This window comes from Cedecea neteri NBRC 105707 = ATCC 33855 (assembly GCF_001571265.1).
GTDB lineage: Bacteria > Pseudomonadota > Gammaproteobacteria > Enterobacterales > Enterobacteriaceae > Cedecea > Cedecea neteri.
Genome location: NZ_BCTL01000010.1, coordinates 57,238 through 114,908, shown reverse-complemented (window position 1 = coordinate 114,908; position 57,671 = coordinate 57,238). Strand labels below are relative to the sequence as shown.

Below are 57,671 nucleotides of genomic sequence, written 5' to 3'. Positions count from 1 at the left end.
CGAGTACCCGTTGCTGTGTACGCTAGAAAAAGCCTGACAAGGCCGATAATTTGGGGAGGTGCCTATGCTCAATCAAGAACTGGAACTCAGTTTAAACATGGCTTTCGCCAGAGCGCGCGAGCACCGACATGAGTTTATGACCGTCGAGCATTTGTTACTGGCATTGCTCAGTAACCCATCTGCCCGCGAAGCGCTGGAAGCGTGTTCTGTGGACATGGTGGCGCTGCGACAGGAACTCGAAGCCTTCATCGAACAAACTACGCCGGTCCTGCCACCAAACGTTGAAGAGCGCGACACACAGCCGACGCTCAGCTTCCAGCGTGTGCTGCAGCGAGCGGTCTTCCACGTTCAGTCCTCCGGGCGCAGTGAAGTGACAGGCGCCAACGTGCTGGTCGCCATTTTCAGCGAGCAGGAATCCCAGGCGGCTTATCTGCTGCGCAAACATGAAGTAAGCCGTCTCGACGTGGTGAACTTTATCTCTCATGGCACGCGTAAAGACGAACCAAATCAGTCATCGGGCTCCGAAAACCCGGTCAACGAAGAGCAAGCAGGCGGGGAGGAACGTATGGAAAACTTCACCACCAATCTTAATCAGCTTGCACGCGTTGGCGGGATCGATCCGCTGATTGGCCGTGATAAAGAGCTGGAGCGCGCTATCCAGGTTCTCTGCCGCCGTCGTAAAAATAATCCGCTGCTGGTCGGTGAGTCAGGCGTGGGTAAAACGGCTATTGCCGAAGGGCTGGCCTGGAGAATTGTGCAGGGTGACGTGCCGGAAGTGATGGCCGACTGCACTATCTACTCGCTGGATATCGGTTCTCTGTTGGCGGGTACCAAATACCGCGGTGATTTCGAAAAACGTTTTAAAGCGCTGCTGAAACAGCTCGAGCAGGATCAAAATAGCATCCTGTTTATCGATGAAATCCACACCATCATTGGCGCTGGTGCGGCTTCCGGCGGCCAGGTCGATGCTGCTAACCTGATTAAGCCGCTGCTTTCCGGCGGTAAAATTCGGGTGATTGGTTCGACGACCTATCAGGAGTTCAGCAACATCTTCGAAAAAGATCGTGCTCTGGCGCGTCGCTTCCAGAAGATTGATATTACTGAGCCTAGCGTTGAAGAAACGGTGCAGATAATCAATGGCCTGAAGCCGAAATACGAAGCGCATCACGACGTTCGTTATACCGCGAAGGCAGTTCGGGCTGCGGTTGAACTGGCGGTGAAATATATCAATGACAGGCATCTGCCGGATAAGGCTATTGACGTCATTGATGAGGCGGGCGCGCGTAGCCGCCTGATGCCGGTCAGCAAGCGGAAGAAAACCGTCAACGTCGCGGACATCGAAACCGTGGTAGCTCGCATTGCGCGTATCCCGGAAAAAAGCGTTTCCGCGAGCGATCGCGATACGCTGAAAAGCCTGGGCGATCGCCTGAAAATGCTGGTGTTTGGCCAGGATAAAGCAATCGAAGCGTTAACCGAAGCTATCAAGATGAGCCGCGCCGGCCTGGGGCAGGATCATAAGCCTGTCGGTTCGTTCCTGTTTGCCGGGCCTACCGGGGTCGGTAAGACAGAAGTCACCGTGCAGCTGGCGAAGTCTCTGGGCATTGAGCTGCTGCGTTTTGATATGTCCGAGTACATGGAACGCCATACCGTGAGCCGTCTGATTGGTGCACCTCCAGGCTATGTCGGCTTCGATCAGGGTGGCCTGTTAACGGACGCGGTCATTAAGCATCCGCACGCGGTTCTGCTGCTCGATGAAATCGAGAAAGCACACCCGGATGTCTTTAACCTGCTGCTGCAGGTGATGGACAACGGGACGCTGACCGACAACAACGGGCGTAAGGCGGACTTCCGCAACGTGATTCTGGTAATGACGACTAACGCCGGGGTACGGGAAACCGAACGTAAATCTATCGGGCTTATCCGCCAGGACAACAGCACCGACGCGATGGAAGAGATCAAAAAGATCTTCACGCCGGAGTTCCGTAACCGTCTCGACAACATCATTTGGTTCAACCACCTTTCTACCGAGGTGATTCATCAGGTGGTGGATAAATTTATCGTCGAGCTTCAGGTTCAGTTGGATCAGAAAGGCGTTTCACTGGAAGTGAGTCAGGAAGCGCGTGACTGGCTGGCAGAGAAGGGCTATGACCGTGCGATGGGGGCTCGCCCAATGGCGCGCGTCATCCAGGACAGCCTGAAAAAACCGCTGGCTAACGAACTGTTGTTTGGCAGTCTTGTTGACGGTGGGCAGGTTACCGTTGCGCTGGATAAAGACCAGCAGCAGCTGACCTACAGCTTCGTGAGTGCCCAGAAACACAAGCCGGAAGCGGCGCACTAGCACCGTGATTCGAGCATAAAAAAGGCCGGGCATTGCCCGGCCTTTCTATTACAACTTACTCTCAACGCCGCCCATCTCAGGCCGCGGAATAAAAACTATCAACGGCTACGGAAGACAATGCGGCCTTTGCTCAGGTCGTACGGGGTCAGCTCAACGGTGACTTTGTCGCCCGTCAGAATGCGGATGTAGTTTTTGCGCATTTTACCGGAGATATGAGCGGTAACCACGTGCCCGTTTTCCAGCTCAACGCGGAACATGGTGTTAGGTAACGTATCCAGTACGGTACCCTGCATTTCAATATTGTCTTCTTTGGCCATCTAATCCTCTGGGGTATCACTACCGTAGTTTGAACCGGCAAGATAATGCCGAAGTTCGCTTATCATGTAAAGAATTGTTGGTGAAATCACCAATGAAAGTGCATTTTGCTTATTACCCGCCGCGTCACAGCTTGCGCATAGCAACGTCTGCGATGAAGAACGCAAAGAGATAAATGAGAGGGTATTCCCTTAAACAATAAATCCCAAACGATGGCGGGGTAGCAGGCAAAAGCCACTTAGCGGCGCTAATTATAACACCCTCACATAAAATGTGTTGTTAAACATTATTGCTCCAGCGTCTGCGGAACCCAGCAGTGAGAGCCTAAGTGCTGGGGACGAAGTTCCGCTAATGCCTGCAGATACTCCCGACGGGGAATTTCAATCACGCCCAGTGAAGCCGTGTGCTCATTTAATACCTGGCAGTCGATCAATTTGCCGCCGTGACGAATAAAGTGCTGACAGAAAACCAGCAGTGCCGTTTTGGATGCATTCACCCGTCGGCTGAACATGGATTCGCCGCAAAATAATGCTCCCTGCGCCACGCCGTACATGCCGCCTACCAGCTCTTCTCCTTCCCACACTTCAATGGAATGGGCGTGGCCTAACTCATGCAGGCGTAAATAGGCTTCCACAATTTCTGCGGTTATCCATGTCCCTTCATTTCGGTCGCCCGCGCAGCCGTAGAGTACGCGCTCAAAAGCGTGGTTGAGCGTGACGGTATAAGGCGAAGAGCGATGAAAGCGCTTCATGCTGCGGCTGAGGTGAAACTGCTCCGGGTAAAGAATGGCGCGGGGATCTGGCGACCACCACAAAATAGGGTCGCCGGGAGAAAACCACGGAAAGATACCTCGCTGATAGGCCATCAGCAGACGAGCGGGGCCAAGGTCACCGCCAAGCGCCAGTAACCCATTAGGTTCACGCAACGCCCCTTCCGGCGAAGGAAAGGCAATCGAGTCACGAGAAAGCTGCACCAGGCGCATTACGTCCAACACTCCAGAGCGATAGAGCAATAATAAATTGATAAACCCGCCATACTTCAAGCTGCAGGTGTGTTGACTGCAACCGCGCACCCCAGTCACATAGTTAGCTATGCTCCCGGGGAGTTACGGTCTTGTCGCCTGCCTGCAACTCGAATTATTTAAGGTTATACATAGTTTATCAGGAACGCCTACAGGCGCTGGCGAAATTGATAATAACGTCCGCCGGACGCCATCAATTCGGCGTGATTACCTTGCTCAATTATTTGCCCGTTGTCCATCACAATTATGCTGTCAAAAGCGTTCAAACCACGCAGACGGTGAGTGACCATTAACACGGTTTTATTCCTGGTGACTTCGGCTAATAAATCAAGAATTTGACGCTCGGTTTCTGCATCCAGCCCTTCGGTAGGTTCGTCCAGTAGCATGAGAGGGGCGTTATGCAATATCGCTCTCGCAATCGCAAGGCGGCGGAGCTCACCGCCGGACAGCTGACGGCCGCCTTCACCCAGCCAGCCGTTGAGTCCGTCGTCGGCCAGCAGCTTTTCAAGTCCTACCTGCGTCAGGGCGGTAGTGAGTTGCTTATCGCTGGCCTCTGGAGAAGCCAGTAAAAGATTGTCTCGCAACGTAGCGCTAAACAGATGTACGCGCTGTGGGACAACGCTCGTCGCTTTACGCAGAGTCACTTCATCAAAAGCGCTCAGGGCTATGCCGTTGAGTTGAATCTCACCCTGCTGAGCATCCCAGGCGCGCGTAAGTAATTGCAGTAAAGTGGATTTACCGCAGCCGGTTTTGCCGAGGATGGCGATTCGTTGCCCTGTGCTGACAGATAATGAAATATTTCTCAGTGCCGGCTGACTCTGGCCAGGATAGGTAAAGTTCAGACCGCGAATATTCAGCGTTGCCTGCTGCTGCTCGGGCTGTGCTGCTTCAGGAAAAATAACTTCAGGTGTCTGGCTGGTGATTTGCGTCACGCGTAACGCGGAGGCAATGACCTGGCCGAGATGCTGGAAGGCACCGGTAACCGGGGTCATCGCTTCAAAAGCCGCAAGGGCACAAAAGACGAACAGGGCAATTAGCGCGCCGGGAGATTGGCTTTCACCGACGCCGGCTGATGCCATCCACAGCATGGCCAGGACAGCAATGCCGCTGATGAGCAGCATAACGGCTTGTGACAGGGCGGTTAATCCAGCCTGACGACGTTGCGCTTCCTGCCAGCTGTTTTCCGTGGCATCTAACTGCTCACGCGCGCGGTTTGCTGCGCCAAAAATGGTTAATTCCGCGTGACTTTGCAGCCACGAGGTTAGCTGCTGGCGATAGTTGCCGCGTTGAACGGTTAGTGCTTCCCCGGTTGGCTGCCCCGCGCGGTAGAACAGCGGAGGTAACAAGATAAGCGTCGCGAGCAAAATTCCACCAAGCGTTAAGGCAAGGGAAACATCAAGGAAACTTAGGCCAAAAGTGACCACCAGGATAACCACAAAAGCGCCGACCAACGGGGAAATAACCCGTAAATAAAGGTGATCGAGCGTATCGACATCGGCCACCACGCGATTTAGCAATTCTCCCTGACGAAAGCGCGCCAGCCCGGCAGGGGAGAGCGGCAGCAGCTTGCTGAAGGTAGAAACACGTAAATGCTGCAGCACGCGGAAGGTGGCATCATGGCTAACCAGACGCTCGAAATAACGGCCTGCGGTGCGGGTGATCGCCGCTCCACGAACGCCAGCGGCAGGCAGCATGTAGTTAAAGCTGTAGAGCCCGGCAACGCCCACCACGGCAGAGGCAGAAAGGAACCAGCCTGAGAGTGTCAGCAGGCCAATGCTGGCAAGCAGCGTGATGATGGCTAGCACAACGCCTAAAGACAGTAACCACTTATGGCGACGGTAAAGCGCCAGATAAGGCAGCAATGCGCGCATTAAATTTCCTCCTGGCGACTCGCCAGTAATACAGCAAAGGGACCTTCTTCAGCGGAAAGCTGTTCGAAGTTACCTTGCTGAACAATCAGCCCGTTTCGCATCACCCAAATTTGATCCCAACTGCTGATGTAGTCCAGTTGGTGAGTCACCATCAGCGTGGTTTGTTGGTGGGACGCTTCCGTGAGCGCTTCCATAACGCGTTGTTCGCTGTGGGCGTCCAGGCTCGCCGCAGGCTCATCCAGTAGCAAAATCCCGCAAGGGGACAACAACGCTCTGGCAACGGCCACTCGCTGTGCCTGACCCACGGATAAGCGGGTAGACTGATCGCCGATGGGGGTGTCAATGCCTTCTGGCAACTGCGACAGGAACTCTGTCACCGACGCTTTATCCAGAGCTGCCTGCAAACGAGCGTCATCCGCTTCTGGCATTCCCAGAAGCACGTTGTCACGCAGGGTGCTCGCTGGTAGTTGGGGATTTTGACCCACCCAGCTAAGCTGCGCGCGCCACCACTCAGGCGAAAGCTGTGCTAGCTCGACGCCATTGATCAGCAACTGCCCCTGATAGGGCAGGAAGCCGGACAGGACATTCAGCAGGGAGCTTTTGCCCGCACCGCTTTGGCCCACCAGTGCCACACGTTGCCCGGCGGGAAGCATGAAATTCAGCGGCCCGGCCAGCACTTTTCCTTCAGCTGATAAGATCGTCATCTCGCGGGCTTCAAGAGTAAAAGTCCCGTTACCGGACAGCTGCACGGTTCCCTGCTCAGGGTGTTGCAGCGGTGCGTCGAGGAAGGTCTTCAGTGTCTCTGCAGCGCCCACAGCCTGAGCCCTGGCGTGATAGAAGGTGCCCATATCACGCAGCGGCTGGAAGAATTCAGGCGCAAGAATGAGCGCCAGGAAGCCGGCGAATAACGTCACTCCGGCACCGTAATGGCCGAAATTCAGTTCGCCCAGGTAAGAGAAGCCGAAATAGACCGCCACCACGGCGATAGATAAAGAAGCGAAAAACTCCAGCACGCCGGAAGAAAGAAAGGCCATCCGCAGTACTTCCATGGTGCGCTGGCGGAAGTCCTGACTAGCGGCACGAATGTTTTCGGTTTCCGCTGCGCCACGGTTAAATACACGGAGTGTTTCCATCCCACGAAGGCGATCGAGGAAATGGCCACTGAGCCTGGCCAGTGCCTGGAAATTGCGGCGGTTTGCATCGGCTGCGCCCATACCCACCAGCGCCATGAAAATAGGGATAAGTGGCGCGGTACCCAGCAAAATGAGTGCGGCAGCCCAGTTGATCGGGAAAATGGCAATAATAATCAGCAGAGGCACCATGACCGCCAGCGACATCTGGGGCAGGTAGCGCGCATAGTAGTCGTGCATGTCTTCTATTTGCTCAAGCACCAGCGTCGCCCAGCTACCAACAGGTTTGCCCTGAATCCAGGCCGGACCTGCCTGATGCAATCTGTCGAGTACCTGGCGGCGAATTTCCTGACGAATATGTAGCCCGGCATGAAAGCCGACTTTTTCCCTCAGCCAGACCACCCAGGCGCGCAGCACAAATACCAGAACCAGCAAAATAAACGGCATGAGCAATGCTTCACGCGGAATATTTTCCATGATCATGTGCTGGAGAATGCGGGCCAGTAGCCAGGCCTGGGCCACAATCAGTAAACCACTGACCAAACCGAGCAGACGTGACAAGCCGAGCCAACGGCGAGAGATAAGACTTTGCTGCTTTAGCCAGAGGCTAAGTTCTTGCTGACGGGTTTTATTCATCGCGTGCCAGATGCTGGTAGAAGAAGGAATTCTCAGGCAATTTTGACAGGCAATGTTACATGGCAGAAACAAGAAAGGCGACCTGCAAGGCCGCCTTTTTTAACATCTTTAAATTATTTACACTGTTCGGCGAGGCCGTCGAGATAGCGCTCGGCGTCCAGAGCGGCCATACAGCCGGTTCCGGCAGAAGTGATGGCCTGGCGATAAATATGATCCATCACGTCACCCGCGGCAAATACGCCCGGAATGCTAGTTTGTGTGGCATTGCCGTGAATGCCGGACTGCACTTTGATGTAGCCGTTTTCCAGCTCCAACTGACCGTTGAAAATCGCGGTATTCGGACTGTGGCCGATAGCCACAAACAGGCCGGCGACTTCCAGCTCTTCGGTAATATCGGTGTTTTGCGTGTCACGAAGGCGAAGACCGCTAACGCCCATCTGATCGCCTGTTACTTCTTCCAGCGTGCGGTGGGTGTGGAGCACAATGTTGCCATTCTGCACTTTATCCATCAGACGGTTAATCAGGATCTTCTCTGCGCGGAAGCTATCACGGCGGTGGATCAAATGGACTTCAGAGGCGATGTTCGCCAGATACAGCGCTTCTTCGACTGCGGTATTCCCGCCGCCGATGACCGCGACTTTCTGGTTGCGGTAGAAGAAACCATCACAGGTGGCACAGGCTGAAACGCCGCGGCCTTTGAATGCTTCTTCGGAAGGCAGGCCCAGGTAACGTGCAGAAGCACCGGTCGCAATGATTAGCGCGTCACAGGTGTATTCACCGCTGTCGCCCACCAGGCGGAACGGACGGTTCTGCAGATCGACGCTGGTGATGTGGTCGAACAGAATTTCAGTTTCGAACTTGGCCGCATGCTCGTGCATACGTTCCATCAATAACGGACCAGTCAGGTCGTTAGGATCGCCAGGCCAGTTTTCGACTTCGGTCGTGGTGGTCAGCTGACCGCCTTTTTCCATGCCGGTAATCAGAACCGGTTTTAAGTTGGCGCGTGCAGCGTAGACCGCTGCGGTATAGCCCGCAGGGCCGGAGCCAAGAATAAGCAGCTTACTGTGTTTAGCTGTGCCCATGAGATCCTCATTGAACGTTTACAGACAATGAGGGTGATTGTAGGGAATTCGCTGCATTAAAAAAAGAGTGCAGCAATGTTGTTAACGATGTGTGTCATTGATGCTGCCTATAAGCCCAATGAATATCGCCGTCATATGCATAAATAATCATTGTAATAGCACGGTAATCACGGGGCGAAAATGATGAATAATCATCAGCCAAAAGGAATATCTGGCACGTTCCACTAAAAATAGATGTTTTGCTTTGACAATCCCCTAAGCATTTGCGAAAACATTCGAGGAAGAAAAACATTTGGTGATGTGGAAGCCGCGTGCTCTCGCGCAAACCTGATGCAAATTTACCGAGTTATTGAAATTTACGCATGACGTGGACAGACGCTATGCGTGATGTCGATAGCAGCCGCAAGGCATCGGTCTTCTCACGTACACCCTGAACATTGACGTCACCAGGGTTATGGCAGGTGAAGGAAGGAATAGAGAGAGACAATAATAATGGTAGATAGCAAGAAGCGCCCGGGCAAAGATCTCGACCGTATCGATCGCAATATTCTCAACGAATTGCAAAAGGATGGGCGCATTTCTAACGTTGAGCTTTCAAAGCGTGTTGGGCTTTCGCCGACGCCGTGCCTTGAGCGCGTCCGTCGTCTGGAACGTCAGGGTTTTATTCAGGGCTATACGGCGCTGTTAAACCCGCATTATCTGGATGCCTCACTGTTGGTATTTGTTGAGATTACTCTGAATCGTGGCGCCCCGGATGTGTTTGAGCAATTTAACGCCGCAGTGCAAAAACTTGAAGAAATTCAAGAGTGTCATCTCGTATCCGGTGATTTCGACTACTTGTTGAAAACGCGCGTGCCGGATATGTCGGCGTATCGTAAACTCTTAGGTGAGACCCTGCTGCGTCTGCCGGGCGTTAACGACACCCGTACTTATGTTGTCATGGAAGAGGTCAAACAGAGTAACCGTTTGGTCATTAAGACCCGTTAAGACGGGCCAGGTGCAAAATTGGCGTATTTTGGTTACACTCCTGGGAATCCATACAGCAACAGCTCCGGCATGCCGCCGGTGCTGTTGTCTCCATTGAGTTTAAGGACCTGGAGAGCCTTTCTTGAGCCAGGAATATACCGAAGATAAAGAAGTAACATTGCGGAAACTGAGCAGCGGGCGCCGTTTACTCGAGGCTTTGCTGATCCTTGTCGCCTTATTTGCCATCTATTTGATGGTTGCCTTACTAAGCTTTAACCCCTCAGACCCCAGTTGGTCGCAAACCGCGTGGCATGAGCCTATCCATAATTTGGGTGGTACGCCGGGAGCGTGGTTTGCCGATACACTATTCTTCATTTTTGGCGTGATAGCTTACACCATTCCGGTAATCATCATCGGTGGCTGCTGGTTCACCTGGCGCCAGCGTGACAGTGAAGAATTCATCGATTATTTTGCCGTTTCGCTGCGCCTGATCGGCGTACTTGCGATGGTACTGACCTCGTGTGGTCTGGCGGCCATCAATGCGGACGATATCTGGTACTTCGCCTCGGGCGGCGTGCTGGGCAGCTTGCTCAGTACCGCGATGATGCCGCTGTTGAATAGCAGTGGCGGCACTATTGCGCTGCTTTGTGTTTGGGCCGCTGGTCTGACGCTGTTTACCGGTTGGTCCTGGGTCAGCATTGCCGAGAAGCTCGGCAGCGCGGTGTTAACCATTCTTACCTTCGCCAGCAACCGCACCCGCCGGGATAACACCTGGCAGGATGAAGACGAGTACGAAGAAGAGCACCACACAGACGAGCAGCAGCACGTTTCTACCGAGAAACGTGAATCTCGCCGGGCACGTATTTTACGCGGTGCACTTGCACGTAAACAGCGCCTGTCGCAGAAGTTTGCTAATCCTAACGGTCGCAAAACGGATGCTGCATTGTTCTCTGGCAAACGTATGGACGATGCTGAAGATGACGTCTTGTTCAGCGCGCGTGGCGTAGAGGCCGATTCGAACGATGTGCTGTTCTCCGGGCACAAAGCGACCTTGCCGGAAGACCAGGAATACGATCCTTTGTTCAGCGGGCATTCTGCCGTTGAACCGATTGCTGCGGCCGCTGCGGCAACGACCGCTAATCAGACCTGGGCAGCACCTGTGCCGCCGGTTGCGCCAATGCCTCCGGTATCTACACCGGCACCCGTCGTTGACGCCGAGCCCGCGGCCCCCGCGATTGCCTGGGAACCAGCTCCGACAACGGTCACGCCAGAGCCGGTTATTGCTCCTGCTCCGGATCACTACACTTCTCCACACCCGGCAAGCATACAACAGCAGGTTGTGCCTGAGACGTATCAAAGCTGGTCTGAACCCGTTGTGCCTGTGGTTGAGCCAGGGGTTGAATCGCAGCCTGCGCCAGAGCCGGTAGAAGAAGTGAAATATGTTCGCCCGCCGATGTATCACTTTGAAGAAGTGGAAGAGAAGCGAGCCCGGGAACGTGAGCAGCTTGCGGCCTGGTATCAGCCTGTTAATGAGCCGAAACCCGATCCTTATAACTATGCGCCAGTTAAACCTGCTACGCCTGAACCGGCTCAATCTTCTATGTCGGCATCTGCGCCAGTTTCCGCGCCGTTATCTGCACCTGAAGTGCCAGTGCCGGATGTAACGCAGACTGCCTCAGGCGTTCAGCAGGCGGCAAAAGCTGCGGCCACAGCGGCAGCATTTTCACCGGTGTTTAGTATCGCCAGCGATGCGCCACGTCCTCAGGTAAAAGAAGGTATTGGCCCTCAACTGCCGCGCCCGAACCGTGTACGCGTTCCGACCCGTCGTGAACTGGCGTCTTACGGTATAAAACTGCCTTCCCAGCGAATGGCAGAAGAACAGGCCAGGCTTGCCGAGAGCCAGCAGCCTGAAGGCGATTACGGTGATGAAAACGATGCGCTGCAGGAGCATGAACTGGCCCGCCAGTTTGCTGCTCAGCAACAGCAGCGCTATGGCGAAGAGTACGAAGACGAAAGCTGGTCTGCAGACGATCAGGCCGAGGCGGAAGAAGCAGAGCTTGCGCGCCAGTTTGCTGCGCAGCAGCAACAGCGCTACGGCGAGCAGCCGCAGCAGAATAATGCGCCGTTCTCGTTGGATGATTTTGATTTCCAGTCCTCGCTGAAAGAGCTGGTGGATGATACGCCGAGCGAGCCGCTGTTCACGCCGAGCTTCGAACCGGCTCCGCAGCCGGTTCAGCACAGCCAGCCGGCTGCTCAGCCTTCTCAATATGCTCAGACGGCTCAGCATCAGCCTGCTGCGCCAGAGCCGAAGGAGAGCCTGATCCACCCGTTCCTGATGCGCAACGGCGACGACCGTCCGCTTCAGAAACCTACCACGCCGCTGCCGTCGCTGGATCTGCTGACTTCTCCTCCAACAGAAGTTGAGCCGGTAGATACCTTTGCGATGGAGCAGATGGCTCGTCTGGTGGAAGCTCGTTTGGCTGATTACCGTATTAAAGCCGACGTCGTGGACTATTCTCCGGGCCCGGTTATCACCCGATTTGAACTTGATTTGGCCCCAGGCGTGAAAGCGGCTCGTATTTCGAACCTTTCCCGTGACCTGGCTCGTTCTTTGTCGACCGTCGCCGTTCGTGTGGTTGAGGTTATTCCGGGCAAACCCTACGTCGGCCTTGAGTTGCCGAACAAAAAGCGGCAGACAGTTTATCTGCGTGAGGTGCTCGACTGCGCTAAATTCCGCGACAACGGATCTCCGTTGACCGTGGTTCTGGGTAAAGACATCGGCGGCGAGCCTGTGGTCGCAGACCTGGCGAAAATGCCTCACCTGCTGGTCGCCGGTACGACCGGTTCCGGTAAGTCGGTCGGCGTGAACGCCATGATCATCAGCATGTTGTACAAAGCAACGCCGGAAGACGTTCGCTTCATAATGATCGACCCGAAAATGCTTGAACTGTCGGTCTATGAAGGCATCCCACATCTGTTGACTGAAGTGGTTACGGATATGAAAGATGCCGCGAATGCGCTGCGCTGGAGCGTGAATGAGATGGAACGCCGCTATAAGCTGATGTCCGCGCTTGGCGTGCGTAACCTGGCAGGCTACAACGAGCGCGTACTGGAAGCTGAACGTATGGGCCGCCCAATTCCTGACCCGTTCTGGAAACCTGGCGACAGCATGGAAGTGAGCCATCCAATGCTGGAAAAACTGCCGTACATCGTGGTTTTAGTGGACGAGTTTGCCGACCTGATGATGACGGTAGGCAAAAAAGTAGAAGAGTTGATCGCCCGTCTGGCGCAGAAAGCGCGTGCGGCAGGTATTCACCTTGTTCTGGCAACGCAGCGTCCTTCGGTGGACGTTATTACCGGCCTGATTAAAGCTAACATTCCAACCCGCATCGCCTTTACGGTGTCGAGCAAAATTGACTCACGTACCATCCTTGACCAGGGCGGCGCTGAATCATTGCTGGGCATGGGGGATATGCTTTATTCTGCGCCAAACTCCACGACGCCGATTCGCGTGCACGGTGCCTTTGTCCGTGATGAAGAAGTTCATGCGGTAGTGCAGGACTGGAAAGCGCGTGGTCGCCCGCAATACATTACCGGTATTACCGATGATGAAGGTAGCGGTGACGGCAGCGGCGGCGGGATGGACGGTGACGAAGAGCTGGATCCGCTGTTCGATCAGGCGGTTGCTTTCGTGGTTGAGAAACGCAAAGCATCTATCTCCGGCGTACAGCGCCAGTTCCGTATCGGCTACAACCGAGCCGCGAGGATCGTTGAGCAGATGGAAGCGCAAGGGATCGTGAGCCCACAGGGGCATAACGGTAACCGAGAGGTGCTTGCGCCGCCTCAGTTTGAGTAAGCTGGCTGAGCGTTAGTCCAATGAGTAAAAAAGAGCCGCGCCTGCGGCTCTTTTTGCAAAGATGGGTAAATTACCGGAAAATCAGCTTATTCTTCTGTTGCGGTAGCCAAAGACTTCACTAGAGTGAGCAGCAGAAGCACCATCGTCAGGTGGTTAATGAATCCAGAGGGAACATAATGAAAAAAATCGTAATGACCTGTGCGCTATTAGTCGGCATGACTGCAACCGGAGCCTGGGCTGATGCAGCCGGGGATTTGCAGGGCCGTCTTGATAAAGTTGGTAGCTTCCATGCCAGCTTCACCCAAAAAGTGACCGATGGCAGTGGGGCAGCTGTACAGGAAGGTCAGGGCGACCTGTGGGTTAAGCGCCCAAACCTGTTCAACTGGCACATGACTCAGCCCGATGAAAGTATCCTGGTCTCCGACGGCAAAACCCTGTGGTTCTATAACCCGTTTGTTGAGCAGGTTACGGCCACCTGGCTAAAAGACGCCACCAGCAATACGCCGTTTATGCTGATTGCCCGCAACCAGTCCAGCGACTGGAAGCAATACAACATCAAGCAAAATGGCGATGACTTTGTGCTGACGCCAAAAAGCAGCTCGGGTAACCTGAAACAGTTCACCATCAACGTCGGCCGTGATGGCACTATCCATCAGTTTAGCGCGGTGGAGCAGGACGACCAGCGCAGCAGCTATACTTTGAAGGCTCAGCAAAACGGCGCAGTGGATGCCGGTAAGTTTACGTTCACCCCGCCAAAAGGCGTCACGGTGGACGACCAACGTAAGTAGAGGCTTGAGTGAGCAATTTGTCGCTCGATTTTTCAGATAATACCTTCCAGCCGCTGGCCGCGCGTATGCGGCCAGAAAATCTGGCCCAGTATATCGGCCAGCAGCATCTGCTGGCCGCAGGAAAACCGCTGCCCAGAGCCATTGAAGCGGGCCATTTGCATTCGATGATCCTCTGGGGACCGCCGGGAACCGGTAAAACGACCCTCGCTGAAGTGATTGCTCGCTATGCCAGCGCGGACGTCGAACGTATTTCTGCGGTAACCTCAGGCGTAAAAGAGATACGTGAGGCTATTGAGCGGGCGCGGCAAAATCGCAATGCCGGGCGTCGTACCATTCTGTTTGTGGACGAAGTTCACCGCTTCAACAAAAGCCAGCAGGATGCTTTCCTGCCGCATATTGAAGACGGCACCATTACTTTTATTGGTGCGACAACCGAAAACCCTTCGTTTGAGCTGAACTCGGCGCTTCTTTCCCGTGCCCGTGTTTATCTGCTGAAATCCCTCACCGTAGCGGACATCGAGCAGGTGCTCGAGCAGGCGATGAGCGATAAAGAGCGGGGCTACGGTGGGCAAAATATTGTGCTGCCGGACGAGACGCGAAAAGCCATTGCCGAGCTAGTAAACGGCGATGCACGCCGGGCGCTGAATACGCTGGAAATGATGGCGGATATGGCCGAGACGGACGCTAGCGGAAATCGTGTTTTACAGACTCAGTTGCTGACTGAGATTGCCGGCGAACGCAGCGCTCGCTTCGATAATAAGGGCGATCGTTTTTACGATCTGATTTCAGCGGTGCATAAATCCATTCGTGGCTCCTCGCCTGACGCCGCCCTTTACTGGTACGCCCGCATTATTAGCGCAGGCGGCGACCCGCTTTACGTTGCTCGGCGTTTGCTGGCCATCGCTTCGGAAGACGTGGGTAATGCCGATCCAAGAGGTATGCAGGTTGCCATTGCCGCCTGGGATTGTTTCACCCGCGTAGGGCCGGCTGAAGGAGAGAGAGCGATTGCCCAGGCAATTGTTTATCTGGCCTGTGCGCCGAAAAGTAACGCAGTTTACACCGCATTCAAAGCCGCAATGGCGGATGCGCGTGAGCGCCCTGATTATGACGTTCCCGTTCATCTGCGCAATGCCCCTACGAAGCTGATGAAAGAAATGGGCTATGGCCAGGAATACCGTTACGCTCACGATGAGCCGAACGCCTATGCCGCCGGGGAAGACTATTTTCCGCCTGAAATGGCACAAACTCGCTACTATCGGCCGACCAGCAGAGGCCTGGAAGGTAAGATTGGCGAAAAGCTAGCCTGGCTTACCGAGCAGGATCAGAAAAGCCCCACAAAACGCTACCGCTAATGCAGGCGTTGCGGTAAGGTTAGCAAGACTATCAAAGCGGCCGCAGGCTGTGGCCGCACTCCCTATAAATTCAATTCGATAAGCACAGGATAAGCATGCTCGATCCCAATCTGCTGCGTACAGAGCCAGACGCAGTCGCTGAAAAACTGGCACGCCGGGGCTTTAAGCTGGATGTAGACACGCTGCGCTCTCTGGAAGAGCGTCGTAAAGTACTGCAGGTCAAAACGGAAAATCTGCAGGCTGAACGTAACTCGCGATCGAAATCCATCGGCCAGGCGAAAGCGCGCGGAGAAGACATTGAGCCGCTGCGCCTGCAGGTTAACCAGCTGGGCGAAGAGCTGGATGCAGCGAAAAACGAGCTTGATTCTCTGCTGGCGGAAATTCGCGATATCTCGCTGACCCTGCCAAACATTCCTGACGACTGCGTGCCAATGGGCAAAGACGACAGTGAAAACGTAGAAATTAGCCGCTGGGGTGAGCCGCGCAAGTTTGATTTTGAAGTGCGCGACCACGTAACCCTGGGCGAAATGGCCAAAGGCCTCGACTTCGCTGCTGCGGTGAAACTCACCGGTTCCCGCTTTGTGGTGATGCAAGGGCAGGTGGCGCGTATGCATCGTGCGCTAAGCCAGTTTATGCTGGATCTGCACACCGAGCAGCACGGCTACATGGAAAACTATGTCCCGTACCTGGTTAACCAGGACACGCTGTACGGTACCGGCCAATTGCCTAAATTTGGCGGTGACCTGTTCCATACTCGTCCGCTGGAAGAAGAAGCAGACAGCAGCAACTATGCGCTGATCCCTACCGCAGAAGTGCCGCTGACCAACCTGGTTCGCGACGAGATCATCGACGAAGATTCCCTGCCGCTGAAGCTGACTGCGCACACGCCGTGCTTCCGCTCTGAAGCTGGATCCTATGGCCGTGATACTCGCGGGCTGATTCGTATGCACCAGTTCGACAAAGTTGAGATGGTGCAGATCGTTCGCCCAGAAGACTCTATGGATGCGCTGGAAGAGATGACCGGCCATGCGGAGAAGGTTCTGCAACTGCTGGGTCTGCCATACCGTAAAGTGCTGCTTTGCAGCGGTGATATCGGTTTCGGTGCGCGCAAAACTTACGATCTGGAAGTCTGGCTGCCGGCACAGGATACCTACCGTGAGATCTCTTCCTGCTCCAACTGCTGGGACTTCCAGGCTCGCCGCCTGCAGGCCCGCTGCCGCAGTAAAGCAGACAAGAAAACTCGCCTGGTTCACACCCTGAACGGCTCTGGTCTGGCAGTTGGCCGTACTCTGGTCGCCGTCCTGGAAAACTACCAGCAGGCTGATGGCCGCATTCAGGTACCAGAAGTGCTGCGTCCTTACATGAATGGCCTGGAATACATCGGATAATCTGCCGTTTGTGATGCATTGAAAAAGCGCCTCAGGGCGCTTTTTTTATACCCTAATTCCGAGGTTTTACGTCAATACCGCCTTTCTTGATACCAGACAATAACCCCTACTCTCAAAGAAGTATTATTGCTCACCGGAAGCGGGTGATGATTGTTCAATTAAAACTTCAATCTAATCATCATTTGACGGCCGTGCTTCACAAGGCGTGACGCGGCCAGGTCAATCCTCCAACAAATATTAACCGGGCACCCCTTTCAACTTTAACTGCGCAGCGGTATGTGGGCTCTCAACCCGCGTCGCCGCTGTCAGCTTTTTTCAACTGTGAGCAAAACAAGTAGGTCACTATGACTGATAAAACCCCTAACGCGATCCTCGCGGCAGAGGTCAGCCGTCGTAAGCTGGTCCAAACCACGGCAATCGGTGGTTTAGCTGCTGCAACTAGCGCCTTCTCGCTTCCCTTTTCCAGATTCGCCTTTGCCGACCCCGCCGTTAACCCCGGTGGCGATGAGACAGTGGTCTGGAGCGCCTGTACGGTGAACTGCGGCAGCCGCTGCCCGCTGCGTATGCATGTGGTGGACGGCGAAATTAAATACGTTGAAACCGATAACACCGGTGATGACGACTACGAAGGTTTACATCAGGTTCGAGCCTGCCTGCGTGGGCGTTCAATGCGCCGACGTGTCTACAATGCCGATCGCCTCAAATATCCGATGAAGCGTGTTGGCGCACGCGGCGAAGGGAAGTTCGAGCGTATCAGCTGGGATGAAGCGTTTGATACCATCGCCAACAGCATGCAAGGCATCATTAAAGAGTACGGTAACGAAGCTATTTATCTGAACTACGGCACGGGGACGCTCGGCGGCACCATGACGCGTTCCTGGCCACCGGGCTCCACGCTGATTGCCCGCCTGATGAACTGCTGCGGGGGTTATCTCAATCATTACGGGGACTATTCCACCGCGCAGATTGCCGCTGGTCTGAATTATACCTACGGTGGCTGGGCGGACGGCAACAGTCCGTCTGATATCGAAAACAGCAAGCTGGTGGTGCTGTTCGGTAACAACCCCGGCGAAACTCGTATGAGCGGCGGCGGGGTAACTTATTACCTCGAGCAGGCCCGCCAAAAATCTAATGCCCGAATGATTATTATCGACCCACGCTATACCGATACCGGCGCGGGACGGGAAGATGAGTGGATCCCTATTCGCCCAGGCACCGATGCGGCGCTGATCTCCGCGCTGGCGTGGGTGATGATAAATGAAGACCTCGTAGACCAGGCTTTCCTGGATAAATACTGCGTAGGCTACGATGACAAAACGCTGCCAGCGGGGGCACCGCACAATGGGCACTATAAGGCTTACATACTCGGTCAGGGCGTTGATGGCGTGGCTAAAACACCTGAATGGGCCTCGCAGATAACCGGGGTACCGGTTGACCGCATTATTAAACTCGCCCGCGAAATCGGCAGCGCCAAACCAGCTTTTATCAGCCAGGGCTGGGGGCCGCAGCGTCACTCCAACGGCGAGCTGGTTTCCCGCGCAATCGCCATGCTTTCTATCCTGACCGGTAACGTCGGTATTCACGGCGGTAACAGCGGGGCGCGTGAGGGTTCCTATAGTTTGCCGTTCGTGCGTATGCCAACGCTGGAAAACCCGGTTCAGACCAGCATCTCAATGTTTATGTGGACCGACGCCATCGATCGCGGCGCCGAAATGACGGCCACACGTGACGGCGTACGCGGCAAAGATAAGTTAGATGTGCCAATCAAAATGGTCTGGAACTATGCCGGTAACTGCCTGATTAACCAGCATTCCCAGATCAACCGAACCCACGACATTCTGCAGGATGACAAGAAGTGCGAGATGATTGTGGTTATCGACAATCACATGACTTCCTCTGCGAAATACGCCGATATTTTGCTCCCGGACTGCACGGCTTCCGAGCAGATGGATTTCTGCCTTGATGCCTCTTGCGGCAACATGTCTTACGTGATTTTCGCCGAGCAGGCCATCAAACCTCGGTTTGAATGCAAAACCATCTATGAGATGACCACCGAACTGGCGAAGCGTATGGGCGTGGAGCAGCGGTTCACGGAAGGACGGACGCAGGAAGGTTGGATGCGTCACCTTTACGCTCAGTCTCAGAAAGCGATTCCAGAGTTGCCGAGTTTTGACGAGTTCCGCCAGCAGGGAATGTTCAAAAAACGTGACCCGGAAGGGCACCATGTGGCCTACAAGGCCTTCCGTGAAAATCCGCAGGCGAATCCGTTAACCACGCCGTCCGGCAAGATTGAAATCTACTCCGCACAGCTGGCAGAGATTGCCGCCACCTGGGAACTCCGTGAAGGCGACGTTATCGATCCGCTCCCGGTGTATAGCGCTGGTTTTGAAAACGTCGGCGATCCGCTGGCGGAGAAATGGCCGCTGCAGTTGACCGGCTTCCATTACAAAGCGCGGACGCATTCCACCTACGGCAACGTTGACGTGCTGAAGGCCGCCTGTCGCCAGGAGATGTGGATCAACCCGCTTGATGCAAAACAGCGCGGCATCGCCAACGGTGATGAAGTCCGTATTTTCAACGGTCGCGGAGAAGTACGCATTAACGCCAAAGTTACGCCACGCATCATTCCTGGCGTTGTCGCCTTAGGGGAAGGAGCCTGGTATAACCCGGATGCCAACAAGGTAGACCGCGCGGGCAGCATCAACGTGCTGACCACTCAGCGCCCGTCACCGTTGGCAAAAGGCAATCCATCTCACAGTAACCTGGTCCAGGTTGAAAAGGCGTAAGGAGCAGTAAATGACAACCCAATATGGCTTTTATATCGACTCCAGCCGCTGCACTGGCTGCAAAACCTGTGAACTGGCGTGCAAGGATTTTAAGAACCTGACTCCGGACGTGAGCTATCGCCGCATTTATGAATATGCGGGCGGCAACTGGCAGGAGGATAACGGCGTATTCCATCAGGATGTCTTCGCCTACTACCTTTCTATCTCCTGTAACCACTGTGAAGATCCGGCCTGTACTAAGGTCTGCCCAAGCGGCGCGATGCATAAGCGCGAAGATGGCTTCGTGGTGGTGAACGAAGACGTTTGTATCGGCTGCCGCTACTGCCATATGGCGTGTCCGTACGGTGCGCCTCAGTACAACGAAGAGAAAGGCCACATGACGAAGTGCGACGGCTGCTACGAGCGCGTTGCCGAGGGGAAAAAGCCGATTTGCGTAGAGTCCTGCCCGCTGCGTGCACTGGACTTAGCACCTATCGACGAGTTACGCAAAAAGTACGGTACTCAGGCCGCTATTGCTCCGCTGCCTGCATCGCACTTCACAAAACCAAATATCGTGATTAAACCTAACGCCAACAGCCGCCCGAGTGGGGATACCAGCGGTTATCTGGCCAACCCGAAGGAGGTGTGAGATGGGAAACGGATGGCATGAATGGCCGCTAATGGTCTTTACGGTTCTGGGCCAGTGCGTTGCGGGCGGGTTTATGGTTATGGCGCTGGCATTGCTTTACGGTGTGAACGACAGGGCGACCCGCAGGCGCGCCGAGCTGATGATGGTGGTGCTCTGGATCCTGATGGGCGTCGGTTTCATCGCCTCGATACTGCACTTAGGCTCACCGCTGCGCGCCTTCAACTCGCTCAACCGCCTCGGCAGTTCGGCGTTGAGTAATGAAATTGCCAGCGGCTCGGTATTCTTTGCCGTGGGCGGTTTCTGGTGGCTTTTGACCGTACTTGGCAAAATGCCTCAGGCGCTCAGCAAAGTCTGGGCCGTAGTGACCATGATTCTGGGCGTGGTGTTCGTCTGGATGATGAGCCGGGTGTATTTAATCGATACGGTGCCGACCTGGTTTAGCCTCTGGACGCCGATGAACTTCTTCCTGACGATGTTTATCGGCGGCCCGCTGCTTGGCTACCTGCTGCTGCGTGCGGCCGGCGTTAACGGCTGGGGGATGCGTATTCTGCCGGTCATCACGCTGCTGGCGCTGGTAGTCAGCATGATTGTTGTGCTGATGCAGGGCATGGAGCTGGCAACGCTGCATAGCTCCATTCAGCAGGCATCTGCGCTGGTGCCGGAGTATGGCTCGCTGATGGCGTGGCGGATGGTTTTGCTGGTCCTCGCTCTGGTCTGCTGGATTGCACCGCAGCTGAAAGGATATCGTCCGGGCGTTGGTCTGTTGACGCTGGCGATGGTATTGGTGATTGCGGGTGAGCTCATTGGTCGTGGCGTCTTCTACGGGCTGCATATGACGGTTGGTATGGCGATCGCGGGCTAACATTTCATCGAGTTATAAGCGCGTCTGCGGGCGCGCTTTTTCATGCTTTCAGATAAGAAAATCTCACCTGAATATCCATGAAATTTTTCATTGCTTATTTTGGCCTGCTTTTCGCTATATCGCATCAAAAACAGTGAGATACAATTTACGTGACCCCGGTCACTTATTAGCAGGATAAGTTTTTCAAATCGTTCCCGTCAAAACCCCTCTCACCCCCCATTATTGCTGGATTGACAATCAATTTGCCGGTGGCATGATGCGCACAAATTTCCTGATTTCCTCACGGTTTGATACCCATGACCACCTATACCCGTCCCGTATTGCTCCTGCTTTGCGGGCTTTTGCTGCTGACTCTGGCGATGGCGGTTTTAAACACGCTCGTCCCGCTTTGGCTGGCTCACGATAATCTTCCTACCTGGCAGGTTGGGATGGTGGGCTCCGCCTACTTTACCGGCAACCTGGTCGGGACATTGATTACCGGATGGGTGATTAAGCGTCACGGGTTTAACCGCAGCTACTATTTTGCCTCTATTATCTTTGCCGTGGGCTGTGTTGGCCTGGGGCTGATGGTCGGTTTCTGGAGCTGGATGGTCTGGCGTTTTGTGGCCGGTGTGGGCTGTGCAATGATTTGGGTTGTGGTTGAAAGCGCGCTGATGTGCAGCGGGACTTCCCGCAACCGTGGCCGTCTTCTGGCGGCTTATATGACCGTTTACTACATCGGGATGGTGGTCGGTCAACTGATGGTCAGCAAACTTTCTACTGAACTGATGAGCGTTCTACCGTGGGCTACCGCGCTGGTGCTGGCCGCTATCCTGCCGCTGCTGTTTGCGCATATCGTCAGCGATGGGGATGAACATCGGGATAACACTCCGGTCTGGCCAATGCTGCGTCTGCGCCAGGCTCGGCTGGGTGTGAATGGCTGCATTATGTCCGGCATTGTACTCGGCTCGCTGTACGGCCTGATGCCATTGTATTTGAACCATCAGGGCGTGAGTGACTCCGGCATTGGCTTTTGGATGGCGCTGATGATCAGTGCTGGCATTGTTGGTCAGTGGCCGATGGGGCGTCTGGCGGATAAATACGGTCGCCTGCTGGTGCTGCGCGTTCAGGTCTTTGTGGTGATCCTCGGCTGTCTGGCCATGCTCAGCAATGCCGCAATGGGGCCTGCGCTATTTGTGCTGGGAGCTTTCGGTTTCACGCTTTACCCGGTTGCGATGGCCTGGGCTTGTGAAAGAATTGAGCGCCATCAACTGGTGGCGATGAATCAGGCGCTGCTGCTGAGCTACACCATCGGCAGCCTGATTGGGCCCACGATCACCGCGCTGCTGATGCAGAACTACTCGGATAACGTGCTGTTTATCATGATGGCTGCGGTGTCATTTGTTTACCTGATGATGCTGCTGCGGAAGGCGGGGCATCATCCTGGGCCGGTGGCTCACGCTTAATCAGCGTATTGAGTCTGCGATCTTCTCGCACCTGAAGCGTTTGAATTTTTGAGTCCTGCAGAGAGGCGTGATCGGGGCGAAAGGAAAATATTCGTGCTCCCACAGAGGGAGCACGTTTTCGGATCAGTACATCACTTTATGACCGTACTGCTCCAGAATACCTTTCACCCGCTCCATCGTTTCTTTCTTCGGCGGATGAACGCCATCCAGCTTGTATTCTTCGCCCATCGCCACCCACTTGTGTTTGCCCAATTCGTGATACGGCAGCAGTTCTATTTTTTCAACATTCCCCATATCGCGGGTGAACTCGCCCAGGCGATGCGCGGAATCATCATCGTCAGACCAGCCCGGTACGACCACGTAGCGGATCCATACTTTAATGTCTTTTTTAGACAGATATTGAGCAAATTCAAGCGTGCGATGGTTTGAAACGCCCACCAGGTTTTGGTGGATTTCGTCGTTCATCTGCTTGAGATCGAGCATCACCAGGTCAGTGACCTCCAGCAGCTCATCAATCACCGGATCGTAACGGCGAACAAAGCCGTTGGTATCCAGGCAGGTATGAATCCCTTCTTTATGACAGGCACGGAACCAGTCACGAACAAACTCGGCCTGCAGGATTGCCTCTCCGCCGGACGCGGTGACGCCGCCGCCGGAAGCGTTCATAAAGTGGCGATAGGTGACAACTTCTTTCATCAGATCTTCCACCGTCACTTCTTTGCCACCGTGAGTATCCCAGGTGTCGCGATTGTGACAGTACAGGCAGCGCATCAGGCAGCCCTGAAAGAAGGTGATAAAGCGGATACCGGGGCCGTCCACGGTACCGCAGGATTCAAAAGAGTGAATTCGTCCGATTGCTGACATTGCGGTGATCTCTCCAGATGTGGCCCGTCCAGGGCCTGTGTCGTGCACAGCTCAAGCCGGCTGTGTTAAGTCTGTTTTGACAGATACCCAGAGTATAGATAGCTGGCAAAGCAGGCTGAGGGTAGGGAGGTGAGTAAAAAGGCCCCACGGGAGTGGAGCCTTTATATAGTACGCTTCTTCAGTCTAACAAGGAATTAGATGGACTGAGTGAAGGTACGGGTAATAACGTCCTGCTGCTGCTCTTTGGTCAGCGAGTTGAAGCGTACTGCATAACCAGATACACGAATGGTCAGCTGAGGATATTTCTCAGGGTTTTCCATCGCGTCCAGCAGCATTTCACGGTTCATGACGTTGACGTTCAGGTGCTGACCACCTTCGATGTTCGCTTCGTGGTGGAAGTAACCGTCCATCAGGCCTGCTAGGTTGGTTTTACGCACGTCATCGTCTTTACCCAGCGCGTTTGGCACGATGGAGAAGGTATAAGAGATACCATCTTTCGCGTAAGCAAACGGCAGTTTAGCTACGGAAGTCAGAGAGGCAACGGCACCTTTCTGGTCACGACCGTGCATTGGGTTAGCGCCTGGGCCGAACGGAGTCCCTGCGCGACGACCGTCTGGGGTGTTACCGGTTTTCTTACCATAAACCACGTTAGAGGTGATGGTCAGAACAGACTGGGTCGCGATAGCGCCACGGTAGGTGGTCAGTTTCTGAATTTTCTTCATGAAACGTTCTACCAGGTCAACGGCGATGTCATCGACGCGAGGATCGTTGTTACCGAACTGTGGATATTCACCTTCGATTTCGAAGTCGATAGCCAGACCGTCTTCGTCACGAATTGGTTTAACTTTCGCGTATTTGATTGCAGACAGGGAGTCAGCTGCAACGGACAGACCCGCGATACCACAAGCCATGGTGCGAACAACGTCACGGTCGTGCAGAGCCATCAGAGACGCTTCGTAGCTGTATTTATCATGCATGTAGTGAATGATGTTCAGCGCGGTAACGTACTGTTTAGCCAGCCAGTCCATGAAGTGATCCAGACGATCCAACACGTTGTCGTAGTCCAGAACGTCTGCAGTGATTGGGGCTTCTTTAGGGCCAACCTGCATTTTCAGTTTTTCATCAACGCCGCCGTTGATTGCATACAGCATGGTTTTCGCCAGGTTTGCACGAGCACCGAAGAACTGCATTTGCTTACCAACAATCATTGGGCTTACGCAGCAAGCGATAGCGTAGTCGTCGTTGTTGAAGTCAGGGCGCATCAGATCGTCATTCTCGTACTGCAGAGAAGAGGTATCGATGGAAACTTTAGCCGCGTATTTTTTGAAGTTCAGTGGCAGTTTTTCAGACCACAGAATGGTGATGTTCGGCTCCGGAGATGGCCCCATAGTGTACAGGGTGTTCAGGAAGCGGAAGCTGTTTTTGGTTACCAGAGTACGGCCATCAACGCCCATACCGCCGATTGATTCAGTTGCCCAGATTGGGTCACCGGAGAACAGCTCATCGTATTCAGGGGTACGCAGGAAGCGAACCATACGCAGTTTCATGACCAGGTGGTCAATCATTTCCTGAGCGTCTTGCTCGTTGATTTTGCCTGCTTTGATGTCGCGCTCGATGTAAGCATCCAGGAAGGTGGATACGCGACCGAAGGACATTGCAGCGCCGTTCTGAGATTTAACCGCAGCCAGGTAGCCAAAGTAAGTCCACTGAATAGCTTCCTGAGCGTTGGTAGCCGGGCCGGAGATGTCGTAGCCATATTTAGCGGCCATCTCTTTGATCTGACCCAGTGCTCGGTGCTGTTCGGAGATTTCTTCACGCAGACGGATAGTCGCTTCCAGGTCTTCACCGTTTTCCAGTTTGGTCTGCAGTGAGTTGAACTGAGCGAACTTATCTTTCATCAGGTAGTCGATACCGTACAGCGCAACGCGACGGTAGTCACCGATGATACGGCCACGGCCATAGGCATCTGGCAGGCCGGTAATAACACCGGACTTACGGCAGTTCAGGATGTCTTTGGTGTAAACGTCAAACACGCCCTGGTTGTGTGTTTTACGGTATTCGGTGAAGATCTTTTTCAGCATTGGGTCGAGTTCACGACCATATACTTTGCAAGAACCTTCGACCATTTTGATGCCGCCGAAAGGAATGATGGCACGTTTCAGAGGAGCATCAGTCTGCAGACCCACGATGGTTTCGAGGGACTTGTTGATGTAGCCCGCATCGTGAGCGGTGATGGTAGAAGCGAGGTCGGTATCGAAGTCAACTGGCGCGTGAGTGCTGTTTTCCAGTTTGATGCCTTCCATCACGCTGTCCCACAGTTTGGTAGTTGCGTCGGTAGCACCTGCCAGGAAGGACTCGTCACCCTCGTACGGGGTGTAGTTTTTCTGAATAAAGTCACGTACGTTGACTTCATTCTGCCAGTCGCCTTTAGCAAAACCTTCCCAGGCTGTGGCTAACTTTTCATTTTGCTCGGACATGTAACACCTACCTTCTAATGTGGAGTTCTTAAACCTGCGTACTGGCTTGGCTTAGTGCTTGTCGCCACCGCGCAGATAAATTACCCAGTATGTCAACCCAACCAGTAAACCCCCGCCGATGATGTTTCCGATGGTAACTGGAATCAGGTTATCGGTGATGAAGTTCAGCACGGTCAGATGCGAGAAACTTTCCGGAGAAGACCCTACGGCGGTCCAGAATTCCGGGCTGGCAAAGTCACGAACCACGATAGCCATCGGGATCATGAACATATTTGCGATGCTGTGCTCAAAGCCGCTGGCAACAAACATGGCAACCGGAAGGATCATAGCAAACATTTTGTCCATCAGGCTGCGGCCGGAGTAGCTCATCCAGACGGCGAGACACACCATCAGGTTTGCCAGAATGCCAAGGCAGACGGCCTCAACAAATGTGTGGTGCATTTTATGGTCGGCGGTTTGCAGGACATTCAGGCCCCATGCGCCATTGGCGGTCATATACATGCCGGACAGCCAGATCAGCAACACAAAGAGCAGGGCGCCGATCAGGTTACCGATATAGACGTTAGCCCAGTTACGTAGCAGCTGGCCCCAAGTGATACGACCGCTGGCTTTGGCAACGACAATAAGCACAGTGGAGGTGAAAAGGTCAGCACCGCAGATAACACAAAGAATTAAACCCAGTGAGAAGCATGTGCCGCCAATCAGTTTGGCAATTCCAAAAGGAATAGCGGATGTGCCGGTTGTGGCGGTGATGTAGAACACGAAGGCAATCGAAATGAAGACGCCAGCGGTAATCGCTAAGTAAAAGGTCGTTAGCGGTTGTTTTGTTGCTTTATAGACGCCAGCATCTTCGGCAATTTTTGCCATCGCTGGTGGAAGTACTAGATCAAAAGGGTTGTCAGCTTTCACACTAACTCTCTCTTATTTAATTCGGCGAGGAGATACTAACAAAGCATTATAGAGTAAAATTTGATGTGGATCATATCTCGCCAAGCTAATAGGCACTGAAAAAGTAGGCTTTTGCCAGTTTTTCACCATAATATTTTGATTTTAAATGAAAAAATAAATTTTAATAATTATAATTAAAATTGAATTCAGCTTTCCCCTCACACGAAATTGGTTAATTATAATGGGGTATTTTTATATTTTGATAACATTGTTGCCGCTATCAAAAAATAACCATTCACCCAAAATTAACCAAAAAATTACATAATAAATTATTATTGTTGCAATAATAAAAAGGGGCGCAAAAGGCGCCCCGTAATATAGCTCAGACCCGGTGCAGCACGCACCTGGAAGTTGTCAGTAAATCACTTTACCTGCCAATATTTGGCTTTGGCACGCTGTAATTTTTCGTACGCGGCCAACAGAGCCTGATGTGCCGGGAAAGCTTTCAGATCTTTATCCACTGGCTGCAGCCCATAGAAGGCGGCTTCACCGCTCATCGCCGCGCTGGCGGCATCTACCGCTTCAGCCCCGAACATCCGCACAAACGCGTTCAGGTATTGCAGAGGCTCGCGCTCTTCTTCCTGAGACAGCAGAAGCAGAGTTTGCAGGCAGCGGTAGTAGTTGGCACGCTCCGGGCTAAAGATAGAGGCGTTGAACTCCATAGTCCATTCGGTCCAGATTAGCGCCTGCTCAAGATCGCCACCAGCAAGGGCCAGCATGGCTTTCAGTTCGCCAATGCGCAGCGTGTACCAGCCGTTATCTTTCCCGGTTGCCAGACCCAGCAATTCACGCACGCGGGTGAAGTCATCATGGCCTTCGTCGTCCAACTGGGAAATCAGATCCAGGTAGTCCTGCTGCTCCCATTCGCTGTCCGGCAGAGCAAGAATAGTTTCACGCAGGTGGCTGCCCATGCTGTTATTTGCCAGCAGCAGGTCGTCGGCAGGGTAAATATCAGACATGCCCGGGACGATAATACGGCAGGCGTAGACGTCCAAATGTTCGTAATCGGCGATGTACACTTCTTTATCTTCAGACTTGAAGATGGCCATCAGCGTAGCGAACTCTTCTTCTGTTGTGCTTGCGAAGCTCCAGTCAGCAAACGGGTAATCTGCATCCTGCTTGAACATATCCCAGGAAATCAGGCCGCTGGAATCGATGAAGTGAGTTTCCAGATTCGCGTGCTCAGCGACTTCTTCATCATCAAAGGTTGGAGGCGTAAACACATCCAGATCTTTCAGACCGCGCCCCTGGAGCAGCTCGGTGACTGTACGTTCCAGCGCTACGCCAAAATCAGGGTGTGCGCCGAAGGATGCGAAACAGGTTCCGTTGGCCGGGTTGAACAGTACGACGCAGATAACCGGGTACTTACCGCCCAGAGAACCATCGTATGCAAAAATAGGGAAGCCTTCAGCTTCAAGCGTTTTAATGGACTCCACGACACCAGGATAGCGAGCCAGTACATCCTGAGGGATCTCTGGCAGGCTGATGCTTTCCGCAATAATGCGGTTCTTAATATGACGCTCAAAGACTTCGGAGAGACCCTGGACGCGAGCTTCATTCGCCGTGTTGCCCGCGGACATGCCGTTGGAAACATACAGGTTACCAATGATGTTCATCGGGATATAAACGGTCTGCAGGTCTGACTGGCGTGTGAACGGCAGAGCGCAAATACCGCGCTCGTCGTTCCCGGACTGCAGATCGATCAGCATCCCGGCGCCGACTTCATTTTCCGGGTCGTAGAAAGCACGCAGACGATCGTCAAGGATGCCTTCTGGCAGTTGGTCATCTTCCGGCAGCGGGAACCACTTCTCATTCGGGTAATGCACGAACGGGCCGTTTGCGATCGTATCGCCCAGCCAGAAGTCAGCGAAGAAGTAGTTGGTTGACAGACGTTCAAAATATTCACCCAGCGCGGATGCCAGCGCCGCTTTTTTGGTCGCGCCTTTACCGTTGGTGAAGCACAGGGCGCTGTCTTTGTCGCGAATATGCACCGACCAAACGTTCGGTACCGGGTTAAGCCAGGAGGCTTCTTCGATGTTAAAACCGAGGTCGGTCAGCTTTTGCTGGAAGCGAGCGATGGAGTCTTCCAGGGCGGCATCTTTGCCAGGGATAAATGTCTGAGTCATGGGGTTCACTTTAATGGTACGCAAAACGCGCAATGATACGGGTTTTACCGGGCAGACGCTATCTTCCGCCAGGTGCAGGCGACGTTAGCATAACAGGCTATGTCTGCTTACAGTAACCCACTGTTATGGTAGCCAAATGACGAGCAGCCATGGGCATGTTCGCCACATTGCCTTAGCGTCGGAAATCGGGCAGTTTTTTCTCTTGCCGGAAGATTATGTTGTGTGATTTTGCTCACATTGGTCACCCGCGCGGGATTAACCATTGCAACACTGCGCCGCTGAATGATAAAACCGATAATGTAATAAAAACTTATTGCTCGAGGCGTGGTGAGGGGAAATGACACAGGTATACAATTTTAGTTCTGGTCCGGCGATGCTGCCGGCTGAAGTACTTCGTCGTGCACAACAGGAACTGTGCGACTGGCACGGTCTGGGCACCTCCGTAATGGAAATTAGCCACCGTGGTAAAGAGTTTATCCAGGTCGCTGAAGAGGCGGAAAAAGATTTTCGCGATCTGCTGCAAATCCCCTCCAACTATAAAGTTTTATTCTGCCACGGCGGTGGGCGCGGCCAGTTTGCGGGCGTACCGCTGAATATCCTCGGTGACAAAACTACGGCCGACTACATTGACGGCGGCTACTGGGCGAATAGCGCAATAAAAGAAGCGAAAAAATACTGCCAGCCTGTTGCCCATGACGTGAAAATCACCGTGGACGGTAAACGGGCTATCAAGCCGATGAGTGAATGGCAGGTGTCTGATAACAGCGCGTTTCTACACTACTGCCCGAATGAGACCATCGACGGTATTTCCATCGACGAAACGCCTGATTTTGGCGATACCGTCGTTGCCGCGGATTTCTCTTCAACCATTCTTTCTCGCCCTATCGACGTCAGCCGCTTCGGCGTGATTTATGCCGGTGCGCAGAAAAACATTGGTCCGGCTGGCCTGACGCTGGTCGTTGTTCGTGAAGACCTGCTGGGCAAGGCGCATAAAGCATGTCCGTCGATTATCGATTACACCGTGCTGAACGATAACGACTCAATGTTTAACACACCGCCAACTTTTGCCTGGTATCTGGCGGGCCTGGTCTTTAAGTGGCTGAAAGAGCAGGGCGGCGTTGCCTCGATGGATCGTATCAACCAGGCCAAGGCCGAGTTGCTGTACGGCGTGATTGATAACAGCGATTTCTATCGTAATGACGTAGCTGCTTCTAACCGTTCGCGGATGAACGTGCCGTTCCAGCTGGCGGATAGCGCGCTGGATAAAGTGTTCCTCGAAGAGTCCTTTGCGGCAGGTCTGCATTCTCTAAAAGGTCACCGTGTTGTCGGTGGCATGCGCGCCTCGATTTACAACGCGATGCCGCTCGATGGCGTCAAAGCGTTGACTGATTTCATGGTGGACTTCGAGCGTCGCCACGGTTAATTAATGTATTAGCACTTCGCCCCGCGGCCCGTCTGCGGGGTTTTTATTCTGTTTGAGTTGAGAGTATTTTTCCCATGCTGGAATCCCTGACGTTACAACCCATCGCGCTGGTCGACGGCACTATTAATCTGCCGGGTTCAAAAAGCGTGTCTAACCGCGCGCTGCTACTGGCCGCGCTGGCCAATGGCACGACGGTGCTGACCAATCTGCTGGATAGCGATGATGTCCGCCATATGCTTAACGCGCTGAAGGCGCTGGGCGTGAGCTATACGCTTTCGGCGGATCGTACCCGTTGTGAAGTCACCGGCGTGGCCGGGCCTCTGCAGGCACAAGGTGAGTTGGAGCTTTTTTTAGGCAATGCTGGCACCGCTATGCGTCCGCTGGCGGCGGCGTTGTGCCTCGGTAGTAACAATATTGTTCTGACCGGCGAGCCGCGTATGAAAGAGCGTCCAATCGGCCATCTTGTCGATGCGCTACGCCAGGGCGGGGCGAACATTGAGTACCTGGAGCAAGAAAATTACCCGCCACTGCGTCTGCGTGGTGGTTTTAGTGGCGGTAAGGTTGAAGTGGACGGCAGCGTCTCTAGCCAGTTCCTGACCGCGTTGCTGATGACCGCGCCTATGGCAGAAAATGACACTGAAATCACCATTAAAGGTGAGCTGGTTTCCAAACCTTATATCGATATCACGCTGCATTTGATGAAAACCTTCGGCGTGGAAGTTGAAAACCGCGACTATCGCAGCTTCCTGATTCGCGGCGCACAGCAGTACCAATCTCCAGGGGCATACCTGGTAGAAGGTGATGCGTCCTCTGCCTCTTACTTCCTGGCCGCAGGGGCAATTAAAGGCGGTGTGGTTAAGGTAACCGGCATCGGGCGTAACAGCGTGCAGGGTGATATTCGCTTTGCTGATGTGCTTGAGAAAATGGGCGCGAAAGTAACCTGGGGCGATGACTTCATTAGCTGCGAACGTGGTGAGCTAAACGCTATCGATATGGACATGAACCACATTCCGGATGCAGCAATGACTATCGCGACAGCGGCGCTGTTTGCTAAGGGCACGACCACGTTACGTAATATCTATAACTGGCGAGTAAAAGAGACCGATCGTCTTAGCGCGATGGCTACTGAACTCCGAAAAGTGGGCGCAGAAGTCGAAGAGGGCGAAGATTATATTACCGTTACGCCTCCGGCTAAGCTGACGTTTGCTGAGATCGGTACCTATAACGACCATCGTATGGCGATGTGTTTCTCGCTGGTGGCGTTATCCGATACGCCAGTGACTATCCTTGATCCTGGCTGCACTGCGAAAACCTTCCCTGATTATTTCGAGCAGTTAGCGCGCATCAGTACCCCTGCGTAATGTTCGTAAAACCGCATCGCTGATGCGGTTTTTCTTTCTCCCTACGATTCCTTACAACGCCAGTTGCGCAATTCTTCTACACTCAGCCTGATTCCCGAGGATATTTGCCCGGAAAGATAACAGTCCTGGCGGTTGCGGCGTATAATGCGCGGCGTTTACCACCCGCGAATCCAGCGATAGAGGAGAAAACGATGACGGCATCCGCCCCGGTAATAACGATTGATGGCCCAAGTGGCGCCGGTAAAGGCACGCTCTGTAAGGCCATGGCCGAAGCGCTGCAGTGGCATCTGCTGGACTCTGGTGCGATTTATCGCGTCCTGGCGCTCGCTGCGCTGCATCACCATGTTGATGTCGCTTCCGAAGACGCACTTGTACCTCTTGCTGCCCATCTGGACGTTCGGTTTATTTCTACCGATGGTAATCTCGAAGTGGTCCTGGAAGGGGAAGACGTTAGCGCTGAAATCCGCACTCAGGAAGTGGCAAATGCTGCCTCTCAGGTGGCGGCGTTCCCTCGCGTGCGGGAAGCCCTGCTGCGCCGCCAGCGTGCTTTCCGTGAAGCACCGGGTCTGATTGCCGATGGAAGGGATATGGGGACCGTTGTATTCCCGGACGCCCCGGTGAAAATTTTCCTTGATGCCTCCTCTGAAGAGCGCGCCCACAGGCGCATGCTACAGTTGCAGGAGAAGGGCTTTAGTGTTAACTTTGAGCGCCTTTTGGCCGAGATAAAGGAACGCGACGATCGCGACCGTAATCGGTCCGTTGCGCCGTTAGTGCCTGCTGCTGATGCTTTAGTACTGGATTCAACCAGTATGAGTATTGAGCAAGTGATTGAAAAAGCGCTACAATACGCCCGCGAAAAGCTGGCGCTCGCTTGAGATAGCGACCCCATTTTGTAGTACCCCCGCTGCAACGGAGTGTGAGCGGGTATGTAAAACAACCCCATCCGGCATGAGGCCAGATGGACGTTAATCTAACTTTTGAAGATTAAACATGACTGAATCTTTTGCTCAACTATTTGAAGAATCCCTTAAAACAATCGAAACCCGTCCGGGTTCCATCGTTCGTGGCGTTGTTGTTGCTATCGACAAAGACGTCGTTCTGGTTGATGCGGGCCTGAAATCTGAATCTGCAATCCCTGCAGAGCAGTTCAAAAACGCAGCCGGCGAACTGGAAATTCAGGTTGGCGACGAAGTTGACGTTGCGCTGGACGCAGTAGAAGACGGCTTCGGTGAAACCCTGCTGTCCCGTGAGAAAGCTAAACGTCACGAAGCTTGGATCACGCTGGAAAAAGCTTACGAAGAAGCTGAAACTGTGGTCGGTGTTATCAACGGCAAAGTTAAAGGTGGCTTCACTGTTGAGCTGAACGGTATTCGTGCGTTCCTGCCAGGTTCCCTGGTTGACGTGCGTCCAGTTCGCGACACGCTGCACCTGGAAGGCAAAGAGCTTGAGTTCAAAGTTATCAAGCTTGACCAGAAGCGCAACAACGTTGTTGTTTCCCGTCGTGCGGTAATCGAGTCTGAGAACAGCGCAGAGCGCGATCAGCTGCTTGAAAACCTGCAAGAAGGCATGGAAGTTAAAGGTATCGTTAAGAACCTCACTGACTACGGTGCATTCGTTGACCTGGGTGGCGTTGATGGCCTGCTGCACATCACCGATATGGCATGGAAACGCGTTAAGCATCCAAGCGAAATCGTGAATGTTGGCGACGAAATCACTGTTAAAGTGCTGAAGTTCGACCGCGAGCGTACTCGTGTTTCCCTCGGCCTGAAACAGCTGGGCGAAGATCCATGGGTAGCTATCGCTAAGCGTTATCCAGAAGGTACCAAACTGACTGGTCGCGTGACCAACCTGACCGACTACGGCTGCTTCGTTGAAATCGAAGAAGGCGTTGAAGGCCTGGTTCACGTTTCCGAAATGGATTGGACCAACAAAAACATCCACCCATCCAAAGTTGTTAACGTTGGTGATGTAGTGGAAGTGATGGTTCTGGATATCGACGAAGAACGTCGTCGTATCTCCCTGGGTCTGAAGCAGTGCAAAAACAACCCATGGCAGCAGTTCGCTGAGACCCACAACAAAGGCGATCGCGTTGAAGGTAAAATCAAGTCTATCACTGACTTCGGTATCTTCATCGGCCTGGACGGCGGCATCGACGGCCTGGTTCACCTGTCTGACATCTCCTGGAACGTTGCAGGCGAAGAAGCAGTACGTGAATACAAAAAAGGCGACGAAATCGCAGCCGTTGTTCTGCAGGTTGACGCAGAGCGTGAGCGTATCTCCCTGGGCGTTAAACAGCTCGCAGAAGATCCGTTCAACAACTACGTTGCGCTGAACAAGAAAGGTACTATCGTTACTGGTAAAGTAACGGCAGTTGACGCGAAAGGTGCTACAGTTGAATTAGCAGATGGCGTAGAAGGCTACCTGCGTGCTTCTGAAGCTTCCCGTGACCGCGTTGAAGATGCAACTCTGGTTCTGAACGTTGGCGACGACGTTGAAGCTAAATTCACCGGCGTTGATCGTAAAAACCGTGTTGTGAGCCTGTCTGTTCGTGCTAAAGACGAAGCTGACGAGAAAGATGCAATTGCGACTGTTAACAACAAACAGGAAGAAGGCAACTTCTCTAACGCAATGGCTGAAGCATTCAAAGCAGCTAAAGGCGAGTAATCGTCCGAGCGTTGTATCCCGGCTTCTGCCAGGGTATAAAATCAGGGCGGCTTCGGCCGCCCTTGTTCGATTGAGAGCTGTAAGCTAATTTTCCTGAAAGGAAACCGGAGGAATCATGACCAAGTCAGAATTGATCGAAAGACTTGCAACCCAGCAATCTCACATCCCTGCGAAAGCAGTAGAAGATGCGGTGAAGGAAATGCTGGAGCATATGGCCTCTACGCTCGCCGAGGGTGAACGTATTGAAATCCGGGGTTTCGGCAGTTTCTCCTTACACTATCGCGCTCCTCGCACCGGACGTAACCCGAAAACCGGCGACAAAGTGGATCTGGAAGGCAAATACGTTCCACACTTTAAGCCAGGCAAAGAGTTGCGTGACCGCGCCAATATTTACGGCTAATTCTTTGGAGTTAGTCATAAATGGCACCTCAAATGAGGTGCCATTTTTTTTACTGATATTGCTATTTTGCGAGCCGCATAGAGAGGGCTAACGCAACATTGTTAAGCTGGACTCAACGCAGCCCAGGCCATCACGTATTTCCCCGATCGCTTTCTGATTTAATTGCAATATTGCCGCACACTGCCTGCAACAAGGAGGTGGATGTGTTTTCTATTGCTGCCGTTTCTGGTGCTGTTCTGATTAGCGCCTTTCCACTGTTATGGCTGCCGGTTATTCCGGAACAAAAAGATATTTTGCTGCTCTTGGCAGCGGCGCTGGCACTGGCAGTTTTTTTGAGCCGTGTAGCCTGGGTGCGCTATTTGGTGCTGTGTCTTTTGTTACTAAGCTGGAGCCTGCTAAGTGCGCGGCAAATGCTGGATATGTTCTCTGTTTTTGGGGAGAAGCCGCTGACGGTGCAGGTGAAAATTACGAGAAGTGATGGTGATAAACGACATGAGCTGCGGGTAGTCAAGCTGGATGGCCGCTACTTGTTTCCTGCTCCGGGCGTTGTACTGCGAAATAGTGAATTGCCCGTGCCCGTTTGCGAAGGGCAGACATGGTTAATGACGCTACGACTTCGCCCGGTACACGGGCGCCTCAATGAAGGTGTTTTTGACGGGCAGCGTTATGCACTTTCGCAGATGCTGCCGTTTAACGGCAGAGTATTGAAGGCAACCCAGCTCTCAGATAGCTGCAATCTTAGAGGTAAATGGCTCGAGCAAGCCAAAAGTGCCACCGCTCATCTCCCATGGCAGGGGGTGATTATCGCTCTTGGTTTTGGGGAGCGCATAGACGTTAGTGCGGACGTCAAAAAAATCATGCTTGATACCGGGACGGCTCATCTCATGGCTATTTCCGGATTGCATATCGCATTAGCCGGCGGGATTGGCTTGCTGTTCGCGCGGGCTGTGCAATTTTGTCTACCCACCCCGATGATTGGGTTTCGTTTTCCTTTACTGGTGAGCTTTAGCGTCGCGCTATTTTACACCTGGCTGTCAGGTATGAATCCACCAGCGGTCAGAACTCTGGTTGGGATGGGCATTTGGGCAATATTACGCCTGAGCAGCAGAAAATGGTCTTCCTGGGATGTGCTACTTTGCTGTGCCTCGGGCATTGTGTTGAGTGAACCGATGGCGATTTTGTCTGAAAGTCTTTGGCTCTCCGCGCTTGCGGTTTGCGGGCTTATCTTTTGGTACCAGTGGGTGCCATTGCCACGCAGGGCGATAAATCGTTGGCTCCGTCCTTTTGCCGATCTGCTTTATTTGCAAACCGGAATCACGTTACTGCTTATCCCACTTCAGGTGGTCCTGTTTCACGGCATCAGTTTGACTTCGCTGGCCGCTAATCTCTTCGCTGTTCCCTGGATTACCTTCGTTAGCGTGCCCTTAATTTTAGCCGGCATGGTGTTCGGAGAAGTCCCGTCCATCGGCCAGGTGTTTTGGTCCCTGGCGGATAAATCACTTGTGGGAGTATTCGCCTTATTAGCTGGTTTACCGGAAGGCTGGAAAGAGCTTGACCGTCGCTATCAATTTCTGGCGTTCATTGCCTGGTGGGCCATAGTGATATGGCGGTTCGGTTTTTGGCGAAGCTCTTCCGCTACCGCTGCGACAGTGTTGCTTTTGATGACATTTCCCTTCTGGCGGAAGCCTGAGGCCAATAGTTGGGCCGTGCATATGCTTGATGTCGGGCATGGGCTTGCGATGGTTATCGAACGTGAAGGGAAAGCGTTACTCTACGACACGGGCAACGCGTGGCCTGGAGGGGATGCTGCTAAAAGTGTGATTATACCTTGGTTAAAATGGCGAAACCTGCAGCCAGAGTGGGTGATTATAAGCCATGAACATCTTGACCATATCGGTGGGTTGAAAAGTCTTAAGCATCAGTGGCCTGCCCTAAGTATTCGTAGCGCTTTACGCTGGGAGGAGCATGAGCCTTGCTTTCGTGGTCAGCAATGGGCATGGCAGGGTATTCAATTCGAGGTGCTGTGGCCGCCTGAAGAGTACGAGGGGAGCGGCAATAATCGCTCTTGTGTGGTGAAGGTCAGTCACGGAGGATTTAGCCTCATGTTGACGGGAGACCTGGAGGCAAGCGCAGAATTAACTATGCTGAGAAAACGCTGGCAAACGCTAGAGGCCAATGTTTTACAGGTTCCTCATCATGGGAGCCGAAGTTCGTCCAGCGGCCCTCTACTGAGAGCCGTTTCAGGCAGCGTGGCGCTGGCTTCAGCTTCTAGATTCAACGCCTGGCGTTTACCTTCTTCAACAATTATCGATCGTTACCAAAAATATGGCTATCAGTGGCATGACACGGCGCATTCAGGGCAACTGACAATTGAAATAAACAGTGATAAATGGCAAATCTCTGGCTTCAGAGAACAAATATTGCCCCGTTGGTATCATCAGTGGTTTGGCGTCACCCGCGATAATGGGTAGAATATGCGGCTATTTCATAAAAGGCTGGTTCGACTTAATGCAGAACGATAAAGATCTCTCCACGTGGCAGACTTTCCGCCGGCTCTGGCCGATGATTTCCCCCTTTAGAACGGGTCTGATTGTGGCTGGGATAGCGTTAATCCTCAATGCGGCGAGCGATACCTACATGCTTTCGCTGCTTAAGCCATTACTGGATGATGGTTTTGGTAAGGCGAACTCTTCTGTACTTCTATGGATGCCTCTGGCCGTGATTGCGCTGATGCTGCTGCGTGGCGTGACTAGTTATATTTCAAGCTACTGTATTTCATGGGTGTCAGGCATGGTGGTCATGAACATGCGCCGTCGCCTGTTCAGCCACATGATGGGGATGCCGGTTTCATTTTTCGACCAACAGTCCACCGGGACACTGCTTTCCCGTATTACCTATGACTCGGAGCAGGTTGCTTCTTCTTCCTCTGGCGCACTGATCACCGTTGTACGTGAAGGCGCGTCAATTATTGGCCTGTTTGTGCTGATGTTCTGGTACAGCTGGCAGCTTTCAGTGATTCTGATCGTGCTGGCACCGATTGTGTCCTTTGCCATTCGCTTTGTCTCTAAGCGTTTTCGTAATATCAGCAAAAATATGCAGAACACTATGGGGCAGGTTACATCCAGCGCTGAGCAGATGCTGAAGGGGCACAAAGAGGTACTTATTTTCGGTGGTCAACAGGTAGAAACCGACCGCTTTGACAAAGTTAGCAACAGCATGCGTAATCAGGGCATGAAGCTGGTTTCAGCCTCTTCTATCTCCGATCCGATTATTCAGCTTATTGCTTCCCTTGCGTTGGCCTTTGTTCTTTATGCCGCCAGCTTCCCAAGCGTGATGGAAACGCTCACTGCGGGGACCATCACGGTCGTCTTCTCTTCCATGATTGCGCTGATGCGCCCGCTGAAGTCGCTGACTAACGTTAACGCCCAGTTCCAGCGCGGAATGGCCGCCTGCCAGACGCTGTTCTCTATTCTCGATTCCGAGCAGGAAAAAGACAGTGGCAAACAGGTTATCGAACGCTCTAAAGGCGATGTTGAATTTCGCGATGTCACTTTCACCTATCCAGGGCGTGATACTCCAGCACTGCGCAACATCAATCTGACCATCCCGGCAGGAAAAACTGTTGCGCTGGTAGGGCGTTCAGGTTCGGGTAAATCGACCATTGCCAGCCTGCTTACGCGTTTCTACGAGCAGCAGGAAGGCGAAATCCTGATTGACGGGCACGATATACGTGAATACACCCTTGCGTCTCTGCGCAATCAGGTAGGGTTGGTGTCTCAGAATGTTCATCTCTTTAACGATACCGTGGCGAATAATATTGCCTATGCTCGTACCGGGGAGTATTCCCGTGAAGACATCGAAAAGGCTGCGCGTATGGCCTACGCGATGGACTTCATCAATAAAATGGACAACGGGCTGGATACCCTGATAGGTGAGAATGGCGTGCTCCTCTCTGGCGGCCAGCGCCAGCGTATCGCAATCGCTCGTGCCCTACTGCGTGATAGCCCAATCCTGATCCTTGATGAAGCGACCTCTGCGCTTGATACCGAATCCGAACGCGCTATTCAGGCCGCTTTGGATGAACTGCAGAAAAACCGTACGTCACTGGTGATCGCTCACCGCCTGTCGACGATTGAACAGGCAGACGAAATCGTGGTTGTAGAAGATGGTCGCATCGTCGAACGCGGTCCTCACCTGGAGCTGCTGGCCCATCGTGGCGTTTATGCCCAGCTACATAAGATGCAATTCGGCTAATGATTGAACGTATCTGGTCGGGGAAATCGCCTCTCTACCTGCTGCTGCTGCCGCTTTCCTGGCTTTATGGCCTGGTGAGCGGCGCTATTCGACTGTCCTACCGTATTGGTCTGCGCGCGGTATGGCGTGCCCCCGTGCCAGTGGTTGTCGTTGGGAACCTGACGGCGGGCGGCAATGGAAAAACGCCAGTGGTTATCTGGCTGGTGGAGCAGTTACAGCGACGCGGTGTGCGAGTTGGCGTTGTATCCCGAGGCTACGGCGGAAAAGCAGCCGCTTATCCTCTGCTGCTTGACGCGAAAACCACTCCCTCTGAAGCCGGGGACGAACCGGTACTTATTTTTCAACGTACCGGGGCCCCCGTCGCCGTTGCCCCGAAACGCAGCGAGGCTGTGAAAGCCCTCATTGCGGCCGAAGCTCCGCAAATCATTATCACCGACGATGGTTTACAGCATTACGCACTAGCTCGTGATAAAGAAATTGTTGTTATCGACGGCGTACGTCGTTTCGGTAACGGCTGGTGGTTACCTGCAGGGCCAATGCGCGAAAGAGCAGGGCGTCTGCGCAGTGTAGATGCCGTTATCGTTAACGGCGGCAAATCTCGGGCTGGTGAAATTGCCATGCGTCTTAAACCAGGGCTTGCCATTAACGTTCTCAGCGGTGAGCGCCGCCCATTGTCGGATTTCAGCGACGTTGTGGCTATGGCCGGTATAGGCCATCCACCGCGCTTCTTTGCTACGCTGGAACAGTCCGGCATTACGCCGGTGAAAACTGTTGCGCTGGCCGATCACCAGGCGATTACCGAACAGGATATGCTGAATATTGCGCCGGCTAACCAAACGGTAATGATGACGGAAAAAGATGCGGTGAAATGCCGTGCCTTCGCCGAAGGGCATGCCAACTGGTGGTATCTGCCGGTAGATGCGCAGCTAGACTCCCCCCTCGCTGAAACGCTGCTCAAGGAGTTATTGGGGCTGGTGCGTTAGTTTTGCGTCACCGGTTATTTGTTCGCTGATTACAGGTGTGCCATGACCGTTGTGCAACTTTCATTACGAGCAGCCCGGAATCTGCACCTTGCAGCCCAGGGGCTGCTGCAAAAACCTCGCCGCCGTGCGCGTCCCTCTGACGTTGCCGACGCTATCTCCCGCATGTCGCTGCTCCAGATTGATACCATCAATATCGTAGCCCGCAGTCCGTATCTGGTGTTATTCAGCCGCCTTGGGCACTTTGAACCCGGCTGGTTGGATGGGGCGCTGGCAAACGGCGAGCTGATTGAATACTGGGCGCATGAGGCCTGCTTCTTGCCAAAAAAAGATTTTGCGCTAATTCGCCACCGAATGCTTAGCCCTGAAAACATGGGCTGGAAATACCGCCCAGAGTGGATGAATGAGCATGCGGAAGATATCAGCCAGTTGCTCGCTTATATCAAAGAAAATGGCCCCGTCCGCTCCGCCGATTTTGAACATCCCCGCAAAGGGGCGAGCGGCTGGTGGGAATGGAAGCCGCAGAAAAAACACCTTGAAGGATTATTTACCGCCGGGCAGGTGATGGTGACGGAGCGGCGTAATTTCCAGCGGGTTTACGATTTAACCCACCGGGTTATGCCGCACTGGAACGATGATCTGCATCTGATTGAGCAGCCCGAGGCTGAGCTATTAATGCTGGAAAACAGTGCTCGCAGCCTGGGGATCTTCCGGCCTGAATGGCTGGCTGATTACTATCGACTCAAAAACCTGTCTTTAAAGCCCTTGATGGAAGCCTGGCTTTTATCGGGCAACGTTATTCGCGTTCAGGTTGAAAAATTGGGCGAAATGCTGGTGCATCATTCTCTGTTGCCACAGCTGGAGAAAGCGCAGCAAAACCAGCTTAATGCCACCCACAGCGCCGTGCTCTCGCCGTTTGATCCTGTCGTATGGGATCGCCGCAGAGCAGAGGCGTTGTTTAACTTTTCCTATCGGCTGGAATGCTATACCCCGGCGGAAAAGCGCCGATACGGTTATTTTGTTTTACCGCTGCTACACAAAGGGGTGCTGGTCGGCAGGATGGATGCCAAAATGCACCGCAAGCAGGGCGAATTGGAGGTGATAAGCCTCTACCTTGAAGAGGGCATTAAGGTGACAGACTCTTTGCAGGCAGGCCTGCGTGCTGCACTGACGGAATTTGCGCGCTGGCAATCCGCGACGCATCTTACCCTCGGCGTCCTGCCTGCTGAACTGAGAGAAAGCTGGGGAACAGGCTGGGAAATGGCCCCGGCGGGCTAGTCATTTATGCTATTCTGGTGCCGTTGATGGCACTCATCTGGAGTAATTATGGAAAGTCGTTTACTTGAAATCATTGCCTGCCCGGTTTGTAACGGCAAGCTCTACTATAACCAGGAAAAGCAAGAGCTTATCTGCAAGCCTGATCGCCTGGCCTACCCGCTGCGTGACGGTATTCCGGTTCTGCTGGAAAGTGAAGCCTGGACGCTGACTTCAGACGAGACCAATCCATGAGTTTTGTCGCCATTATTCCCGCACGCTATGCGTCCACGCGTCTGCCGGGTAAGCCCTTAAAAGAGATCAACGGCAAAGCGATGGTTCTGCATGTGCTGGACCGTGCGCGCGAATCCGGCGCTGAACGTATCATTGTCGCGACCGATCACCCGGAAGTTGCGCGCGTTGTCGAAGCCGCTGGCGGGGAAGTTTGCCTGACCAGCCCCGATCACCAGTCCGGAACCGAACGTCTGGCTGAGGTTATCGAGAAATGTGGTTTCAGCGATGACACGGTTATTGTCAACGTGCAGGGTGACGAGCCAATGATCCCGCCGGTCATTATCCAGCAGGTTGCCAATAACGTGGCTAACAGCAAAGCCGGTATGGCGACGCTTGCAGTGCCTATCGAATCAGCCGAAGAAGCGTTTAACCCAAATGCGGTTAAAGTCGTCATGGATGCGCAGGGCTACGCGCTCTATTTCTCACGCGCCACAATTCCCTGGGATCGCGAACGCTTTGCCGCTTCCCGCGAACAGATTGGCGATACCTTCCTGCGCCACATCGGCATTTATGGCTACCGCGCCGGTTTTATCCGCCGCTATGTCAGCTGGGAGCCAAGTCAGCTCGAGCAAATCGAAATGCTTGAGCAACTACGCGTATTGTGGAACGGCGAAAAAATTCACGTTGCCGTGGCGAAAGCCATCCCAAGCATTGGTGTGGACACCCCGGAAGATCTTGAGCGCGTCCGTCTTGCAATGCGTTAATTCACCTTCAGCGTGATTAATAAAACCGGCTAACCAGGCCGGTTTTTCTTTTTCTGAAACCCAATTGATCTGGAGTGGTGACAACTTCGCCTGGTGCGCTCATTATTAAATCAACAGTATTACCAGGGGAAATCGGTATGGAATTGCTGCGTAAGGAGCTAAGTCACCTGCTGGGTGAAAAACTAAGCCGTATTGAGTGCATTAGCGAGCATGCGGAAACTGCACTTTGGTCGCTTTACGACAGCGGTGGCCACGCGATGCCGCTGCTTGCCAAGAGCTTTACCTCGCCGGGTCTGGCAACGCAGCTAGCCTGGAAAATGTCGATGCTGGCACGTTCAGGTACCGTCCGCATGCCTGTGGTCTACGGCGTGCTTACGCATGAAGAACATCCTGGCCCGGATGTTTTGCTGATGGAGCGCCTGCGCGGCGTTCCCGGGGAAGCGCCAACCCGCACGCCAAACCGCTGGGAGCAGCTCAAAGACCAGATTGTTGAGGGGTTGTTAGCCTGGCATCGCGTGGACAGCAGTGGCTGTGTAGGGAACGTCGACAGCACTCAGGAAAATATCTGGCCGCACTGGTACCGGCAGCGGGTTGAAGTGCTCTGGACCACGCTCAATCAGTACCGGAATACCGGGTTAACGATGCAGGATAAACGTATTTTGTTCCGCACCCGCGAATGTCTGCCGCGTATGTTCGAGGACTTCAGCGATAACTGCGTGCTGATCCACGGCAACTTTTCCCTTCGCAGTATGCTCAAGGATTCGCGTAGCGATCAGCTGTTGGCGATGGTGAATCCCGGCGTGATGTTATGGGCTCCGCGAGAATATGAACTGTTTCGCCTCGTAGAGCCAGGGCAGGCCGAGAGCCTGCTTTGGCACTATTTACAGCGCGCCCCGGTCGCAGAATCTTTCCTGTGGCGACGCTGGCTATATGTGCTGTGGGATGAGATAGCACAGTTGCTGCAAACCGGCCGCCTGAACCGGCCGGTTTTTGACAACGCAGCTAAGTCATTACTGCCCTGGCTCTCCTGAAGAGCCTTTCAGCCATTGCCAGATGCGCCCCAGCGTTTCATAGCCCACGCGCTCGCTGTGCATCAACCATACCGGGTCGGGGATAGCCTTCTCCCACGGGTTAAGCGGAGAGGTTATCGCCAGCTGGTTGGCCGGGGCAGGGAGCGGATGTAACCCGGCCCGGGTGAAGAAGATCATTGCCCTTGGCAGATGCGAAGCGGATGTCACCAGAATAAACGGCTGCTGGCCTATCAGCTTCGCGACGGCATGCGCTTCCTCTTCAGTATCTTTGGGGGAATCCAGGGTGATGATGTCCTCTCTGGAAATCCCAAGACTTTCCGCAACCCTGGCACCTGCCTCCGCCGTGCTAACGGCATTGGTCATCGCCCTGGCTCCGGTAAAGATAAGTTTTGCCCCCGGATTGAGCTGTTTCAGACGAATCGCCTCGGTGAGTCGCGGTAAACTGTTGTCGATAAGATTCGAGCTGGGGGCCCAGTCCGGGTTCCAGGTGTAGCCGCCGCCCAGCACAACAATGTAGCGAGCGTTGTCGCCGTGCTGACGAGTGGCGTAAGTGTCTTCAATAGGCTTTAGCATCCAGTCTGCGACGGGCTGGAGGCTAATCAGAAAAAGCACCAGCCAGCTTGCCGTGAGTAACCCTTTGGCCGTTTTTTGCCAGCGGGTAAACCACAACAGAGCCAGGGCCACGCCCATGGTTAATAGCAGGAATGGCAAGGGAAGCAGCAGGCCACCAATGATTTTTTTCAGTATAAAAAGCATGAAATTCGGATCCTTTTTAACCATCCAGCAGGTAAACCCTCGTGATATTACACCAGATGGGTTCATTCTCGTCCCGGCTGTGCCAAAATAGCAGTTTTGTCAGATGACCTCTTTTGCCACGGAGCTGTACCCATGGGTGACCGCAATTTTGACGATATTGCCGAGAAGTTTTCGCACAATATCTATGGCACAACCAAAGGCCAATTGCGGCAGGCGATTCTCTGGCAGGATCTGGATGCTTTCCTGGCGACACAGCCCGCAACCTTAAAGGTGCTGGATGCCGGCGGAGGGGAGGGGCAAACGGCCACCCGATTTGCCGAGCGGGGTCACGAAGTCGTGCTTTGTGATGTGTCCGCCGAAATGATTGCACGTGCAAAAATGCTCGCTCAGGAGAAAGGTGTGAGCGACAACATGCATTTTGTACAATCTGCCGCTCAGGATATGGCTCAACATTTGGAAAGCCCGGTTGATCTGATATTGTTTCATGCGGTGCTTGAGTGGGTAACCGACCCTCAGGCCGTGCTAAAAGCGCTTTGGGATTGTTTACGTCCCGGCGGCACTTTGTCGCTAATGTTCTACAATGCAAACGGCCTGCTGATGCGAAACATGTTCGTCGGGAACTTCGAATACGTGTTGCAAGGGATGAAAAAAAATAAGCGCAAAACCCTTTCGCCCGACAATCCGCTGCAGCCAGAACAGGTTTACTACTGGCTGGAGCAAATTGGCTGGCAAATTACCGGTAAAACCGGCGTGCGGGTGTTCCATGACTACCTGCGAGATAAACACAAACAACGAGATGGTTTTGACGATTTGCTGACGCTGGAGACGCGTTATTGCCGGCAGGAGCCGTTTATCAGTCTCGGCCGCTATATTCACGTAACCGCGTTTAAGCCGCAGAGCCAAGGATAAATTATGAGTGATTTTTCCCAGACAGTGCCTGAACTGGTTGCCTGGGCCAGGAAAAATGATTTTTCGATCTCGCTACCAACGGAACGCCTGACGTTTTTGCTGGCCGTTGCCACCTTAAACGGCGAGCGCCTTGACGGTGAGCTGAGCGAGGGAGAACTTATTGATGCGTTTCGCCACGTGAGCGACGGTTTTGAACAAACCAGTGAAACCATCAACGTGCGCGCCAATAACGCGATCAACGATATGGTGCGCCAGCGCTTACTTAACCGCTTTGTAAGCGAGCTGACCGAAGGCAACGCTATTTATCGCCTGACGCCGCTGGGTATCGGCATTACCGACTACTACATTCGCCAGCGTGAATTTTCTACGCTGCGCCTGTCTATGCAGCTTTCTATCGTTGCCGGTGAGCTTAAACGCGCGGCTGATGCCGCAGATGAAGATGGCGATGAATTCCACTGGCACCGTAACGTTTACGCGCCGCTGAAATACTCCGTGGCGGAGATCTTTGACAGCATCGATCTTACCCAACGCATCATGGACGAACAGCAGCAGCAGGTAAAAGACGACATTGCCCAGTTGCTTAACAAAGACTGGCGCGCGGCCATTTCGAGCTGTGAGCTGCTGCTGTCGGAGACCTCTGGCACATTGCGCGAACTGCAGGATACGCTGGAAGCAGCGGGAGATAAGCTGCAGGCAAACCTGCTTCGCGTTCAGGATTCAACCCTGGGCCGCGACGACCTTCACTTTGTAGATCGCCTGGTGTTCGATCTGCAAAGCAAGCTCGACCGCATTATCAGCTGGGGTCAGCAGGCCATCGACCTGTGGATAGGCTACGACCGGCACGTGCATAAATTTATCCGTACCGCTATCGATATGGATAAAAACCGCGTCTTTGCTCAGCGTCTTCGCCAGTCGGTACAAAACTACTTCGATGCGCCTTGGGCGTTGACCTATTCCAGCGCCGATCGTCTGCTGGATATGCGTGATGAAGAGATGGCGCTGCGCGATGAAGAAGTGACGGGCGAGTTACCTAATGAGCTCGAGTTTGAAGAATTTAACGAAATTCGTGAACAGCTGGCGGCGCTGATTGAAGCGGCGCTACAGGTCTACAAAACGAAGCAAGTACCCCTCGATTTGGGGGTTGTAGTGCGTGACTACCTCGTGCAATACCCTCGTGCTCGTCATTTCGACGTCGCACGAATTGTTGTAGACCAGGCGGTACGTCTGGGCGTAGCGGAAGCGGATTTCACAGGATTGCCCGCCAAGTGGCAAACCATTAACGATTACGGAGCCAAGGTACAGGCGCATGTCATCAACAAATATTGAACAAGTGATGCCGGTTAAACTGGCACAGGCGCTGGCCAACCCTCTCTTTCCTGCGCTCGACAGTCAGCTGCGCGCCGGGCGCCACATCGGCCTTGAAGAGCTGGACAATCACGCCTTTTTGATGGATTTCCAGGAATATCTGGAAGAGTTTTACGCGCGCTACAACGTTGAGCTGATTCGTGCACCGGAAGGTTTTTTCTATCTGCGTCCACGTTCCACCACGCTCATTCCGCGTTCGGTGCTTTCCGAGCTGGACATGATGGTCGGCAAAATTCTTTGTTATCTCTACCTCAGCCCGGAACGACTGGCCAACGAAGGCATCTTTACCCAGCAGGAGCTGTACGACGAGTTGCTGACGCTGGCGGATGAAAACAAACTGCTGAAGCTGGTGAACAACCGCTCTACGGGCTCCGATCTCGACCGTCAGAAGCTGCAGGAGAAAGTTCGCGCCTCCCTGACCCGTTTGCGCCGCCTCGGTATGATCTGGTTTATGGGCCATGACAGCAGCAAGTTCCGCATCACCGAGTCGGTCTTCCGCTTCGGCGCCGATGTGCGTACCGGGGATGATCCACGTGAAGCTCAGCTGCGCATGATTCGCGACGGCGAAGCTATGGCGGTAGAAAGCCGCCTGCAGCTCAACGATGAAAGCGATGAGCCACAACCAGGACTAGATAATGCGGAGGATGAACAGGAATGATTGAACGCGGAAAATTTCGCTCGCTGACGCTGGTCAACTGGAACGGTTTCTTCGCCCGCACCTTCGATCTCGACGAGCTGGTCACCACGCTTTCAGGCGGTAACGGCGCGGGTAAGTCCACTACGATGGCGGCTTTCGTTACGGCGCTTATCCCGGATTTAACCCTGCTGCATTTCCGTAACACCACGGAGGCTGGAGCAACCTCCGGCTCTCGTGATAAAGGTCTGCACGGTAAGCTTAAAGCCGGCGTGTGTTACTCCACGCTGGACGTGATCAACTCCCGCCATCAGCGCGTTGTGGTAGGTGTTCGCCTGCAGCAGGTCGCCGGGCGTGACCGTAAGGTCGACATCAAACCGTTTGCTATTCAGGGTTTGCCGACCTCTATTCAGCCGACTCAACTGCTGACCGAAACGCTGAACGAGCGACAGGCTCGCGTGCTCAGCCTGCAGGAGCTGAAGGATAAAGTCGAAGCCATTGAAGGCGTGCAGTTCAAGCAGTTTAACTCCATCACCGACTACCACTCGCTGATGTTCGATCTGGGCATTGTGGCCCGTCGCCTGCGCAGCGCCGCAGACCGCAGTAAATACTATCGCCTGATTGAAGCCTCGCTGTACGGCGGGATTTCCAGCGCGATTACCCGCTCCCTGCGTGACTATCTGTTGCCGGAAAACGGCGGCGTGCGTAAGGCCTTCCAGGACATGGAGGCAGCGCTGCGTGAAAACCGCATGACGCTGGAAGCGATTCGCGTTACTCAGTCCGACCGCGACCTGTTTAAACACCTGATTTCGGAGGCGACGGATTATGTGGCAGCGGACTATATGCGTCATGCCAACGAACGCCGGATCCATCTGGATAAAGCGCTGGAATTTCGTCGCGAGCTGCTGACCAGCCGCCAGCAGCTATCCGCTGAACAGTATAAGCACGTTGATATGGCGCGTGAGCTGGGCGAGCACAGCGGTGCGGAAGGCGATCTTGAAACTGATTATCAGGCCGCAAGTGACCACCTGAACCTGGTGCAAACGGCGATTCGTCAGCAAGAGAAGATCGAGCGTTACGAAGCTGACCTCGACGAGCTGCAAATTCGCCTTGAAGAGCAAAACGAAATCGTGGCTGAAGCCCACGAGCAGCAGGAAGAAAATGAAGCCCGAGCCGAAGCTGCCGAGCTGGAAGTGGATGAGCTGAAAAGCCAGCTTGCCGATTACCAGCAGGCGCTGGACGTGCAGCAGACGCGTGCGATTCAGTATCAGCAGGCGTTACAGGCGTTAGAGCGCGCTCGTGAGCTGTGTCATCTGCCGGATTTAACCGCCGACAGCGCCGACGAATGGCAGGACACTTTCAAAGCGAAAGAGATCGAAGCAACCGACAAGCTGCTGTCACTCGAACAGAAAATGAGCGTGGCGCAGGCGGCGCATAGCCAGTTCGAACATGCTTACCAACTGGTGACGGCGATCAGCGGCCCGGTGAGCCGCAGCGAAGCCTGGGACACCGCGCGTGAACTGCTGCGCGACAGCAGCAATCAGCGCCATCTGGCCGATCAAGTTCAGCCGCTGCGTATGCGCCTCAACGAGCTGGAACAGCGCCTGCGCGAGCAGCAAGAAGCCGAGCGTCTGCTCGCTGATTTCTGTAAACGCCAGGGGAAACAGTTCGATCCAGAAGAGCTTGAAGCGCTGCATGAAGAATTAGAAGAGCGAATTGGTGCGCTGCAGCAAACCGTTGCCGATGCCAGCGAGCAGCGTATGGCGCTGCGTCAGGAGCTGGAACAGATTCAGGCGAGTATCAAAACGCTGAACCTGCGTGCCCCAAGATGGATTGCAGCCCAGACCAGCCTTAGCCAGCTGTGCGAGCAAAGCGGTGAGCAGTTCGAAGCCAGCCAGCAGGTGACTGAGTACATGCAGCAACTGCTGGAGCGCGAGCGCGAATCCACCGTTGAGCGTGATGAAGTCGGGGCGCGTAAACGTGCCGTGGATGACGAAATTGAACGTCTCAGCCAGCCTGGCGGGGCCGAAGATCCTCGCCTCAACGCTTTGGCTGAACGTTTTGGCGGCGTCCTGCTGTCTGAAATTTACGATGACATTGGCCTTGAAGATGCGCCGTACTTCTCTGCGCTCTACGGGCCATCCCGCCACGCCATCGTGGTGCCGGATCTTTCGCTGGTGCGCGAGCAGCTGGAAAATCTGGAAGACTGTCCGGAAGATCTTTACCTGATCGAAGGGGATCCGTCCTCGTTCGATGACAGCGTGTTTACCGTTGAAGAGATGGGCGCGGCGGTGCTCGTCAAAACCGCCGAACGTCAGTGGCGCTATTCACGTCTGCCGGAGCTGCCGCTGTTTGGCCGCGCCGCGCGTGAAAACCGTCTTGAAGCGCTGCACAACGAGCGGGAATCACTTGCTGAACGTTTTGCCACGCTCTCTTTTGACGTGCAGAAAAACCAGCGCCTGCATCAGTCGTTTAGTCGTTTTATCGGCCAGCACCTGGGCGTGGCGTTTGAAGACGATCCAGAGGCGGAAATCCGCCACCTCAACAGCCGTCGCGGCGAGATTGAGCGGGCTATCAACAACCACGAAAATGACAATCAGCAGCAGCGTCAGCAGTTCGATCAGGCGAAAGAGGGCGTGGCCCAGCTTAACCGCCTGCTGCCGCGTATTAGCCTGCTGAATGACGAAACCCTGGCCGACCGCTGCGATGAAATCCAGGAACGCCTGGATGAAGCCGAAGAATCTGCCCGCTTTATTCAGCAGCACGGCAACCAGCTGATTAAGCTGGAAGGTATCGTCAACGTCCTGCAGAGCGATCCTGAACAGTTCGAGCAGTTGAAAGACGATTATGCCCACGCGCAGCAAATTCAGCGTGACGCCCGCCAGCGTGCCTTTGCGCTGACTGAAGTCGTGCAGCGTCGCGCTCACTTCAGCTACAGCGATTCTGCGGCCATGCTGGACGGCAACAGCGACCTGAACGAGAAGCTGCGCCAGCGTCTGGAACAGGCTGAAGTAGAGCGTACGCGTTCCCGCGAAGCGCTGCGTCAGCATGCTCAACAGTTAGGTCAGTACAGCCAGCTAATGGCGTCGCTGAAAAGTTCGTTTGATACCAAAAAAGAGCTGCTGACCGATCTGCATAAAGAGCTGCAGGATATCGGAGTGCGTGCCGATGCGGGTGCAGAGGAAAGGGCGCGTGCGCGTCGTGATGAGCTGCATACCGCGCTTAGCAACAACCGTTCACGCCGTAATCAGCTTGAGAAACAGCTGACCTATTGTGAAGCGGAGATGAACAACCTTACCCGCAAACTGAAGCAGCTTGAGCGTAACTACTTTGAGATGCGTGAGCAGGTTGTCACCGCGAAAGCGGGCTGGTGCGCGGTGATGCGTATGGTGAAAGACAACGGCGTTGAGCGCCGCCTGCACCGTCGCGAACTGGCCTATCTCTCCGGCGACGATCTGCGTTCCATGTCGGATAAAGCGTTGGGTGCGCTGCGGCTGGCCGTTGCCGACAACGAACATCTGCGCGACGTGCTTCGTCTGTCAGAAGATCCTAAGCGCCCTGAGCGCAAGATTCAGTTCTTCGTTGCGGTGTACCAGCATCTGCGCGAGCGTATCCGTCAGGATATCATCCGTACCGACGACCCGGTTGAAGCCATCGAGCAGATGGAAATTGAACTGGGCCGCCTGACGGAAGAGCTGACCTCGCGCGAGCAGAAATTGGCGATTAGCTCCCGCAGCGTGGCGAACATCATTCGCAAGACGATTCAGCGCGAGCAGAACCGTATTCGCATGCTTAACCAGGGGCTGCAAAGTGTCTCCTTCGGCCAGGTGAAGAGCGTTCGTCTGAACGTTAACGTGCGAGAAGCGCATGCTACGCTGCTGAACGTACTTTCCGAGCAGCACGAGCAGCATCAGGATCTGTTTAACAGCAATCGCCTGACCTTCTCCGAAGCGCTGGCGAAGCTTTATCAGCGCCTGAACCCGCAGATCGACATGGGCCAGCGCACGCCGCAGACCATTGGTGAAGAGCTGCTGGATTACCGTAACTACCTGGAAATGGAGGTTGAGGTTAACCGTGGTTCGGATGGTTGGCTGCGTGCAGAGAGCGGGGCGCTGTCCACTGGGGAAGCCATCGGGACCGGGATGTCTATCCTGGTGATGGTTGTTCAGAGCTGGGAAGATGAGTCTCAGCGTCTGCGCGGAAAAGACATTTCCCCTTGCCGCCTGCTGTTCCTTGACGAAGCGGCGCGACTGGATGCCAAGTCCATCGCCACGCTGTTTGAACTGTGTGAACGTCTTGAAATGCAATTAATTATTGCTGCACCAGAAAACATCAGCCCGGAAAAAGGCACCACCTATAAGCTGGTGCGTAAGGTTTTCCAGAACAGCGAACACGTTCACGTTGTTGGCCTGCGTGGATTTGCGGCCCCGGCGTTGCCAGAGCCGCAGCAGGGCTCGGAAACCGCTGACGCATCGTAAACCAGCGATACAGGATGCTAAATTATCAAGCGGGCTACGGCCCGCTTTTTCTTTGTCGCGAACAGTCTTAATCTTTAATTTTCTTTACATTTTGTCAGGCAAATGGTTTTTACTGTTTATATACTAGTGGTGAATACTTCCCGCCTTTGACGGTGAGCACAGTGATAAACAGGGGGCAAGGGATGTTGCTTAGAAAAGTTAAAGATTTTCGATTGTCGGCAGTCGGTTATTGCCTGGCGCTCAGTTTCGCTCCGCTGTTTGTGGCCCAGGCCGATGAGCCTGCCGTCGTTCCCTCCGACAGTTCTGCTTTCCAGACAGATCGGCCCACGGAACTCAATCAGCCTTTGGCGCAGTCTACGGCGACGGCCACGATGGCCGGGACTTTGCCAACAAACACCTCCACGATGTCGGCGGCACAAAGCCGATCACAGCTTATTACGGGCCTACCTGCGGGCTACACGCCGGTTTATCTCAACGCCCTGTCGGCCTTCTATGCCGCGCGTGACATGAAGCCGATGTGGGAAAACCGCGATGCGGTTAAAGCCTTTCAGCAACAGCTGGCGGAAGTGGCAATTGCAGGAATACAGCCGCAGTTTAATCAGTGGGTTGAGCTGTTGACCGATCCAGCGGTGACCGGTATGGCGCGCGATGTGGTGCTTTCCGATGCCATGATGGGTTACCTGCAATTCGTTTCGGGGATTCCGATTGACGGCAATCGCTGGCTTTATAGCAGTACGCCTTACAAGTTGAAAACGCCGCCTTTGTCGGTGATTAACCAGTGGCAGGTGGCCGTTGACCAGGGTTCTCTGGTGAACTTTATCGACAGCCTTGCGCCTCAGCATCCGCAGTATGCTCAGCTACATCAATCCCTGATTCATCTGCTGGCTGATACCCGCCCGTGGCCGCAGATGACCGGTAAAGAGACGTTGAGGCCGGGGCAGTGGAGCAACGATGTAGGGGCGCTGAGAGAAATTCTTGCCCGAACCGGTATGCTTCAGGACAAGTCATCGGGAGTGACCAGCGTGGCCGATGTCACCGTGAGCCCGTCCGCGATCAACGTTGAAGAGGCTTCTCCTCAGGCTGGCAAAAAGAAACCTCAGGCGGCAGCCCGTGGCGTGTATAGCCGCGATCTGGTGGACGGCGTTAAACGTTTCCAGCAGTGGCAGGGGTTAGGCTCGGACGGTGCGATTGGCCAACTGACGCGCGACTGGCTTAACGTCTCGCCTCAGCAGCGTGCGGCGCTGGTGGCATTAAATATTCAGCGTTTACGCCTGCTGCCGGATAAACTTGAGACCGGCATTATGGTGAACATTCCTAACTATTCGCTGGTGTATTACCTTAACGGCAATGAAGCGCTGGCGTCTCGCGTTATCGTTGGGCGACCGGATCGTAAAACCCCGATGATGAGCAGCGCGCTGAACAACGTCGTGGTTAACCCGCCGTGGAATGTTCCTCCGACGCTGGCGCGCAAAGATATTTTGCCAAAGGTTCGCCAGAATCCGGGTTATCTGGAGCAGCACGGCTATAGCGTGATTCGAGGCTGGAGCAACAATGCCGAGATGATCGATCCGTGGCGCGTTGATTGGTCGACGATCACCGAGAATAATCTGCCGTTCCGCTTCCAGCAAAAGCCTGGTACGCAGAACTCGCTTGGGCGTTACAAATTCAATATGCCGAGCTCTGACGCCATCTACCTGCACGACACGCCAAATCATAACCTGTTCCAGAAGGATGCAAGGGCCCTGAGCTCAGGCTGCGTGCGCGTTAATAAGGCGTCCGAACTTGCAAATATGCTGCTGCAGGATGCCGGGTGGAATGACTCCCGGATATCCAGTACGTTGCAGGAAGGTAATACTAAATACGTCAATATCCGTCAAAACATTCCGGTTAATCTCTACTATCTGACCGCTTTTGTCGGAAAAGATGGTCGCACCGAGTTTCGTACAGATATTTACAATTATGATCTCACCGCGCGATCTGGCGCACAAAACCTCGCAAAAGCCGGGTTATTAATCCGCTAAACGCAACATTTCTAATGAATTAGTGGTCGTAGAAAATGTAAAACGCAGCCGGGCCCTCTACAGGGCCCGCCGTTGCTGGGTTTTATCGTGCCTTGACTCCCCGGATTCGGGCAGTTATGGTGCGATGGCTGTGCGCAAAAGTGCATATTAAACCATCATTTTATTACCTGTAGACCTGGATATCATGGACAAATTTGACGCTAATCGCCGCAAGCTACTGGCTTTGGGGGGCGTGGCTTTCGGTGCCGCTCTCATGCCTTTGCCGTCGTTTGCCACCCTCTCGACACCACGCCCGCGTATTTTGACTCTCAATAACCTGCATACTGGAGAGTCACTGAAAGCTGAGTTTTTTGATGGCAGAGGCTATATTCAGGATGAATTAGCAAGACTTAATCACTTCTTCCGGGACTACCGGGCGAACAAGATTAAATCTATCGATCCTTCCCTGTTTGACCAACTCTATCGCCTGCAGGGGCTTTTGGGGACGAACAAACCGGTCCAACTGATTTCCGGTTACCGCTCCATCGACACCAATAATGAACTTCGCGCTCACAGCCGCGGCGTGGCGAAAAAAAGCTACCACACCAAAGGCCAGGCGATGGATTTCCATATTGAAGGCGTTTCGTTAAGCAATATTCGCAAAGCTGCATTATCTATGCGGGCAGGTGGTGTAGGATACTACCCCAGCAGCGACTTTGTGCATATTGACACCGGGCCGGTAAGGCACTGGTAAAACAACGGAATCCGGCTTTGTTGTCGGTAATGGAGCAGCATGAACTATCATATTATTCCGGTCACGGCTTTTGCCCAGAACTGTTCTCTTATTTGGTGCGAGGAAACGAAGCAGGCGGCGCTGGTGGATCCCGGTGGCGATGCGGCACGGATTAAGCAAGAAGTGGCGCAGAAAGACGTGCAGATTAGCCAAATCCTGTTGACGCATGGTCATCTCGATCACGTCGGCGCGGCGGCTGAGCTGGCGGCACATTACGGCGTGCCCGTTGTGGGGCCGGAAAAAGAAGATGAGTTCTGGCTGCAGGGACTGCCGCAGCAAAGCCGGATGTTTGGCCTCGACGAGTGTCAGCCTTTGACGCCGGACCGCTGGTTAAACGAAGGGGAATGTGTCTCCGTAGGGAATGTAACTTTCCAGGTGTTGCATTGTCCGGGGCATACGCCTGGCCATATTGTCTTCTTCGATGCGGCCTCTCGTTTGCTGGTTTCCGGTGATGTCATCTTTAAAGGTGGGGTGGGGCGCAGCGATTTCCCTCGTGGCGATCACGCGGCGTTGATTGATTCGATCAAACGAAAGCTGCTGCCGCTGGGAGATGATGTGACCTTTATTCCCGGCCACGGCCCAATGTCTACCCTGGGTTACGAGCGCCTGCATAATCCGTTTTTACAGGATGAGCAGCCGGTTTGGTAAAACGGGTTTCCAGTAAAAAAAAGAGCCGCTTATGCGGCTCTTTTTTATGCGTGGTTATTACAGCACGGCAACGATAGCTTCGCACAGCGGCGCCATGTTATCCGGCGTCATGCCCGCCACGTTAACGCGGCCAGATGCGACGGCGTAAACGCCGAATTCTTCACGCAGGCGCAGAACCTGTTCTTTGGTCAGGCCGCTGAACGAGAACATCCCGTTCTGGTTAATGATGAAGCTGAAGTCGCGGTTGGCGCCTTTCTCCTGCAGGGTATTCACAAACAGCTGACGCATGCGGTGAATACGCTGGCGCATATCGGTCAGCTCTTGTTCCCACATGGTACGCAGCGCGTCGTTGCTCAGAATCGTCGCTACAACCGAGGCACCGTGTGCCGGTGGGTTGGAGTAGTTAGCGCGAATGACCGATTTCACCTGGCTGAATGAACGGTCAGCAGTATCGGCATCGGCGGCAACCAGCGTGAAAGCGCCTACGCGTTCGTTGTACAAACCAAAGTTCTTGGAGTAGGAGCTGGCCACCAGCAGTTCTTTGTGACCGGCTGCGAAAATACGCAGGCCTTCGGCATCTTCTTCCAGACCACGAGCAAAGCCCTGGTAAGCAAAGTCAAACAGCGGCAGCCAGCCTTTGGCCAGCGACATCTCTGCCAGCGTTTTCCACTGCTCGGCAGTAGGATCGATACCGGTTGGGTTATGGCAGCAGCCGTGGAACAGCACTACGTCACCGGCTTCCGCCGCCTGCAGGCTGGCCACCAGGCCATCAAAGTCCAGACTGTGATTTTCTGCGTCGTAGTACGCATACTCTTTCACTTCCAGACCGGCGGAGTTAAACACGCTCTTATGGTTTGGCCAGCTTGGGTTGCTCACCCACACGCGTTTGGCGGAAGTGTTTTTCGCCAGGAAATCAGCGGCAACGCGCAATGCACCGGTCCCGCCTGGGGTTTGTGCCGTAAGCGCGCGTTTGTCAGCAACAAGCGCATTGCCTTTGCCGAACAGCAGCTCTTGCGTGCAGCGGCCAAACTCTGGAATACCATCAATGCCCAGATAGTTTTTGGTGGTCTCATTTTCCAGCAGATAAAGTTCTGCTTTCTTTACGCTGGTCAGGACCGGGGTTTTACCGGTTTCGTCCTTATAGACCCCGATGCCGAGGTTAATTTTGGTTGGACGGTCGTCGGCGCGAAACAGGTCAGCCAGACCAAGAATAGGATCGGCAGGGGCAGCGGTAATGTTCTCAAACATGACGGGTTCCATTAGTGATATCGGGAGAAATCGCTTTCAGGTTAACTGCTGTTTTACGAATTGCCAACCGTTTGCGACAAAAAGAGACGGTTAGCGATAACATCGGGTTTATTCTACTTTTTTGCCATAAAAAAACAGGGCCGAAGCCCTGTTTTTAAACATTTCAGACAAACAAATGGCTGAAATTAGAACTGGTAGGTCACGCCAACGCCGAACTGGTCGTCTGCACCAACACCGCCCAGACCGCCGCCGTTTTGAACGTAAGAGCTGTCTTTGTCCAGCAGGTTGATCAGGTAGTCAGCATAAACGTTGAAGTTTTTGTTGAAGTAGTAGGTGGTGCCGATCTGGATGAATTTAGCCATATCTGCGCTGCCGCCTGCAAAGGTACCAGACTGGTTCAGGTTTTTACCTTTAGTCTGTACGTAGGAGATTGCTGGACGCAGGCCGAAATCGAACTGGTACTGAGCCACTAATTCAAGGTTCTGAGTTTTATTTGCAAAGCCCAGGTCACTACCCTGATCGGTCAAGTTACGCGTTTCGGCGTAGGTTGCTGCCAGATAAACATTATTAGCATCGTATTTAGTACCGATTGCCCATGCTTCAGCTTTGCTGCCGCGACCATCAGCTTTCTGACCAGGCTTGCTATCAGATGAACCTACGGTGGTACGGTTAGAGTTGCTGTAAGCACCGATTACGGAGAAGCCTTCGCCGAAATCGTAACCCAGAGAGTAGCCTACGCCATCGCCGTTCGCCTGAGTAACGTCATCACGGTCGTTTTTGCCCTGGTACTGTACGGCGAAGTTCAGGCCATCAGCCAGACCAAAGAAGTTAGAGTTACGGTAGGTCAGCAGGCCGTTAGAACGACCAGTCATGAAGTTGTCAGAGCTGCCAAGTGTAGTCATACCAGACCAGATTGGTGCCATGTCGGTAATGGACTCAACATCGTAAACGATACCGTAGTTACGGCCGTAATCGAAAGAACCGAAATCTTTAATTTTCAGGCCAGCAAATGCCAGACGGGTGGAGTTTTTCTGGTTGCCTTCACCGCCGTTTGCACGAGCACGGTATTCCCACTGACCGAAACCAGTCAGATCGCTGTTGATCTGAGTTTCGCCTTTAAAGCCAATCTGGCCGTAGTTGATGTCGGAGTTGCCTTTCTTACCGGTAGTGGTGAAATCACGCTCGCCGGTTACTTTACCGTACAGATCCAGTTTGTTGCCGTTTTTGTTGTAGATTTCTGCAGCGTTAGCTGCACCGGCTACCAGCAGAGCAGGGATTACCACTGCCAGAATATTGCGCTTCATCATTATTTATTACCCTCATTGTGGTTTTTATGGACACCTGCCACTGCCGTCAATAATTCTTTACGGAACTATTGATGATAGTTTGGTGTCTTTCTGTATCTGTCAGGCATCTTTCCATCCATGAAACCGTTTCGCTAGCCTGAAAGTGCTACAAATGTCTAAACTGAGTTTCAAAAAGAAAATATGTGTAACAAAATATTAATTTGAGGGAACTTTGTGAACCATTTCAAATTTCACTCTTAGCGCAACTCGAATGTGTGATTTCTAAGCATATATATATGAATTACTTATG

Annotated in this window: 42 protein-coding genes (1 of these 42 running past the window's edge); 30 read left to right on the top strand and 12 right to left on the bottom strand. The window is 53.7% G+C overall.

Going from position 1 to position 57,671, the window contains the following annotated elements; genetic code table 11:
* On the top strand, nt 1-37 hold the final stretch of the coding sequence (gene clpS, locus CNE01S_RS05750) for an ATP-dependent Clp protease adapter ClpS (protein WP_008461103.1). The gene continues 284 nt to the left of window position 1, outside the view; the window shows 37 of its 321 coding nt (coding positions 285-321); its start codon lies beyond the left edge, outside the window; its stop codon occupies nt 35-37.
* A 27-nt stretch (nt 38-64) separates the two neighbouring features.
* Nucleotides 65-2,338, top strand: a complete 2,274-nt coding sequence (gene clpA / locus CNE01S_RS05745; RefSeq protein ID WP_061274202.1) for an ATP-dependent Clp protease ATP-binding subunit ClpA — start codon at nt 65-67, stop codon at nt 2,336-2,338.
* 98 nt (nt 2,339-2,436) lie between these two features.
* Here the strand turns inward: clpA and infA are convergent, their stop codons facing one another.
* The 5 genes from infA to trxB form a co-directional block, all read right to left on the bottom strand.
* Nucleotides 2,437-2,655 carry a translation initiation factor IF-1 gene (infA, locus tag CNE01S_RS05740; RefSeq protein ID WP_002211347.1) on the bottom strand — a complete coding sequence of 73 codons (219 nt, stop codon included), beginning with the start codon at nt 2,653-2,655 and terminating at the stop codon, nt 2,437-2,439.
* Between the two features lie 284 nt (nt 2,656-2,939).
* A complete protein-coding gene (gene aat, locus CNE01S_RS05735; protein ID WP_061274200.1) occupies nt 2,940-3,635 on the bottom strand; it encodes a leucyl/phenylalanyl-tRNA--protein transferase in 696 nt (231 codons plus the stop codon).
* 188 nt (nt 3,636-3,823) lie between these two features.
* Entirely contained in the window at nt 3,824-5,545 is a 1,722-nt protein-coding gene (cydC, locus tag CNE01S_RS05730; protein ID WP_061274198.1) for a heme ABC transporter ATP-binding protein/permease CydC, read from the bottom strand.
* Nucleotides 5,545-7,311, bottom strand: a complete 1,767-nt coding sequence (gene cydD, locus CNE01S_RS05725) for a heme ABC transporter permease/ATP-binding protein CydD (RefSeq protein ID WP_061274196.1) — start codon at nt 7,309-7,311, stop codon at nt 5,545-5,547. Before cydD ends, cydC begins: the two co-directional genes overlap by 1 nt.
* 113 nt (nt 7,312-7,424) lie before the next feature.
* Nucleotides 7,425-8,393: a thioredoxin-disulfide reductase gene (trxB, locus tag CNE01S_RS05720; RefSeq protein WP_039291478.1), complete on the bottom strand. Its 969-nt coding sequence runs from the start codon at nt 8,391-8,393 to the stop codon at nt 7,425-7,427.
* A 492-nt stretch (nt 8,394-8,885) separates the two neighbouring features.
* Here trxB and lrp point away from each other — a divergent pair, with 492 nt between their 5' ends.
* The 9 genes from lrp to CNE01S_RS05675 all read left to right on the top strand — a co-directional run bounded on the left by lrp (nt 8,886) and on the right by CNE01S_RS05675 (nt 22,464).
* The gene (gene lrp, locus CNE01S_RS05715; RefSeq protein ID WP_000228469.1) at nt 8,886-9,380 is read left to right on the top strand and encodes a leucine-responsive transcriptional regulator Lrp; all 495 of its coding nucleotides are present in this window, start codon (nt 8,886-8,888) and stop codon (nt 9,378-9,380) included.
* A gap of 121 nt (nt 9,381-9,501) precedes the next feature.
* On the top strand, nt 9,502-13,215 hold the full coding sequence (locus CNE01S_RS05710) for a DNA translocase FtsK 4TM domain-containing protein (protein ID WP_061274194.1): 3,714 nt from the start codon (nt 9,502-9,504) through the stop codon (nt 13,213-13,215).
* A 176-nt stretch (nt 13,216-13,391) separates the two neighbouring features.
* Entirely contained in the window at nt 13,392-14,003 is a 612-nt protein-coding gene (gene lolA, locus CNE01S_RS05705; protein WP_061274192.1) for an outer membrane lipoprotein periplasmic chaperone LolA, read from the top strand.
* 8 nt (nt 14,004-14,011) lie between these two features.
* The gene (locus tag CNE01S_RS05700; RefSeq protein WP_061274190.1) at nt 14,012-15,355 is read left to right on the top strand and encodes a replication-associated recombination protein A; all 1,344 of its coding nucleotides are present in this window, start codon (nt 14,012-14,014) and stop codon (nt 15,353-15,355) included.
* Between the two features lie 95 nt (nt 15,356-15,450).
* On the top strand, nt 15,451-16,743 hold the full coding sequence (serS, locus tag CNE01S_RS05695) for a serine--tRNA ligase (RefSeq protein ID WP_061274188.1): 1,293 nt from the start codon (nt 15,451-15,453) through the stop codon (nt 16,741-16,743).
* 344 nt (nt 16,744-17,087) lie between these two features.
* Entirely contained in the window at nt 17,088-19,529 is a 2,442-nt protein-coding gene (dmsA, locus tag CNE01S_RS05690; RefSeq protein WP_061274186.1) for a dimethylsulfoxide reductase subunit A, read from the top strand.
* Nucleotides 19,530-19,539: 10 nt separating this feature from the next.
* Entirely contained in the window at nt 19,540-20,157 is a 618-nt protein-coding gene (locus CNE01S_RS05685; protein WP_038474060.1) for a DMSO/selenate family reductase complex B subunit, read from the top strand.
* A gap of 1 nt (nt 20,158) precedes the next feature.
* Nucleotides 20,159-21,019 (top strand): dimethyl sulfoxide reductase anchor subunit family protein, encoded by an 861-nt coding sequence (locus tag CNE01S_RS05680; RefSeq protein WP_061274184.1) that lies wholly within the window; start codon nt 20,159-20,161, stop codon nt 21,017-21,019.
* A 296-nt stretch (nt 21,020-21,315) separates the two neighbouring features.
* Entirely contained in the window at nt 21,316-22,464 is a 1,149-nt protein-coding gene (locus CNE01S_RS05675; RefSeq protein ID WP_061274182.1) for an MFS transporter, read from the top strand.
* A gap of 123 nt (nt 22,465-22,587) precedes the next feature.
* On the opposite strand, the gene pflA is transcribed toward CNE01S_RS05675, so the two are convergent.
* The 4 genes from pflA to ycaO form a co-directional block, all read right to left on the bottom strand.
* A complete protein-coding gene (gene pflA / locus CNE01S_RS05670) occupies nt 22,588-23,328 on the bottom strand; it encodes a pyruvate formate lyase 1-activating protein (RefSeq protein WP_039291492.1) in 741 nt (246 codons plus the stop codon).
* Between the two features lie 194 nt (nt 23,329-23,522).
* On the bottom strand, nt 23,523-25,805 hold the full coding sequence (gene pflB, locus CNE01S_RS05665; RefSeq protein WP_008461167.1) for a formate C-acetyltransferase: 2,283 nt from the start codon (nt 25,803-25,805) through the stop codon (nt 23,523-23,525).
* Between the two features lie 51 nt (nt 25,806-25,856).
* Nucleotides 25,857-26,714 (bottom strand): formate transporter FocA, encoded by an 858-nt coding sequence (focA, locus tag CNE01S_RS05660; protein ID WP_061274180.1) that lies wholly within the window; start codon nt 26,712-26,714, stop codon nt 25,857-25,859.
* A 401-nt stretch (nt 26,715-27,115) separates the two neighbouring features.
* On the bottom strand, nt 27,116-28,879 hold the full coding sequence (ycaO, locus tag CNE01S_RS05655) for a 30S ribosomal protein S12 methylthiotransferase accessory factor YcaO (RefSeq protein ID WP_061274351.1): 1,764 nt from the start codon (nt 28,877-28,879) through the stop codon (nt 27,116-27,118).
* Nucleotides 28,880-29,216: 337 nt separating this feature from the next.
* Between ycaO and serC the strand changes: the two genes are divergently transcribed.
* From serC to CNE01S_RS05595, 12 genes are all read left to right on the top strand, one after another.
* On the top strand, nt 29,217-30,302 hold the full coding sequence (serC, locus tag CNE01S_RS05650) for a 3-phosphoserine/phosphohydroxythreonine transaminase (protein ID WP_039291499.1): 1,086 nt from the start codon (nt 29,217-29,219) through the stop codon (nt 30,300-30,302).
* Nucleotides 30,303-30,379: 77 nt separating this feature from the next.
* Nucleotides 30,380-31,663, top strand: coding sequence for a 3-phosphoshikimate 1-carboxyvinyltransferase (gene aroA, locus CNE01S_RS05645; RefSeq protein WP_061274349.1), 1,284 nt, complete (start codon nt 30,380-30,382; stop codon nt 31,661-31,663).
* 191 nt (nt 31,664-31,854) lie between these two features.
* Entirely contained in the window at nt 31,855-32,538 is a 684-nt protein-coding gene (gene cmk, locus CNE01S_RS05640) for a (d)CMP kinase (RefSeq protein ID WP_061274178.1), read from the top strand.
* Between the two features lie 115 nt (nt 32,539-32,653).
* Nucleotides 32,654-34,327 carry a 30S ribosomal protein S1 gene (gene rpsA / locus CNE01S_RS05635; protein WP_008461180.1) on the top strand — a complete coding sequence of 558 codons (1,674 nt, stop codon included), beginning with the start codon at nt 32,654-32,656 and terminating at the stop codon, nt 34,325-34,327.
* Between the two features lie 115 nt (nt 34,328-34,442).
* Nucleotides 34,443-34,727: an integration host factor subunit beta gene (ihfB, locus tag CNE01S_RS05630; protein ID WP_008461182.1), complete on the top strand. Its 285-nt coding sequence runs from the start codon at nt 34,443-34,445 to the stop codon at nt 34,725-34,727.
* A gap of 203 nt (nt 34,728-34,930) precedes the next feature.
* Nucleotides 34,931-37,198 carry a ComEC family protein gene (locus tag CNE01S_RS05625; RefSeq protein WP_061274176.1) on the top strand — a complete coding sequence of 756 codons (2,268 nt, stop codon included), beginning with the start codon at nt 34,931-34,933 and terminating at the stop codon, nt 37,196-37,198.
* Nucleotides 37,199-37,235: 37 nt separating this feature from the next.
* Complete coding sequence (gene msbA / locus CNE01S_RS05620; RefSeq protein WP_061274174.1) at nt 37,236-38,981, top strand: lipid A ABC transporter ATP-binding protein/permease MsbA; 1,746 nt, start codon at nt 37,236-37,238, stop codon at nt 38,979-38,981.
* On the top strand, nt 38,981-39,964 hold the full coding sequence (lpxK, locus tag CNE01S_RS05615; RefSeq protein WP_061274172.1) for a tetraacyldisaccharide 4'-kinase: 984 nt from the start codon (nt 38,981-38,983) through the stop codon (nt 39,962-39,964). Before msbA ends, lpxK begins: the two co-directional genes overlap by 1 nt.
* Nucleotides 39,965-40,006: 42 nt before the next feature.
* Entirely contained in the window at nt 40,007-41,239 is a 1,233-nt protein-coding gene (locus tag CNE01S_RS05610; protein WP_061274170.1) for a winged helix-turn-helix domain-containing protein, read from the top strand.
* Between the two features lie 48 nt (nt 41,240-41,287).
* Entirely contained in the window at nt 41,288-41,470 is a 183-nt protein-coding gene (locus CNE01S_RS05605; RefSeq protein WP_061274169.1) for a Trm112 family protein, read from the top strand.
* Complete coding sequence (kdsB, locus tag CNE01S_RS05600) at nt 41,467-42,213, top strand: 3-deoxy-manno-octulosonate cytidylyltransferase (RefSeq protein ID WP_061274167.1); 747 nt, start codon at nt 41,467-41,469, stop codon at nt 42,211-42,213. The genes CNE01S_RS05605 and kdsB overlap by 4 nt, the downstream gene beginning before the upstream one ends.
* A 137-nt stretch (nt 42,214-42,350) precedes the next feature.
* Nucleotides 42,351-43,244: a YcbJ family phosphotransferase gene (locus CNE01S_RS05595; RefSeq protein ID WP_061274165.1), complete on the top strand. Its 894-nt coding sequence runs from the start codon at nt 42,351-42,353 to the stop codon at nt 43,242-43,244.
* Here the strand turns inward: CNE01S_RS05595 and elyC are convergent.
* Entirely contained in the window at nt 43,224-44,000 is a 777-nt protein-coding gene (gene elyC / locus CNE01S_RS05590; RefSeq protein WP_061274347.1) for an envelope biogenesis factor ElyC, read from the bottom strand. The genes CNE01S_RS05595 and elyC overlap by 21 nt on opposite strands.
* Nucleotides 44,001-44,132: 132 nt before the next feature.
* Here elyC and cmoM point away from each other — a divergent pair, with 132 nt between their 5' ends.
* The 7 genes from cmoM (at nt 44,133) to CNE01S_RS05555 (ending at nt 54,827) form a co-directional block, all read left to right on the top strand.
* Nucleotides 44,133-44,909, top strand: a complete 777-nt coding sequence (gene cmoM, locus CNE01S_RS05585; RefSeq protein ID WP_061274163.1) for a tRNA uridine 5-oxyacetic acid(34) methyltransferase CmoM — start codon at nt 44,133-44,135, stop codon at nt 44,907-44,909.
* A gap of 3 nt (nt 44,910-44,912) precedes the next feature.
* Entirely contained in the window at nt 44,913-46,235 is a 1,323-nt protein-coding gene (mukF, locus tag CNE01S_RS05580) for a chromosome partition protein MukF (RefSeq protein WP_061274162.1), read from the top strand.
* Nucleotides 46,216-46,932: a chromosome partition protein MukE gene (gene mukE / locus CNE01S_RS05575; protein ID WP_008461197.1), complete on the top strand. Its 717-nt coding sequence runs from the start codon at nt 46,216-46,218 to the stop codon at nt 46,930-46,932. The genes mukF and mukE overlap by 20 nt, the downstream gene beginning before the upstream one ends.
* Nucleotides 46,929-51,386 (top strand): chromosome partition protein MukB, encoded by a 4,458-nt coding sequence (gene mukB / locus CNE01S_RS05570; RefSeq protein WP_061274160.1) that lies wholly within the window; start codon nt 46,929-46,931, stop codon nt 51,384-51,386. Before mukE ends, mukB begins: the two co-directional genes overlap by 4 nt.
* A gap of 182 nt (nt 51,387-51,568) precedes the next feature.
* Nucleotides 51,569-53,407 (top strand): L,D-transpeptidase, encoded by a 1,839-nt coding sequence (gene ldtD, locus CNE01S_RS05565; protein ID WP_061274157.1) that lies wholly within the window; start codon nt 51,569-51,571, stop codon nt 53,405-53,407.
* A 184-nt stretch (nt 53,408-53,591) separates the two neighbouring features.
* Nucleotides 53,592-54,140 carry a peptidoglycan L,D-endopeptidase MepK gene (gene mepK, locus CNE01S_RS05560; protein WP_038474005.1) on the top strand — a complete coding sequence of 183 codons (549 nt, stop codon included), beginning with the start codon at nt 53,592-53,594 and terminating at the stop codon, nt 54,138-54,140.
* Nucleotides 54,141-54,179: 39 nt separating this feature from the next.
* A complete protein-coding gene (locus CNE01S_RS05555; protein WP_061274155.1) occupies nt 54,180-54,827 on the top strand; it encodes an MBL fold metallo-hydrolase in 648 nt (215 codons plus the stop codon).
* 57 nt (nt 54,828-54,884) lie between these two features.
* Here CNE01S_RS05555 and CNE01S_RS05550 read toward each other — a convergent pair whose 3' ends face one another.
* The gene (locus CNE01S_RS05550; RefSeq protein WP_061274153.1) at nt 54,885-56,075 is read right to left on the bottom strand and encodes an amino acid aminotransferase; all 1,191 of its coding nucleotides are present in this window, start codon (nt 56,073-56,075) and stop codon (nt 54,885-54,887) included.
* A gap of 185 nt (nt 56,076-56,260) precedes the next feature.
* Complete coding sequence (locus CNE01S_RS05545) at nt 56,261-57,382, bottom strand: porin (protein ID WP_061274150.1); 1,122 nt, start codon at nt 57,380-57,382, stop codon at nt 56,261-56,263.
* Nucleotides 57,383-57,671: the final 289 nt, after the last annotated feature.

Bases quoted from the DNA above. Each gene is read 5' to 3' on its own strand.
- clpA (WP_061274202.1), top strand. From the start codon at position 65: ATGCTCAATCAAGAACTGGAACTCAGTTTAAACATGGCTTTCGCCAGA.
- infA (WP_002211347.1), bottom strand. From the start codon at position 2,655: ATGGCCAAAGAAGACAATATTGAAATGCAGGGTACCGTACTGGATACG.
- aat (WP_061274200.1), bottom strand. From the start codon at position 3,635: ATGCGCCTGGTGCAGCTTTCTCGTGACTCGATTGCCTTTCCTTCGCCG.
- cydC (WP_061274198.1), bottom strand. From the start codon at position 5,545: ATGCGCGCATTGCTGCCTTATCTGGCGCTTTACCGTCGCCATAAGTGG.
- cydD (WP_061274196.1), bottom strand. From the start codon at position 7,311: ATGAATAAAACCCGTCAGCAAGAACTTAGCCTCTGGCTAAAGCAGCAA.
- trxB (WP_039291478.1), bottom strand. From the start codon at position 8,393: ATGGGCACAGCTAAACACAGTAAGCTGCTTATTCTTGGCTCCGGCCCT.
- lrp (WP_000228469.1), top strand. From the start codon at position 8,886: ATGGTAGATAGCAAGAAGCGCCCGGGCAAAGATCTCGACCGTATCGAT.
- lolA (WP_061274192.1), top strand. From the start codon at position 13,392: ATGAAAAAAATCGTAATGACCTGTGCGCTATTAGTCGGCATGACTGCA.
- serS (WP_061274188.1), top strand. From the start codon at position 15,451: ATGCTCGATCCCAATCTGCTGCGTACAGAGCCAGACGCAGTCGCTGAA.
- dmsA (WP_061274186.1), top strand. From the start codon at position 17,088: ATGACTGATAAAACCCCTAACGCGATCCTCGCGGCAGAGGTCAGCCGT.
- CNE01S_RS05685 (WP_038474060.1), top strand. From the start codon at position 19,540: ATGACAACCCAATATGGCTTTTATATCGACTCCAGCCGCTGCACTGGC.
- CNE01S_RS05680 (WP_061274184.1), top strand. From the start codon at position 20,159: ATGGGAAACGGATGGCATGAATGGCCGCTAATGGTCTTTACGGTTCTG.
- CNE01S_RS05675 (WP_061274182.1), top strand. From the start codon at position 21,316: ATGACCACCTATACCCGTCCCGTATTGCTCCTGCTTTGCGGGCTTTTG.
- pflA (WP_039291492.1), bottom strand. From the start codon at position 23,328: ATGTCAGCAATCGGACGAATTCACTCTTTTGAATCCTGCGGTACCGTG.
- pflB (WP_008461167.1), bottom strand. From the start codon at position 25,805: ATGTCCGAGCAAAATGAAAAGTTAGCCACAGCCTGGGAAGGTTTTGCT.
- ycaO (WP_061274351.1), bottom strand. From the start codon at position 28,879: ATGACTCAGACATTTATCCCTGGCAAAGATGCCGCCCTGGAAGACTCC.
- serC (WP_039291499.1), top strand. From the start codon at position 29,217: ATGACACAGGTATACAATTTTAGTTCTGGTCCGGCGATGCTGCCGGCT.
- cmk (WP_061274178.1), top strand. From the start codon at position 31,855: ATGACGGCATCCGCCCCGGTAATAACGATTGATGGCCCAAGTGGCGCC.
- rpsA (WP_008461180.1), top strand. From the start codon at position 32,654: ATGACTGAATCTTTTGCTCAACTATTTGAAGAATCCCTTAAAACAATC.
- ihfB (WP_008461182.1), top strand. From the start codon at position 34,443: ATGACCAAGTCAGAATTGATCGAAAGACTTGCAACCCAGCAATCTCAC.
- msbA (WP_061274174.1), top strand. From the start codon at position 37,236: ATGCAGAACGATAAAGATCTCTCCACGTGGCAGACTTTCCGCCGGCTC.
- lpxK (WP_061274172.1), top strand. From the start codon at position 38,981: ATGATTGAACGTATCTGGTCGGGGAAATCGCCTCTCTACCTGCTGCTG.
- CNE01S_RS05610 (WP_061274170.1), top strand. From the start codon at position 40,007: ATGACCGTTGTGCAACTTTCATTACGAGCAGCCCGGAATCTGCACCTT.
- CNE01S_RS05605 (WP_061274169.1), top strand. From the start codon at position 41,288: ATGGAAAGTCGTTTACTTGAAATCATTGCCTGCCCGGTTTGTAACGGC.
- kdsB (WP_061274167.1), top strand. From the start codon at position 41,467: ATGAGTTTTGTCGCCATTATTCCCGCACGCTATGCGTCCACGCGTCTG.
- CNE01S_RS05595 (WP_061274165.1), top strand. From the start codon at position 42,351: ATGGAATTGCTGCGTAAGGAGCTAAGTCACCTGCTGGGTGAAAAACTA.
- elyC (WP_061274347.1), bottom strand. From the start codon at position 44,000: ATGCTTTTTATACTGAAAAAAATCATTGGTGGCCTGCTGCTTCCCTTG.
- cmoM (WP_061274163.1), top strand. From the start codon at position 44,133: ATGGGTGACCGCAATTTTGACGATATTGCCGAGAAGTTTTCGCACAAT.
- mukF (WP_061274162.1), top strand. From the start codon at position 44,913: ATGAGTGATTTTTCCCAGACAGTGCCTGAACTGGTTGCCTGGGCCAGG.
- mukE (WP_008461197.1), top strand. From the start codon at position 46,216: ATGTCATCAACAAATATTGAACAAGTGATGCCGGTTAAACTGGCACAG.
- mukB (WP_061274160.1), top strand. From the start codon at position 46,929: ATGATTGAACGCGGAAAATTTCGCTCGCTGACGCTGGTCAACTGGAAC.
- ldtD (WP_061274157.1), top strand. From the start codon at position 51,569: ATGTTGCTTAGAAAAGTTAAAGATTTTCGATTGTCGGCAGTCGGTTAT.
- mepK (WP_038474005.1), top strand. From the start codon at position 53,592: ATGGACAAATTTGACGCTAATCGCCGCAAGCTACTGGCTTTGGGGGGC.
- CNE01S_RS05555 (WP_061274155.1), top strand. From the start codon at position 54,180: ATGAACTATCATATTATTCCGGTCACGGCTTTTGCCCAGAACTGTTCT.
- CNE01S_RS05550 (WP_061274153.1), bottom strand. From the start codon at position 56,075: ATGTTTGAGAACATTACCGCTGCCCCTGCCGATCCTATTCTTGGTCTG.
- CNE01S_RS05545 (WP_061274150.1), bottom strand. From the start codon at position 57,382: ATGATGAAGCGCAATATTCTGGCAGTGGTAATCCCTGCTCTGCTGGTA.